Origin of the sequence: Paraburkholderia aromaticivorans (genome assembly GCF_002278075.1) — a bacterium.
GTDB classification, from domain to species: Bacteria; Pseudomonadota; Gammaproteobacteria; order Burkholderiales; family Burkholderiaceae; genus Paraburkholderia; species Paraburkholderia aromaticivorans.
In genome coordinates, this window is the sequence record NZ_CP022991.1 from 57,672 (window position 1) to 115,342 (window position 57,671).

The following is a 57,671-nucleotide window of genomic DNA, read 5'->3' on the forward strand; positions in this document are numbered from 1 at the left end:
ATAGTCGTCGGCGCCAGCGTTTAATCCGGCGATGCGGTTGGCGACCTGGTCGAGCGCCGTCAGGATCACCACGGGTACCGACGAGCCGGATACACGCAATTCACGCAGAAAATCGATTCCCTTGCCGTCCGGCAGCAGCAGGTCCAGCAGGATGAGATCGTAGTTCGCGGCTTGCACGTAGCGCCGGGCGTCGCCCAGGGTCGTGACGTAGTCGGTGGAATGTCCGTCCCGCGTGATCTGGTCCCGGACGGCTTGGCCGAGCAGCGGATCGTCCTCGACAAGCAGTACTCTCATGCGATAGTCCCGGCGGTTGTTATCGCAAACTGTGCTACGCCAAGCTTACGCCAGGCTGAAGAAAAATCTTTTCGTTCGCAAGGCTGGCTTCAGGTATGGGTCGCATTGTAGAGCCTGTCAGGACAAAACCACACGCCCCGTCATGAAACGACCGCCGCTCGGAAGAATTATTGCCATCGCGTCCTTTGTAGCGCTATGCGCCGGCGTTGTTCAGCTGGCGCAGGCAGACGAGGACTGCACCGCACCGCTCACGAACTGGAAACCGGTCAGCGAGATCGATGCGCTAGCCAGAAAACAAGGCTGGAACGTGAGTCGGGTCAGGACGGATGACGGTTGCTACGAGATCCGTGGACTCGACGCGCAGGGGCGGCACTTCAAAGCCAAAGTCGATCCGGCCACGCTCGCGATCATCCGGCTGAAGACCGATGGCGACGCCCGGGACGAGCGCCACGGTGAAGACGGCGGTGAGCGCGAGGAGCAGAGCGGCCCGCGACCGGGTGCGGCAGGACCGCGCACGCCCAACGACAAACCGGGTAACGCGGCAAGCGGCGCGCAGCCATCCAATGGGCTATTGACCCCGGGGAGCCGGCCGCAGGTTCAGATCCGCTGACCTGCGAGAACCGTCGTCGCAACACGCTTTCGTCATACGCAAATCAACGCTGACGCAGGGTAAGTGTGCTGTCTCGCCCGGCGTAGCCACTATTGAAGAGGACAGGTCATGAAATACACATTCCCTATTGCAGCGCTTGCCGGTGCACTCGCGATTCCCTCGCTGGCGTTCGCTCGCCCCGTCACGATTGAAGCGCAATTGACCAATTACGGCGGTGACGGTGCGTACGTGGTGATGTACGTCACCGACCGGGCTGGCCGCTATCAGGGCACGCTGTGGATGGCAGGCGAGAAGGCGAAGTATTACAGGCACCTGAGCGCCTGGTACCGGATGACGGGAAATGGCGCGGCAAGGATCGACGGCATTACGGGTGCGAGCGTTGGTGCCGGCAGGACGCTGAAGGCGACGCTCGATCTTGCCGATACGCTAATCGACGCCGGCTATGAAATTCACGTGGATACCGCAGTGGAGAACATGAACGAGAACCCGTCCGAGGTGGTCGTTCCATTGACGACATCGGGAACCGGAAAGTCTGTCAAAGGGCGCGGCTATGTGAAAGCGTTTCGCTATACGTTGTGAGGAACACCATGCTTCGCAAGCTTCATTCGCTGCCCGGACTGATCGCCGCCATCATCCTGATGGTCGCGGCGATCTCCGGTGCGATGCTATCTCTGAACCCGGCGATCGAACGCGCAGGTGTAGTTCAGGTTAGCCAGCATTCGCTCGACGCCGCGACGCTCACCGAACGTGTGAAGGCCCGTTACCCCGGGCTCGAGAAGATCGTGCGAAAGCCCTCGGGCGCCGTCATTGCCTATTATTCGTCAGGCGGCGAATCTGGCGCCGCTCGCATCGATCCCGTGACGGGCGACGGTATCGAACCTTATGCACTGTCGACCACCACGCGCTGGCTGACCAATCTCCATCGCAAGCTGCTCATCGGCGATGCCGGGCGCGTCGCAACCGGCGTCGGGGCGGGTTTGATGCTGCTGCTGGCCGCATCCGGCCTTGCGCTACTCGAACGCCGTATGGGCGGCTGGGCGAAGCTGTTCGGCCGCATTCGAGGTAGCGGTCTGCAGCGAATCCACAATGAGGTTGCCCGCGTCGCCATTCTCGGGCTGACGCTCTCGGCTGCAACAGGGCTCGTCCTGTCGTTGACGACCTTCGAGTTGATCCCCGAACGAGCCACGGCGCAACTTCCGTTTCCGGCCTCCGTGAGCACCGGCGCCCCGCTTGCAGTGAATCGCGTTGCTGCGCTCAGGAACGTCGATATAACCGACCTGCGTGAACTGATGTTGCCCTCCCCCCAGAACTCGGGCGACGTCTACGCGTTGCGGACATCGAGCGGCACCGGCTACATCGACCCGTCGTCAGGGAAATGGCTCGCGTGGCAGGCCAATGACGCGTGGCAGCGTTTTCACGAGGTCGTATTCATGCTTCATACGGGCGAGGGGCTGTGGTGGCTCGCGCTGATCCTCGGGCTCGCGAGCGCGTCGGTGCCGGTTTTGGCGATTACTGGAGCATGGCTATGGGTGCGGCGTCGCCGCGCGACGGTAAAAGTTCAAGACAACGTGAGCGCGGGTCAGGCCGATACGGTCATTCTCGTGGGAAGTGAAGGAAACAGCACCTGGGCGTTTGCTGCCGCAATTCATCAGGCGCTGACGCGCGCGAATTTTCGCGTGCATATAGCGCCGATGAACGATCTTTCCTCACGCCACTGCAAGGCGCAACGCCTGATCGTGCTGACTTCGACGTATGGCGATGGCGATGCACCGTCCAACGCCACGCAGTATTTGAGCAAGCTCGCGAGCATGAACGACTATGTTCCACCCGCGTTTGCCGTCCTCGGTTTTGGGGATCGCCAGTTCCCGCATTTCTGTGGTTATGCGCAAACCGTGCACGATGCGTTGATCGCCAAAGGCGGCCAGGCGCTCATCGAGTGCAGCAGCGTTGACCGGCAGTCGGAGAGCACGTTCAGGAAGTGGACCGAGCAACTGGGTATCGCACTCGACGTGCGACTCGACGTGCGACTCGACGTGCGCTACCAGCCGTCGCTACCGCGCACCGTCTCCCTGACGCTTGTGGAGCGCAAGGACTATGGACTCGACTCTGGGCGTGTCACGTCGGTGTTGCGCTTTGTCCGCAGCACACAGCGCAATCGGCGGTGGCACACCCCGCTGCAAAGGGCTCTGCCGTCATTCGACGCGGGCGACCTGCTAGGAGTGATCCCGCCCGGCGACACCGTGCCGAGGTTCTACTCGCTCGCGAGCGCTTCGCGAGATGGTTTTATCGAAATCTGCGTGCGCAGGCATGCGCATGGGGCCTGCTCTGGCTATCTGACAGCTTTGCAGCCCGGCAACGCGATTCAGGCGTTCATTCGCCGGAACCCTGCGTTCAGACCCCCGGCGGGAAAGGCGCCAATCATTCTTATCGGCGCCGGGACGGGCATCAGCCCATTCGTCGGCTTCATCCGGCAAAACTCGGCGGGGCGGCCCATGCATCTGTATTTTGGTGCCAGACGCTCAGGCGAGTCGTTCCTGTACGACGAAGAATTGCAGAACCTGGTCGGCAACCGCCGGCTGACGGCTTTCAAGACCGCCTTCTCGTGCCCCGCACGGAAGACCTACGTGCAGGAGCGACTCATGGCCGACGCGCCAACGCTTCGTGAACTCGCAGCCTGCGGAGCGCAGATCATGGTGTGCGGAGGCAGAGACATGGCCAACGGCGTGGCCCGAGCGTGGGAACACATTCTGGATGGCTCCGGTCTTTCCGTGAACGAGATGAGATTGAAGGGAAGATATGTCGAAGATGTCTATTGAAGGACCGATGGCCGGTTGTCCCGAGCGCTATACGTTCAACGGACCGACGATGGGCACCCGATACAGCGTGCAATGCTACGCGCCGGCGGGGTTGGACCGCGCCCTGATCGCTTCTGAACTGGATGCGGCGGTACGAGCGGTAGACGAGGAAATGTCGAACTGGAAGAACAGTTCCGATTTGACACGCTTGAACAGAGCCGAACCCGACGTCTGGGTGCCGATATCCCGCAATCTTGCGACGGTGCTGGTGCGTGCGACGGAGATGGGGCGCGAGACAGACAATGCGTTCAACGCAGGTGTCGGCGATGTGGTGGATCAGTGGGGCTTCGGCCCATCCAACGCGCCGCGGCCAACCATGCGGGAAGCCTCGCGCGAACGACCCCGACGCCCGCTGGTCGAACTGCTCGACGTCGACGTGGAGCAGTGTCGCGCTCGCAAGCAGGCGCACGTGACCCTCGACTTGTGCGGTATCGCCAAAGGCTTCGGCGTAGACGAATTGGCGCGTGTGCTGGACAGTCATGACGTTCGGTCGTGGCTTGTCGGAATCGACGGTGAGATGCGTGCGCGAGGCACAAAGCCTGGCCAGGCACTGTGGGCAATCGCGATCGAGCGTCCCGACTATGAACGCCGGGAGGCGCTCGGCGTGATCGAACTAACGGATATCGCGGTCGCGACTTCGGGGGACTATCGTCACTGGAGCGAATGCGAGGGCAAGCGCATCTCGCATGTCGTGGATCCGCGCACAGGTGAGCCCTTATGCAACGGGGTCGCGTCGGTCACAGTGCTGGCGAGGTCCTGCATGGACGCGGATGCTTATGCAACCGCTCTCATGGTGTTGGGGCCTCAGAAAGGCCTGGATTTCGCACGCCGCAAGCAGCTGGACGCACTTTTTCTGCTGCGCGATGGCGCACAAATGCTGGCGATCGGCACGGGTTTGTTTGATGCGGGTTTCAACGGTATAGAAGTCCCCGGCGGATAAGGTGTTTCTCGAGCTCGACCAGAACGAACACCACACTGGAGAGCAGAACACACATTGCCAGCTCAGTCATATTAAGCGCGGTCGTCCGGAAAACGGTGTTCAACATGGGTACATAGATCGTCGCCAGTTGAAGCGCAAAGGTGAGCAGCACCGCGCCCACAAGCGGCATGTTTGAACGCGCTCCCCGCGCGAAAAACGACGCTTGCTCCGATCGGATGGCAAGTACGTGTCCCATCTGGGAGAGTGTGAGCACCGTAAAGGTCATTGTCTGCCAATGTGCCGACGCGACGTGGATGGCGTATGCCTGCGTTAGCAGCGTGACACCGGCCATTGCGAGCCCAACCCAGACGATGTGCTGCCACATGCCGCGGGCAAAGATGCTTTCCCCGGGGGGCCGTGGTGGACGTAGCATGACGCCCGTCTCCGCCGGTTCGGCCGCCAGCGCCAGCCCCGGCAGTCCATCGGTGACCAGGTTAATCCACAGGATGTGTATGGGAAGCAAGGGAATCGGCAGACCGAGGAATGGCGCGAGAAAAATAGTCCATATCTCGGCCGAATTGCACGTTAAGGCGTAGCGAATGAACTTGCGTACGTTATCGAAGATTCGCCGCCCCTCTTCGACGGCACCGACGATGGTGGCGAAATTGTCGTCCAGCAGCACGATACTGGCCGCATCCCGCGCGACGTCGGTGCCCTTTTTGCCCATCGCAATGCCGATATCCGCGCCTGCGAGCGCCGGTGCATCGTTCACGCCGTCGCCGGTCATCGCGACGAACTGGCCGTGCGCCCGAGCCGCCTCGACGATCCTGATCTTTTGCGCCGGGTCCACCCGGGCAAACACGCGGGTATGCACAACCTGCGCGACTAGAGCTTCATTCGTGAGTCGACTGAGTTCCTGGCCGGTCAACACGGTGTCCCCGGGGGCAAGGATGCCGAGTTCGCGAGCGATAGCGCACGCGGTTACGGGATGATCCCCCGTAACCATTACGGGAGTGATTCCTGCCGATCTGCAGGCCGCAACCGCCTGCCGGACGTCGGGCCTCGGGGGATCACGCATGCCAGCCAGGCCAAGCAAAGTGAGGCCGCATTCGATTTCTTCGATATTGCAACCGGCAGGCAGACTGTCCCACTTCCGGCTCGCAACGGCGAGTACACGAAGACCACTTTCCGCCATCGCCTCAGCCGCCGCCAGCACGCGTTCGTGGTCCACAGCGACCATACCGTGATCTGGGAGGGATGCGTTGCAACGTTCAATGACCGTCTCAGGTGCGCCCTTCGTGTAAGCAATAAATCCGGTTTCGCTGCGGTGAATCGTCGTCATCCGCTTGCGATCAGAGTCAAACGGGAACTCCAGGAAGCGCGGGCTCGTGACTTCGAGCGCGCTCTTGTCGAAGCCAGCGTCAGCGGCCACTCTCCACAACGCAACCTCGGTCGGATCGCCAGCGACCTCCCCGCCCGCAGCACGGCTAACGTTGTTGCATAACGCCAATGCCTCCAGCAAGCATCTCGCAGCAGGCCTTTTTGTATCGAACGATGCGATTGGTAACCGCACGCCATCAGCGTACAGCTCAGTTGTGCACATCTCGTTCAGGGTCAATGTGCCAGTCTTGTCGGTACAGATCCAGCTCACGGACCCCAAGGTTTCGACCGCAGGCAAACGTCGCACCAGGGCATTGTGTCGTGCCATATTGCGCGCACCAAGGGCAAGCATCACGGTCACCACTGCGGGTAAAGCTTCAGGGATAGCGGCGACGGCAAGACTCAGGCTCGTGAGAAGCATGAGCAGCACTGGCTCGCCCCGCAGCACACCCGTCGCAAAGATGATCGCGCAGATCACAAGAATCATCATGGCCAGCCGGCGGCCAAACGCTGCAAGGCGCTTTTGCAGCGGCGTCTGGACTACGGGTGCCGCTTCGATCATCCCGGCGATCTTGCCGAGTTCGGTGGCCATGCCGGTAGCAACGGCAATGCCTCGTGCTCGACCGTAGGTGACAACAGTGCCCTTGAAAGCCACATTTGTCCGGTCGGCGAGTTGTAGCGAAGCGTCGTCAAGCGACGCGGTGCCCTTCTCTACCGGCAGCGACTCCCCGGTGAGAACCGCTTCGGCGATCTTCAGCCCGGACGCCTCGGCAAGGCGAAGATCGACGGGAACGGTAGAACCGGTATCCAGCAAAACGACGTCGCCCTGCACAATGCCCGATGCCGGGACCGTTTGACATTCGCCTTCGCGAATGACTGTCGCCTGCAGCCTGGCGAGTTGTGCGAGCGACGCCATCACACGCTCGGCGCGATAGTCCTGGATGAAGCCGACTGTGGCGTTAAGCAATACGATCGAGACGATCACGAGCGCGTCCGCGGCCTCGCCGATCAGGCCCGACACGAGAGCCGCCGCCAACAGAGCGACGATCATGAAGTCCTTGAACTGACAGGTCAGCATGTCAAGGACGCTCCGGCGCCGCTGCTCACGAATCTCGTTCGGCCCGTCTTTGGCGAGGCGCCGATGCGCCTCTGCCAGTGTCAGACCATAATCGCAATCGGTGCCCAGTTGCATGGCGATGGTCGCGACCTGCATTGCGTGCCATTTGTCGGAACCTTCTGCCTCAGGGCTAATCGTGCGCGTCGGAGTCAACATGGACCGATCCTTCTGTACGAGAGTCGACGAACGTCGCATTGAAGAGGTACGCGGCAAGTGCCAGTATCGGTGCGGGTCAGACTCGCTGATTGACCTTTATCAACCAGTACCGTGCAGGTAGGGGCAGATCATATGGTCTCCGGTGTCGTATCTGGAGCATTGTTTCGGCCTGCGATGACTGCCCAGATACAGAAATGCCGAATCCACGAACGGGAGCGCTCTATGCCATCGGGAAAGCATGTCGTGCTAATTCTGCTTCTGGCTGGTCTGGTAGCTTTGGGGTTCGTGGTTCTGCGCCCTTTTCTAGTCCCGGTCGCGTGGGCGCTGATTATTTCGTATGTCACCTGGCCCGCTTACAGCCGTTTGAGACGCCTGCTCGGCGAAAGCGCGGGTACTAGCGCGCTGCTGATGACCCTTCTCCTGACCTGCGCGTGCACAATGCCAGTCATCTGGCTGATGAAGCCTTTGACAGAAGATCTAAGGGACGCCAGCCGGGCTATCGTCGCCTACTTCTCCGATCGTCCTCGCGACTTACCCGATTCTCTGGCGCGCATCCCCTGGATCGGGTCCTCGTTGCAGGCGTTTCTCGATCATGTGGAGATTGATCCCCCCGCCATCCGCTCCCAGCTCTCAGGATGGGCGAATCGCTGGACAAGCGAAATCGGTGACATCCTCGGAAGTGCGGCCCGAAACGCCACCAAGCTGGGGTTTGCTCTCGTGACGCTGTTTTTCACGTACCGCGATGGAGAAAGTCTACTGAATCAGATACGGCAGGCTTTGCGGCCCTTCCTCGGCGAGCGCCTTGACGACTATCTCACCGCGATCGGCAGCATGACCCGATCCGTCGTCTACGGCATTGTGCTGACAGCGATCGCGCAGGCAGCGTTGGCCGGGCTGGGTTACTGGGTCGCAGGCGTAACTGCGCCCGTCACTCTGGCAGGGATCACTGCTCTCGTAGCACTGATTCCTTTTGGCACGCCATTGGTATGGGTGCCGGTGGCGGTCGGTCTTCTATTTGCAGGCCGCACGGTGGCCGGAGTCGGATTATTGCTCTGGGGAATGCTGGTCATTAGCTGGGTAGACAATCTGATAAGGCCCTTTGTGATTAGCAGCAGCGCACGCATTCCATTTCTGCTCGTCATGTTTGGTGTGCTTGGTGGACTCGCCGCATTCGGTCTGATCGGATTGTTCCTTGGACCCGCCATACTGGCTGTTCTGATGGCGCTGTGGCGCGAATGGCAGACAGAGGCGACACGGCAACAGGTGCGGCAACCGGTTCAGCGGAATGACACACCTAAGTAGTGGATCGCCAGCGGTGCTGGCACGAGCTTAGGAATACAAGTAAATCACTTCGCCCAAGCTTTCAACGACCGGAGCCTGTTTCACGCTGCGATCGGGCGGACGAGCAACACCGGCACGTGGGTGATACGCAGTACGCGACTCGCCACGCTACCCAGCAGCCAGCGCGAGATACCACGCCGGCCGTGTGTGCCCATGACGACCAGATCGGCGTTCCAATGATCTGCCTCCCTCACGATGGCGTGGGGCACATCGTCGCCAGTCCTTTCCGTGCTGATCATCGCGGATTCCGCCGCGATTCGTAATCCGGCAAGCAACTCCGCTGCCGCCGCAAGTGCTGCGTTGCCCTCTTTGACAAGTGCATCTTCAAACAGAGGAAGCGGCACAAAATCGCTCATCCTCACCGCCTGATCAAGAATATGTACGAGACGCAAGGACGTCTGCTTCGTGGCGAATTTTAATCCGTATCGAAGCGCATGCCGCGATGGTGAGCTACCGTCGACGGCGAAGAGCATTCGCTTCGGACCGCCACAGATATCTCTTTCATAAGAAACTGGAACAACTAGAATCGAGCACGGGCAGATTCGCGCCAGAGGTTCAGAGACTGTTCCTTCCAGCCAGCGTAGTAGCCGACGGTTCTGTCGGGTGCCAACCACGAGGAGATCGGCTCGCCACGTCCGCGCTGCTTCAAGCAGTGCGTGGGCTAGATCCCGACCCTGCATGGAAAGATCGATCACCTCAGTGTCGACGACCGTCTCGCCGCTCGAAAATATGCTCTGCGCCTGAGTTACCGCATCTTCAGCACCGCGCAGCAACTCGTCGCGCACCGAGCTGAGATCCACTCCGACAAGTGGATCCAACGGGATCAGCCTGCGTGGATCTTCAGCCACACTTACGATTCGCACGTGTGCCCCTGGCGCCGCAATGCCCTGAACATAGGCCGCAGCGCGCAAAGAGGCGGGCGAAGCGTCTACAGCGATGAGAATGCGACCGACTTCGTCGTGATCAAGGAGGGTTGAACTGGCAGGGTTCATGACGAAGTCTCCAAGGTGTCCGCATGGTGGGTCCGATATGTTTCCTCAGACGGTTTGTCGAGCCTTCGCGCGCGACGACACTCTCATGCGCCCTGCCCACGGGCTGTCCGGATAACAACGCCCCAGTACACTCTATTCGCCGGCTCATCCCCCAGATTGACCTGAATCAACCCATCCGCCCACGGGCTATCACTGTTGTTCGCAGCCGTCTGAACGGGACACTTCATGCCTCGCATTGCGGTTCGAACTCCAATAGCGAATGATTGCGCGCCCCGACGGACCATTCATTACGACCAATGCATTGCTCTGGCTGCGAACAGACATGATGAGCCTCCTGGAGTAGCCCCTTGATTCTCAGGACACGAGGCACCCCTTAAAATAAGAGGGAATCTTGTGACTAGTTTCAAGCCTAGGCAAATCGTGGAAAGCATTGAAGTTCTGACCGAGCCGGAGCGCCGTCGTCGACGTTCGGTCCAGGAGAAAGTGGCCATCGTGCAGGAAACCCTGGAGCCGGGAGCAACGGTTTCAGCGGTTGCCCGGCGACACGGGGTCAACCCAAACCAGGTGTTTGCGTGGCGCAAGCAATACGAGGAAGGCAGCCTGGCTGCGGTGAAGGCTGGAGAAGCCGTGGTGCCGGCCTCGCAGTTAGCCGCAGCGATGAAGGAAATCAGGGAGCTGCAGCGTCTGCTTGGCAAGAAGACGCAGGAGGCAGAAATCCTGAAGGAAGCAGTCGAGTATGGCCGCTCAAAAAACTGGATTGCGCGCTCGCCCTTACTGCCCGGGGACGACCAATGAAAACGGTCTGCGATGTTCTCGGCGTAGCGCGCTCTGCTTTGGCAGTCAGAAAAGCCCGCTCCCCGGACTGGCTGGACGGCCGCCGCGCCCGACAGACCGACGACACGGAGCTGGTCGCTGCAATCCAGGAGCACGTGGCGGGCTTGCCGACTTATGGATACCGGCGAGTCTGGGCACTGCTGCGACGTAGTCACGAAATGACTGGTGCGCCGTGCGTGAACGCCAAGCGGGTCTATCGCGTCATGCGCGACCATCAACTGCTGCTTCGGCGCCTTGGCCAACGTCGCGATACCCGCCGGCATGACGGACGCATCGCCGTTGACCAGAGTAATGTCCGTTGGTGCTCGGACGGCTTCGAGTTCCGTTGTGACGACGGCTCGCCGTTGCGCGTGACGTTTGCGCTGGACTGCCATGACCGGGAGGCTATTAGCTGGGCAGCGACTACCGGCGGCCATAGCGGCGACGTCGTGCGTGATGTGATGCTCGCAGCGGTCGAGCAACGCTTCGGCACGACGCAGGCAGGCGCACCCATCGAATGGCTGTCGGACAACGGCTCTGCCTACATCGACCATCGCACGCGCAGTTTCGCTCGAAAACTGGGCCTGGAGCCGTTGACTACGCCCGTTCGTTCGCCGCAAAGTAACGGCATGGCCGAGTCGTTCGTGAAGACAATCAAGCACGATTACATTGCCTTTATGCACAAGCCCGATGTGCCAACCGCGCTCTCACATCTGGCCGGCGCATTTGAGCACTACAACGAACGCCACCCGCATAAGGCACTGAAGTACCGTTCTCCCCGGGAGTTCCGGCGAACCGCTGCCTCATCAACTTAACGGTGTCCGAGTGTCCTGAGTTACAGGGGCAACTCCACCTCCATCGCATTCGATCCGTTGGGCACACCGGTCGTCTTGACACACGTCAATCTCTCATGGCGAACGAGTCCTATGCTCGATCCATAGCGACACAAATCAGGCGCGGAAGTGAATATGTCGCGGAATACCGTACTCGTTGATCTTTTAACGCCTGCCAAACCGGCTACGCACACGTAGTCGTTAGGTGCGCAGACCTGACTGTCATCGCGTCTGCCCTATACGACAAAGGCCCGATCGACCATGAAGTGCCCGAAAGCGATCGACGTTCCCTCCTCCGAGCCGCCCGTCGCAGCTATCGATGCCAGAAGCGTTAGAACATTGCCTGAAATGTTCGACGCTGCCTGTACGCGTTACGCACGACGCCCCGCGTTCAGTTCGTTCAATCACACGCTCGAATATCGGGACGTTGCGCTATATGCGCACCGCTTTTCCGCGTTTCTTGTCAACGAATTCAAACTTGCGCCATTCGAGCGCGTCGCACTCATCTTGCCGAATGGCTTACCCTATGTCGTCGCCTTCTATGGCGTCCTCGACGCCGGGCTTGTCGTCGTTAATATCAATCCGCTGGCTACGCCTCGTGAGATTCAGATCCAGCTCGCCACGGCAGCTGTTTCAGCGATCATCGTACTGGAAAACTTTGCCTGCAAACTGGACGAAATCCTGGATGAGAATCAGGCGAAGGCTGTTATATCCGTCGCGGTGGGCGATCTGCTTCCGCTGCCCAGGCGCGCCGCAATGGATTTCGTACAGCACGTTGTGCGTGACTCGATTCCGCCTGCAAAGAGGGAATACTGGACATTTAGTGCGGCCTTGTCGTGTCGGCATTCGATCGAGCGAGATCACATCCGCCCCAGTCTCGACGATGTCGCGCTGCTGCAATACACGGGAGGAACCACAGGCACTCCCAAGTGCGCGATGCTCACGCATCGCAACCTTAGCTCGAACGTCGCACAGATTCGAGCATGGCTGGGTTCGGCGTTCTGTTCTACGCCTCAGACCATTCTCACACCGCTGCCACTCTTTCATATATTCGCGCTGACCGCCAGTCTGCTGACGTTTGTTGAAATCGGCGGGCACAATGTGCTGGTGACCGACCCCCACGACCTTGCCGCGCTCGTCAGAACGATGCGCCGCGCACGGCCCACCGCGCTGCTAGGTGTGAATACACTGTTCAATGCCCTTCTCGCCACACCGCATTTCGACGCTGTGGACTGGTCACGCCTGCGTCTCGTGATCGGCGGCGGCGCAGCGATTCAGGCTTCCGTTGCCGCGCGGTGGCAGTCAGCAACGGGAGTGCCGATTATCGAAGGGTACGGGCTGACCGAAGCGTCGCCAGTCGTCTGCGTGAATCCGACGGATGCAAAGCAATTTTCCGGATCAGTCGGTTATCCGTTGCCTTCAACCGAGGTCAGCATCCGTGACGACGACAACGCAGCTGTCGCCGCGGGTGTCATCGGAGAAGTCTGGGTGCGGGGCCCGCAGGTCATGCGCGGCTACTGGATGAACCCCGTCGAGACCGCGGAAGTGATCTCGCCCGAGGGCTGGCTTCGCACGGGGGACGTTGGTTATCTCACGCCCGCGCAGATGCTCGTCCTGGTGGACCGCAAGAAAGACGTGATCGTCGTGTCCGGTTTCAAGGTTTACCCCTCGGACGTCGAGGCCGTGGTCTCCGCGCTTGCGGGCGTAAGCGCCGCAGCGGTAGTCGGCGTGCCGGATGAACGGACCGGACACGCCGTCAAACTATTCGTCGTCCGGTCCTCGGCGGATCTTACAGCCGCCGCCGTGCTGGAGCACTGCCGCGCTAATCTAAGCGCCTACAAGGTTCCCCGGTCAATTGAATTCCGTGACACCTTGCCTCTGAACCAGCTCGGCAAGGTACTCCGCCGAACGTTAACCTGACCGAGCCAGGGATGCGATTGCATGGGTAAAGGCGCGTGATTGCGCGCGAGGCGCAATTCAGCAATTGACGACGATCAAGCGCCCTCCTCCTGGTCGCGCCTATGCTGAAATCCCGACACGGAAGCGGTCGTGCGATATGAACGAAGACGTCACCCGCCGCCGATCGAGCGACGCCCAACGGTTGCTCGATATAGCCGAGGCTTTCGCCGCTGAAGTCGGCCCACGGGGATACGGGCCACATGGCGTTACGCTGAACAGCGAATTCGAACGTGACCTTGGCCTGGACAGTCTCGCGCGCACCGAACTGCTGGCCCGCATCGAGAAAACGCTCGGCGTGCATTTTCCGGTTGCGTTGTTCGAGCAGGCGAAGACGCCCGGCGATCTACTGCGCGCACTTGAACGAGAGACATCGAGGCAACCCGGGTGCGCATTCGGCGCCGCCGAGCTTCGAGCGCCGGCCGGCGCCCTGGATCCACCGATCGAAGCACAAACGCTGGTCGAGGCATTGCAGTGGCACGTATCCCGGCAACCTGATCACACACACATCGTATTTCTCGACGCGGACGCATCTTCGCATACGATGACCTACTCGGCGCTGTACGAGGCCGCCCTACGGGTATCGAGCGGGTTACGCAGGTTCCGCGTGAACCCCGGCGACACCGTCGCATTGATGTTGCCAACCGGTAACGACTATTTCGCGTGCTTTGCGGGCATCCTCCTCGCTGGCGCGATAGTCGTGCCGGTGTATCCGCCTGTGCAATCGGCACGGATCGACGATCACCTGAAACGCCACGCGGCCATTCTGTCGGATGCGCGCTCACGCGTCATGATCGTGCCGTCTCGTGCACTCGGAGCAAGCCTACTGGCAAAGGCGCGAATACCGACGCTAGGTGAGATCGTTACGGCGCATCAGCTCATGGGCGAAACGGACATTGAGCGGTACGTCCCGCGCGCGGAAGATGTTGCGTTGCTTCAGTACACTTCCGGTAGCACAGGAGCACCAAAAGGCGTGGTGCTCACACACGCCAATCTGCTCGCCAATATCCGGGCGATGGGAGAGACTGCCCGGATCGAGGAACACGACATCTTCGCAAGCTGGCTCCCTCTGTACCACGACATGGGCCTGATTGGAGCCTGGTTTGGGCCGCTCTACTTTGGTATCCCGTTGATTCTGATGTCTCCGCTGACGTTCCTCGCACGCCCAGCGCACTGGTTGCGGGCGATCGGCCACTACCATGCCACCATGACGGCGGCGCCCAACTTTGCCTACGAGCGATGCACGCGCCAGATCGACGACGCCGATCTCGAAGGCGTCGATCTGTCTTCATTGCGCCTCGCTTTCTGCGGCGCAGAACCCGTCAGCGCGCCGACCATGCGGGCATTCGCCTCACGCTTTGCCGGTCACGGGTTCAGGGAGACCGCCCTGAACCCCGTCTACGGTCTGGCGGAAAACACGCTCGGATTGGCGTTTTCGGATCCGGGCCGAGGGGTGCGAACAGACTGCATCAGTCGCACCCGACTGGCTGACTCGCAGCGTGCGGCAAAAGCTGAGTCGCCAGATGACGTACTCGAACTGGTTTCGTGCGGACGCGCATTGCCCCGCAACCAGATTCGCATCGTCGACGTCGACGGCAATGACGTATCCGAAAGAACGGTCGGGAGAATTGAATTCCGAAGCCCGTCCGCGACGCGTGGGTATTTTCAGAATCCGGAGATGACCGCGCGGCTGATTCATGATGGCTGGCTCGATACCGGCGATCTGGGATATATGGCCAATGAAGAGTTGTTCATCACAGGCCGCGTAAAGGATCTGGTGATCCGGGCCGGGCGTCACTTCTTCCCCTATGAACTGGAGGCGGCGGTCGGGCATCTGCCTGGCGTGCGCAACGGTTGTGTCGCAGTGTGTGGAACGCCCGACATTGAGACCGGTACCGATCGCCTGATCGTCATTGCGGAGACTCGCGAAACGGCACCTGAGGTACTCGCGGCGATGCGCACTGGCATTAACGAAGCCTCCGTGGCTCTGCTGGGCGCTCCACCAGAGGAAGTCGCTCTGGTCCCGCCGCATGGCATTCTGAAGACATCGAGCGGCAAAATCCGGCATGCGGCTACGATGGAGATGTACCTGCGTAGTCGCGGGAATCTCCTGCCGCGCCCTGCGTGGCTTCAGTGGCTCGGCATCGGAGCGAACACCGTACGGCCGATCGGCCGGCGGGTTCGCGCCGCCGCCAGGCAGACTGCCTACGGCGCATGGTGCTGGCTGGTCGTAACCCTGATCGCCATTCCGACATGGCTATTGACCGTACCGCATCCGAACGTCCGGCGAAACTGGGCGATTGGATCGCGCGCGGCACGGCTAGCCTTGAAGCTTGCGGGCATTCACGTAACGGTACGCGGTGCCGATCTCATCGATATGGCGCGGCCAGCCATCTTCGTTGCGAATCACGCAAGCTATCTTGACGGCCTTGTGTTGCTGGCGGCCATTCCCATGCCGCTTGGCATCGTTGCCAAGCGTGAGTTGGCCGGCGGATTGCTGATGGGTGCCTTCCTTCGGGCAATCGGCACCCGCTTTGTCGAGCGCGTCGACTATCCCCGCATGGCCGAAGACGAACGCGAGCTGGTGAAGCAGGCGACGGCTGGAACCTCACTGCTCTTCTTTCCTGAAGGAACATTCGTCCGATCCGCGGGACTGCGGCAGTTTCGTCTCGGCGCCTTTGTAGCCGCCTGCGCATCGCGCCGGCCTGTCGTACCGATCGCAATCGCGGGCGCACGCGTTGTGCTTCCGGATGGACAGTGGTTGCCAACACGAGCCGACATTACGGTGACCGTGCTCCCCGCTCTGGAACCGATCGGAGACGACATGAAGGCTGCTGCGGCCCTGCGTGATACCGCACGCGATGCAATAGCAGGCTATTGCGGCGAACGGATTCTGAGTGAGATCTCTCCGTTGGAAACACCCACTCGTCACGACAAGATCTAGGCCGGCGCCGTTCGAGGACAGTTGATCCCCATCAAAGGGTAACAATGCATTCGGTGCCTAATGGTTCTTTCTGACTTATGAATCGTATCGGGATCGACAAGCTAGCATGGTGAATCAAGCTGCCGACACTCGATGAACGAGCATGTCCCGCTGCCGCATTTTGAGTCTCCTCAGGGACCCCGAAAAAGAGGCATTCAAGAAGAATACAGACCGCGCTCCGGGACTTTGTTGCGCCTGCATTGAAGGAGATTGTGATGGAATTTCATTTGTGCGGGGGCCAGTTCAAGCTTCGAACTCCAGATTGGCGGGCAGCAATAATTTCGGGCATGATCTCGGCAACTGTTCTGACATGTTCCGTCGTGAGTGTGATCGTCGCAAAAGGTGGGAGCTTGTGGGGAGCGATCCGCATGGTCGCTGCCATTGCTATTGGGGACGGTGTTTTCGTAGAGCCGGCTTCACGCGATATCGCCGTGCTGATCGTGGCGCTCAGCGTTCATCTGGCGCTGGCAATCGGATTTGCACTCGTTCTTGCAACGCTCATTGAAGTGTGTGACGTTGGCTCCAACTCGTTAATGACGTTGCTCGTTGGGACAATGTTCGGTGCGTTTCTCTATTTCGTGAATTTCTACGTGATGACAGCGGCATTTGCGTGGTTCATCGACGCCCGAACGTGGATCAATTTTAGTCTGCACATTCTCTACGGTCTTGTGACCGGGCTCTCTTACATGCAGCTCGCAAGGTTTCGAAAGACGCGATACGTGTGACTGGTGGTCTAGTGCTTCATCGACACGGTGTGCGGCGTCGTAAAAGTGCGACGAACGGGACGTATCCGGGATAGGGGAACGCCGGAAGTGCTCCAGCCACGCATGCGTGCGCGCGACGACCCGGCGCACTTTCCCACGACAGGTGCCGTGGGGCTTTCCGCGTCGGGCAATGCTGGCGGAGATGCTGCGCTAGTGGAAAATCTGCCGGCATCGGTTGTGATCGCAACCACCAATCGCGTAGACGACGAGGGATGGGTCAGTGGCTGACCGCGACTGCTCAGCCGCGTCTTGATGCGCGCCGGATCAAGCGCTTGAGGAGCCCGCTTGCATGTCTGGCTCCCCTCATTACTGGAGTAAAAAACCATGAGCAGCGTGTCGTACGGATTTGGTAAAACGGTCACATGTTCCTTCGATGAAGCAATCGAGCGGGTCAAGCACGCACTCGCCGAACAAGGATTCGGCATCCTGAGTGACATTGACGTCGCAGAGACGCTCAAGAGGAAGCTTGGCGAAAGCATGCCCCCCTATCGCATATTTGGCGCCTGCAACCCATCGCTAGCCCACCGCGCCCTACGAGCGGAGCCTGAAATCGGCCTCTTGCTGCCCTGCAATGTCGTCACCAGGGAAGACGCGGCAGGCGTGGTTCACGTCGATGTCATCGAGCCGACCGTGATGTTCGAACTGGTCGAGAAGCCGGATCTGACCACGCTCGCGACAGAGGTCAGCGAACGCCTTAAGCGTGCGTTGAACGCAGTCTGATTGCAACTCAATCGCATGGCGTTATTGACATGACGCATCAAGCGCCCCTCTTGTCGACACCGTCTCGAAGCGCCTTGCCCTCAAGATCGGCGCTCCCGCTTTCGTGAACTCGGGAGCGACACGCACGTCATAGAACCGAAATGCCGCGACCGGGAAGATTTGGCCCGCGTCAACGGCTCGCGCCGCGATGAGCCGACGGGCGCGCGAGAAAAAAGCATGCTGCTACCATCATGAAGCGACAGGCAGTGATTCACTCGTCGAGTCGGAAAGCCAGCGGTCATGTTCGTCGAAGAATGCGTCTCGCGATGAGTGACTACATGGCATGCAGGCTCACTGGCCAATTACCGTGCTACGGCGTAGCAGCATGCCGCTGATCAAACGGATTCAATCACTTTACAATTTGGGAGTTTTTACCTTCTCGGCCTCAATTCTGGCGCCGCACGGCTGCACTGCCGACCGTGGTTGGTGTTCTCGTCGAAGTGTCAGTCACGGCCGTCGTCGTGAAAGTATTGAACGCGGCACGGCGTTGGTACGGACCGTGAACGTGGCAACTCAACCGCTCTATGAGGGTGGCCGTTTTCGGAATCCATGCAGCATTTTGAACAGGTTCGCCCTCGTTCGAGCGCGAGCCCGCGGACCTTCCCCAATGACCGAGGGGCGCCCTCCTCGCTACTACCTTGAGTTTATTGGCCGATGTCCGCGCGCCAACTCTTCCAGCCCGTGTAGACCCACGGGCGGAGTCGCCTGCCACGGCAATAGCACAGCCCGCTTCGCATCCTGCTTCATCACGCGCTCGATGAATGGCACCTCGTAGCGCCCTCGTTCGGCGAGTGCCGGGTCGTGGGTACCGCTTGCGAGCAGACTTTGGTCAATCACCCAGGCGTACGGTTCAATCCGGGCCCGGCGGAGGTCGGCTTGCAGTCGCTCAGCCTCATGAACAGGTGTCGCCTCGGCGAGCGTCACGATAAGTACGCGGGTGAAATCGGGGTCGCGCAGTCTTGGCAAAAGCTGGCGAACCGCGTCTGGCATATCCCCCTGGGTGCGCATGACTTCGCGATGGTAGGCCTCCGCCGAGTCCATCAGCAGAATGGTGTGTCCGGTCGGGGCCGTGTCGAGTATCACGAACGAGTCCCGGGCCTCATCCACTGTTCGCGCGAACGCACGAAAAACCGCTATCTCCTCAGTGCATGGCGACCGCAGGTCCTCCTCCAGCATCGCCCTCCCCTGGGCATCGAGATGAGCCCCGGCCTTGGCAAGAACCTCCTCGCGATAGCGGTTGACTTCCAGTTCCGCGTCGATGCGACTCACGGTTAGACCCGGCAGCGATTCCTGGAGAGTCCACGCCACATGCGCGGCCGGGTCAGTGGTCGAAAGCAGGACTGCGTGCCCGCGCTGCGCCAGTTCAAGCGCTATCGCCGCAGCCACCGTCGTCTTGCCGACGCCACCCTTGCCCATCGTCATGACAAGGCCGTGCCCTGCCTTCTCAAGGTCGTCAATGAGTGGCAAAAGGCCGCCAGGCAACCTCATGCTCAACGGTGCATCTGTCCTGGGCGCGGTAATCTGCTCCGGGTGCAAATACGCCTTTAACGCGGTCAGCCCAACCAATCCCCTGGGAATGAAGCCCGTTTCGCTTCGCGCAAGTGCTGCGAGCCCCGGCGGCATTGCCCTTATGGCTGCCGCCTGCTGTCCTTCCATCGCGCAGGCAATGTCATCGTCAGAAGAAACAGCCTTGAAAACGCCATTGACGGCGAGCACAAGGTTTCGGACCCCGAGGTCGACCAGTTCGACACGGGTTCGCTCCGCCTCACGGAATGCAGATGCCTCCGGTCGGGTCACCAGAACCATGGTAGTGCGGTCGTGGTTGGTCAGTTCGGCAACGGCCGCTGCGTACAGTTGCCTGTTCTGCTCGAGGCCTGCCAGAGGCCCCAGGCACGAATTGCCGGTTGTGTTTGTCGACAGAAAGTTGCTCCAGGCAGACGGCAGTGTCAGCAAACGCAACGTGTGCCCCGTGGGGGCGGTGTCAAAAATGATGTGGTCATACGCATTCGCGGTGGCACTCCCGCCCAACAGGTCGGCAAAGGCGTCGAACGCCGCTATCTCGACGGTGCAGCCACCGGAAAACTGCTCCTCCATGCTGCGAATTGCCGCATCGGGCAACACGCCTCGATAAGGGCTGACCATACGCTCGCGGTAGGCGGCCGCTGCGAGTTCCGGGTCGATGTTCAGCGCGTGGAGGTTTGGAACCTTGGCGATTGGTGTCGGCCGCCCGGAAAGTTGAGTCTCAAGCACCTCATCGAGATTGGATGCCGGGTCGGTGCTGACGAGCAACACAGTCTTTCCCTTTTCAGCCAACTGCAGCGCCGTTGCGCAGGCGAGCGACGTCTTACCGACGCCGCCCTTGCCGGTAAAAAAGAGGTGGCGAGTTGTAACGGCAGGAAGTGTCATATCGGTGCGCCGGTTAACATTCGCCGGGCTTGCAACTGCAGGCCCCCGCTTTGATGTGCGGCTTGTCGGCGGCGGAAATCTTGAGCCCAAGTTTCTGAATCAGTTGGGCACGTGACGGATACACCCCGACGGAGATAATCCGGCCATCCACCGTTGCGATGGGCAGACGGTCCATACCCGCATGCAGCTCGCGGACCACTTCCGGATTGGCCGCAAAGGCTGCTGCATCGTGTCCCAAGCCGTGCCGAACGACTTCGACACCATGTTCAGCAAGCCACCGAACATCAGCGCTGAACTGAACAAGCGTCGGGTCCACATCGACGCCGCAGACACCGGTCGCGCAGCACATGGCCGGTTCAAACACTTCAAGTTTGCTCATCGTCGCTCCTACGAAATCTGCCGACCCGGCTGCAGCCGTGTTCACTCCGTCATGCTCGTCCCTCTCAAGGACAAGTCATTGACCTCGGTCAAGTCACAGACGATGGAACGGCATTTCCCCGCATGGAGAATCAAATCACTTGCCCATCGACCGCAGCCGCGTCGTTGACAAGCGTCAAGGGAACGCCGGTGCTGACATGTAGGCGAATCTCCCGGGACAGGACGATCAGCCATCTGATCATGACTTGAGGCGCTGTCTTCGTGACGGTTTAACTCTGCGTTGTCAGCGGGCGCGAGGACCGGCGGTTGCTCGCGCAACGGCGGGTTCCGCGCGATCCATCCGGGATCGGGTCCAGATGGTCGAGCACGCATACACGCCGCTTCCGAATTGCCCAGGAAGCTGAGCGCTCTGTGCGGGTAGCTATTCGACAGCCGCGAATATCACCCTGGATTCACTTCTTCTTGAGCTTGCCGCGCATTACCGAGACCTCGCGCGTCGCAACCGGCGCTGCTTCGTTACCCCAGGTCGTGCGCACGAAGCTCAACACCCTGGCGATTTCGGTGTCGGTGAACTGATTCTCGAACGCCGGCATCTTTCGATGCGTCGGTCCATCCTCCGTCTGCGGACTACTGCCGCCCTCCAGCACAAGTCGGATCAGCGACGACGGGTCGGGCGCGAGGACGACGGGATTGCCCGCCAAGGCCGGGAATTTGTGTGCTTCACCGCGCCCCTCGGCCTGATGACACTTCGCGCAGAACGACGTGTAAAGCCCCGCGCCGGGACGTTCGACCTCACCGGTCTTCAACGAGGCAGCCGTCTCCTGTGCTCTCTGGGAGTTCGGGCTGAAAGCGCCCGACGCCTCGCGCGCAGGCAGGCTCTTCAGATAATGCGCGATCGCCGCCAGATCATCGTCGTTGAAATATTGCGCGCTATCTTCGACTACCTCCACCATGCTGCCAAAAGTCACCACATGCACATCGACGCCGTGGCCCGACTTGAGGAAAGATGCGATATCGCGCGGCGACAGGCGCCCCAGTCCGGAACCGGGGTCACCAGTGAGGTTCGGTGCGAACCAGTGATCGTTGGTGCCGCCGGTCAGGTACAGCCTCGACGACTCGTCGTAGCCGCGCTCCTCAAAGGCGGGACCCCTTGGCGTATGGCACGCTCCACAGTGCCCGAGCGACTGCACGATATAAGCGCCCCGGTTCCACTGCACGTCGTGCCTGTCGTTTGGCGTGAAGCGCCCGTGCCGCACGAATGCCAGATCCCAGAAAAACAGGCCCCAGCGCTGGCTGAACGGGAACGGCAGTTTCGTTTCGGGCGGGCGATGGTTGACCGGCTGTACGCCATGCATGAAGTACGCGTACAGCGCACGCATATCTGCGTCGCTGATCTTCGTGAACGACGCATACGGCATGGCCGGGTAGAGTCGCTTGCCGTCGGGTGTCACGCCGTCCCGCAGCGCATGCTCGAAATCCGCAAAGCTGTAGCGGCCTATCCCGGTTTGCGGGTCCGGCGTGATGTTGGTCGAATAGATTGTGCCGAAGGGCGAGCCCATCGCGAGGCCACCGGCAAATGGCGCGCCCTGCTTCGGCTCGGTATGGCAGCCGGCGCAGTCACCGAGCTTCGCCAGATATTCGCCGCGTGAAATCAGCGCCGGGTCCGCCGACGCAGCCGCGTTCCCGGCATCAGTCGCACGCGTCTGCGCGGAGGTGTGTGCGGATAGGCCCAGCACGGTCGCTGCGATCAATGCGGCGAAGATGGCCCAAACGGCGCGCGGCGAGATCAGGTCCATGTCTGTCACCGCCACGCGCTGCACGGTGAGACGAGAAGCACCGCCAAACCGGTCGCGACCAGCCCGACAACAAAGAGCAGGCTGAGAATAATCCCGGCCAGCGCGAGAAAACGTGTTCGTCCAACGGACGCGTCGGATGCAGGCGAAGCAGGATCCGGACGTGCGGCGCTTCGCCAGCCTCGCCACGCCGCCCAAACCCCCGCGACGCCGATCAGCAGCGCGACGACACTTATAGCGTCCAGCGCCGGCATCAGCCACGACCACTGAGGCGCCGCAAGCGCACTTCGATGCGGGAAACATGCCTGGGCAGCCAGCGTCTCACCGATTTCCGTCTGCAACACCCACGCTGCCGCCGCCCCCATCAGGCCGAACAGCATCATCAGCGCGCCGCCGCGCCGTCGCCGCGGGCCTTCGCGTGCGGGATTGTCACCCGAAACTGGACGCGCTGACGCCCGGGCTGTCCCCTCAGGCGCTTTCTGATAGCTGACTGCGGCGAACATCGTCGCTCTCCTAGAAAAGTAACGGCGTGACGTATAGGGTCATGAAGATAAAGAGCCAGACGACATCGACAAAATGCCAGTACAGGCCGCCGATCCTCAGCGCGGCGCAGCGCTTTTCGTCGAAGTAGCCCAAGGCCGTCCAGGTCAGCAAAGCCGATAACACGACGAGTCCGACAAGCACGTGAACCACGTGAAAACCGGTGATCGTGAAGTAGAGCGACCCGTACTGATGCGTCGCGATGTCGTAGGGATGGTCGTGCCACTCTTTCATCTGGATGCCGACGAACACGATCCCCAGCGCGATCGCAAACGCCATCGACGCAACCGCCCAGCGGATCCTGCGCCGGCGCACCAGGCGCTCGCATAGCCACACGAACACGCTGCTCGAGAGCAGAACACAAGTATTGAGTGCGCCAATACCGATCTTCGGAAGTCCTTCGGGTGGCCAGTGCAGCTCGGTCTGCGAGCCAAGGTACAGATACGAGAAAATCAGATAGCCGAATAGCGACGCCTCCGTCGCGACCGTGGCCATCATGCCCCACCAGCCGCTTGACAACTTGCCCGCGCTACCGACCGGCAGGATCAGATCGCTATGGAGCCGATCACTCATGGCCAGTTCCCACGTCCTGCACACGCTGCGGTTCCCGTTGAATCAGCAGGCGTTCGGGCCATAGCCAGAGCAGGATCGCCGCACCGCATGCCGCCGCCGTGAATCCCGCGAATATCCACGCATGCAGCAACATCGCGACGAACAGCAGCGCACTGAACAAACCGAGCAGGAACGGGGCATAGGAGTCTGACGGTATCTTGAGAATGATGTCGGGTCTCGCATCGAGCGAAGTCGTGCCTAGCGCCTCACGTCCATGGTCAAGCACGAACCCTTCCTCGAGCTGTGAGCGAGCGCCCTCCCCGATCCGGTCTTCCCACAACGGATTACGGCTCGCCACCACCGGCACGACGGCGAAATTGTAGGGCGGCGGCGGCGAAGGCACCGACCATTCGAGCGATGCGCCATCCCATGGATTGTCGCCCGCTGGTTTGCCGCGCCGCAGGCTCACTGCCACATCGATCAGGAAGATCAGAATGCCGACGGCAAACACGAACGAGCCGATCGTCGTGATCATGTTGGTCGTGTCCCATCCCATGTCGGCCGGGTACGTATAAATCCGGCGCGGCATGCCCAGCAGACCCGAAATGTGCATCGGGAAAAAGCCCACGTTAAAGCCGATCAAAGTGACCCAGAACGAGAGCTTGCCCAGCCTCTCACTGGTCATCCGGCCGGTGAACTTGGGAAACCAGTAGTAGATGCCGCCCAGCACGGGAAATACGTTGATGCCGAGCAGCACGTAGTGCAGGTGCGCAACCACGAAATAGGTGTCCGTGAGTTGCCAGTCGAACGGCACGGCAGCCGTCATGACACCCGAAACGCCGCCAATCACGAACATCAGCACAAAGCCCGCAAAAAACAGGAACGGCACGCGGTAGACCGGGCGGCCGAGCCAGATGGTTGCAATCCACGCGAAGGTGGCCACCGCGCTCGGGATCGAGATGAGCGTACTGGCAGCGCCAAAGAACGCCAGCGCAAGCGGCGCAATCCCTGTCGCGAACATGTGATGAATCCAGACCACGAAGCCGATCATCATCGTTGCGACAGTGGAGATCGCGACGGGTGTATAGCCCACGAGCGGCCGGCGGCAGAAGGTTGGCAGCGCATCGGACACGATGCCCATGGCCGGCAGCACGACGACATAAACCCAGGGATGAGCGAAAATCCAGAACATGTGCTGCCACAACATCGGGCGGCCGCCATTGGCGACATCGAAGAAGTGCGTGCCGACCTGCCGGTCGAGCCACAACATCAGGAACGCAAGACTGACCGATGGAATTGCCACCAGATTGGCGGCAGACGCAGTCAGCGTACCCCACACCAGAATCGGCAACCGGTCGATCGACATGCCTGGCGCGCGCATGCGCAACAGCGTGACGACAAAATTGACGGACCCAACTGTCGTCGAGACACCGAGCAGCACCATGCCGAGCGCGTACACGTCAACGTTCGGCCCGGTGTTGTATTCGAGACTCGAAAGCGGCACATAGTTGAACCAGCCGGCATCAGGTGCCTGACCGAGTGGAAAACTCGCGTAGAGAAAGAGGCCAGCAAAAAGAAAAACCCAGAAAGAAAGCGCGTTAAGTCGTGGAAATGCCATGTCGCGCGCACCAAGCACGAGGGGCCACAGATAGTTCGAGAATCCCGACAGGACCGGCAACGCGTACAGGAAAATCATCGTTATGCCATGCATCGTGAAGAGCTGGTTGTACTGCTCTGGCGACAACAGATGTGAGTTCGGCCGCGCAAGCTGGACGCGCATCACCAGCGCCTCGATGCCTCCAGCGATCAGAAAGATGAACGCGGTCACGATGTAGCGAATGCCAATCCGCTTATGGTCCACGGTCGAGAGCCACCCGCGCCACCCGGGTTCACTTTCCCATAGTTCACGCAGACGCTGCTCGCGCGCCGACCCTTGCGGAAGACGGCCGATTTCCGGCCGGCGGGCGAGCCGAAGGTCGGGTTGATTGGGTGCGAGGTCGGCCATGTTCGTCCCTTTCTGGTGGCGTTGCGCTAGCGGAGCGTTGCGAGATAGGCCGACAGCGCAGTGGCATCCTGCGCGCTCAGTGCAATGCTGGGCATCAGTGAATCCGGTTTGATCTGCTGTGCGTGCTGGACCCAGTCGAGCAGATGTTCAGGCGTATTCGGCAACGTGCCCGCCGCAAGCTGCTTGCGTGAGCCAACATGCGTGAGATCAGGCGCCTGCACGCCGGCAGCGTCGCTGCCTCGTATCGCATGGCAGCCGGCACAGCGATCCATGAAGATCTTCTGGCCGGTTCGCAGTTGGCCGTCGACTGGGGCCTTTGCCTGACGGACCTGCGCGTCGCGCCAGGCATCGAAATCCGCCTGCGGCTGCGCAACGACGTCAAACGCCATGTGCGCATGCTGTGCACCGCAAAACTGAGTGCACTGACCACGGTAGACGCCCGGCGCGTCCGCCTGAATCCATTGCGTGTTGATCTGGCCGGGGATCGCCTGGGTCTTACCGGCTAGGCGCGGCACCCAGAACGCGTGAATCACGTCTGCGCTCCTGAGTCCGATCTTGACCGGCACACCCACCGGGATGTGAATCTCGTTGGCTGTTACGAAACGATGTGACGGGTCGGCAGCGTCGCCGTAATCGATCTTCCACCACCAGTCGTACGCGGTGACTGTGATAGTCATGCCCGCGGGCGCCGAAGGCTGCGCAACGGCCTGCAGGGTGACGAGCGTGTAGAAGAGCGAAGCGAGCAATGCCAACGTCGATACGCCGACGCCAACATAGATCCATCCCAATCCGCCCTCCTCCTTGCCCAATGCACGCGGTGCGGCGGCGGGACGCCGGCGCAACAGCGCGCCCGCCAGCAGGACCGCAATGATGACGACAACCGCGACGCACATCGCGGTAAGACCCCAGCCTAGATGCATCGTCGGCGTTGCTGCGGGGCCATTGGAATGCAGAAAATATTCAAGCGGCGCATCGGCGTGTGCCGGCAGCGACACGAAAGGCACTGTCAGGAATGCGAGTTTGCTTCTTCCCGCGGTTAGCGCGAGGCGCACGACAGCTCCCCACGCGCGACGAGCGCTTCAATGCGATCCGCGGTCCGGCAAGCGATCGCCTGAATCGTCAGAGACGGATTGACGCCACCCAGGGTTGGAAACGCCGACCCATCGCAAATCCACAGATGGGGTATGTCCCAACCGCGGCAGTCGCCATTGACTTCACTCGTGCACGGATCGTCGCCCATGCGCGCGGTGCCGTTCGAATGGCAGGTATCGTTCTCCTGATTCCAGATTTCGCGGGCGCCAGCGGCCCGCAGATGCCGCGCCATGAAGTCGAGGGCGCGTCGCACGAGGCGCGTGTCGTTGTCGCATAGCGAATAGGTGACGCGGGCGATCGGCAGGCCATACTGGTCATTCTCGTCGGCAAGGGTGACGCGGCTTCGCTCCTGCGGCAGGGTCTCGCCTACAATCTTGAGCTCCGCCAGATGGTTGTATTTCTCCATCTCATGAAGCAGCGCATCGCCCCATAAACCGCGACCGTTCTGCGTCGACGCCCGCGCAGCCGGAAGCGCCCCCCGGCTCATGTAACAATATCCGCCGAAGAAATCTTTACCCGTGTCGGTGTAGTTCCAGTGCTCAGTCATGGCGAGCGAGGGCGGCCCCTTGTACCAGCGGATGTCTTCGTCCATCGCGCCCCATGCCGCCTGGTTGATCTGCACCATCAGGTTCGTGCCCACCGGTCGCGAGCTGTTCGTAAGCCCGTCTGGAAACGCGGCGCTAGCGGGCATCAGAAGCAGGCACGGCGTCTCGATCGCATAGCCCGCGACTGCGACGTTACGCGCCTGCTGAAACTGCCCCACCACAGCGCGCACGTAGTGCACACCGGTCGCGTGCCCAGCGTCGTCCGTTTCGATTCGCCCGACCATGGCCAGATCGCGGATCTCAGCGCCTGCCTGCACCGCCCAGCCGTAGATATGGCGGACGCCCCATTGGCGCAGTCGTTCGACAAGACAATCGCTGACCGTCTGACCCATCTTTGTTCTCCTGCGCGGCCCAGGGCCGACTGGCAAGCGCTTGTCCGGTTGTCTGCTCACATCCGGTTGTCTGCTCACATCTGCGTCGCGGGTTTCGATCTGAGCCCTCAGCACGACGCTAATGTCACAACGTGATGTATCGCAAAAACCTTGCCCGTGTGTCACCTTTTGCCCGGCGAAACCCGCAGCCCAATAGCACGGACTGCGCAAGCGGATTCCAATGGAAGTGAAAAGCCGGTGGAATTTGCAATTGCCGTGTAAAACCGTCGCACAATGTAACGGTCCCGGCACGGCCCCTGAGCAAGCCAGCAGTTCTTTTCCGCCACCCGGCGTTCGGTCCGTCTATGGGCGGCCGGGATCCTTCGGAGACGCTCACGCGCGATGGGTATGCCGCCTCGCGCCGGGCCGTGCGTGAGATGAAGACCGATGCTCTTGTTAGGTGCAAACGGACCCGATAACGGCGAACATCAATTTATCGGACAACGAAACCACGCCCGGTTGCGGCGTTCTCAGGCGCAGTGGCCACGTCGGGCTTCTGCTGGCCTTCCCGCCCCCTGAATCCGGACAGCCAGGGCCTCCTCCGCCCGGCTTTGTTATCCGCATGCAGATCCAGCCGTCACCGCGTGGCGGGAATATCGGTGCAGTAGGCGGGGAAGACGCGACGGCGAACCGGTAACCGTGACGATTGATAAAAGCGGATCAAATCTCGCGGCGCTACAGGCGCGCAACGCTGGACGTGGGGCGCCGATCAAGATCCGCCAGAAGAAGTACCTGAACAACGGCGTAGAGCAGGACCACCGTGCCATCAAGCGTCGCACCCGACCAATGCTGGGTTTCGAGAATTTTCGTTGTGCACGCATCATTCCTGGCGGCATCGAGTTCAGGCACATGATCCGACCAGAATCACCGATCGTGCTTCCATGTGGCAACACGACCGGAGCCAGAGCAACAACGTCCATGGGAACCCTCGTCAGATTCGTCTGCGACGTCTAATTAACGGTGTCGGCGATTTTCAAATTTACCGGAATCGATCGAACGAGAACCGGCGTCATTGTTGACGACGCGATTTGCGACCGTCTGGCGGGCCCCGTCACCTGCCAAACGGTTTTGACTTCCAAGGCTGAAATTTTTGGCACCGACGGTTAGTTGCGTTAGTGGAATCGTTTAATCCTGCCTGCGCGCGTAGCACTGACCAGCTCGCCCATGCACAACCACGCATTCGTGCTCAGGTCGGCAAACGCCACGGCCACTTCTGTGGACCGCCTGATTGCCGAGCGCGCACCCCAGCTCCACACCCGACGAGATCCGCGTCCGTGGGCTGGCCCTTCTACCCATCCTGCGGGAGGGTTGACCGATGACTGCGAGCCGCACAGGCACGCCCCAGAGTTTCAACAACCGTCCGGCGGCGACACAGGAGACGCGGTTTTTGCGCCACCTGACGACATTGAAGCACGACACACTTGCGCAGTTCGATGTCCCTCCACATCGCCAAAAACTTTCTTCCCAAATATTGATCTTTGGCATGTCTCGATATTAAGATGGGCACCTTGGCGCGCGACATGCATCCCCCCGCTCAATTGGGTACCGCGCCGCCATCCTCGAATGATCCCGCTCGAAAAGCGAGGACGGCGAATCAGGTTGCCAGCGAAACGCAGGTGTAGCCAGGAGACGGAGATGCTCAGTCCACATGAATTTGCCACTCTTATGCTGCTTAGGGACGCGCCAGACCCACTGAGCCTGGATCGTGCGGATCTGGAAGTGCTCCTTGAACGTCAGCTGGTCACACTGGAGCAACTCGCCTCCGGTCAACAACGCCCTCTCGTTACCGACCACGGCCAGCTTTTTCTCAAAGCTGCTGCTCGCATGCTTAATGACAAATGACACTGATCGGGTGATCCAGTTCTTCAGTCAAGGAGTCTTCCGTGAGTGACTCGTGGGCGGGAATTGCCGTGGGATTTTTCGGGCTGGGTGTCGCCGCGCTGCTAGTGGCTGGTCATTACCGTCGCGAATTGATGCGTCGGAGGATGCTCAGGCAGATGGACCCTCGCCAATGTTGGGACGTGATGCGTCACCGTCGATGAAAGGCATGTTTTCAAAGGTGAAGATAATTGAGGCATAGGGTGCTCAGGTAGCTCGCGCGGGAACTCCGTTTCAGAGGGAGATGACCGCATGCACAACCTGAATTTTGCCGAAAGAATCCTCGAGCGCGCCTGTCAGCTCTGGCAACACGGCGGCAGCCTCGAAGGATGTTGTTTGATCGCTGATTTCATCGGGGTCATCCAACGGAAGCTCGCCCCATCTTCGCTCCTCGTCGCCGGGTCCGTGCCGTCATCGCCATCGTCGGTCTCTGCGGAATGGTTCTTTACGAGAGCCGGCAGGACGCACTGAACCATATGCGCGAAGCCTTGCGCGACATTGCGCCTATCGCCGCGCGCGACATTGACGCAATTTCGAACTTTATGACCTGTCGTTGCAGGCTGTGGTGGACGGACTCAAGGATCCCGCGGTCATGGCCCTGTCGCCCCCGACTGCGCCGAGAGGAGCTGTTCGATCGCGCGGCCAGCGCAAAATATCTCGGGGCAATGCTCGTTCTCGATGCAAGAGGCGATATCGTTCTTGGCTCTGGTAGCGATGTGGCACGCCAGGGTAATTTCGCGGACGCGAGTATTTCACGGTCCAACGCGACAACCCGGCAGCAGGCGCATCGGAGATCGCAGAAAAGATTCGCCGCGCCATATGCCATCGCGGCATCGAACACGCCGGCAGCGAGCACGGATGCTTGACGGCAAATATCGGCGCAGTAAGCTGCACGCCACAGAGCGACGACGACGTGACCGCGACCATCATGGAAGCCGACAAATCACTGCACCTGGTAGTCGCCTCGGGCGCCAGACGGTGCGAAGCGGCCTACCTTAGCCTGCGCTCGAGCAAATGATGGTAGGCGCGGTGTAGGGCGACGGATAGGCGGACTCGGGGCCGCCAAGGACGCGCAGGCGCTGGGTCGCGAGGACGTCGGCTTGCGTTTGCTCGCGGCGGGTGAGAGCAGCGGGCGCGTCGCCGTTCGGCAGAGCTTCGTTGACGCCGCATGTCAGCGTCTTGCCGTCGGCGAGTTGTACCGTCGTTTGATAGGCGTAATCGGGTTGCGCAGCCATGCCGTCGGCCGACCAGAAAGTGACGACGCCGAGCAGTGCGCAGGCGAAGTGTCGAATCATCATGATGTGCTCCTTGTCACTCGTCCTCGTCATTTGACAACGGCCGACGCCTTTGAAATACGGCATATCCCGCAACTCTCTCTTTCAGGATATGCGCTTTGTCGTAGGGCAACGCTGACCAGGATTCGTCCCTTTCCTGATGCGGCACGTGTCGCCGTCAGCCCCGCGCCAGACGGCACGCAGTAGACGGTAACCGCTCGTTTCTGTTTCCCCGCGACTGCTGTACGGCGAGCCATTGGAAGTTGGTCTGGAACGCGATGCGTTCGATCGCGCCAATGATGTCGACGATCCGGTTTGAACTCGACGACCTGTCAGCGATCACTTCGACAACCTGACCGACGACGTCGCCGTCGCGCGCCGCGCTCTCCGACATGTTTTCTGCGAGCGCGCTGGCCTGCAGCGCGTTGTCGGCGTCGCCCAACCTCCTCTGTGGCTCATTCGAGGGCGCCGCGCAGTAAAGGCACCCAGTGCGCGACCGGCGCGGAGTAACGCGTGCGGCTTGCGCCAGGCACGAACGATCGATTACCCCCTGAGGCGTTTTCAAGACTCTACGCCTTGCATCGCTACCACGGAGCAAAGGCATGACCAGCCCGTCCTTGTGTCGATCGCACACACCACGTTGTCGGCGCATCCGGGTAACACAGCGTCTCGCCGTCAAGCACCGACGCTGCATCGGCCATGTGGTCTGACCGAAACCCGGATGTTATTGGCCGGGCCAAGCCGGGAACATGCGTTTGCGAGTAGCCCGCGACGCCGTCCAGGTGTCCGCTCGCGTGCAAGTGACGGCGGTGCGCGTCGCTTTCATATCGAATTGCTTTGCGCACGGGAGTACAGCAGCAGAATCCTCCGGAACACCGGGAGACGGAACGATTGCAAAAAGAATGAGTGTGAGTATCGAACAGCTACGGCCGCTGCAAGCAACGGTTGGATTGCTCGAGGTCGATGCGAAACGAAAGTGCCTTGTAGCGACGGGTGCAACGGCGCTGAAGGAATTCCTGAAGAGCGCACCTATTCCCACGGTGATTGGCAAACATGACAGGCACTACGTCATCGACCATCATCATCTCGCGCGCGCCCTCTGGGACGGCGGCATCACAAAGGCATTCGCCACAGTTGTGGAGGACCTGTCGCGACTCCCCGAGGGAAAGTTCTGGGACGCGGTTATCGAGCGACGGTGGGTACACCCCTACGACGAGCGAGGCATCCTCCGGGCAATGTCCGCAATTCCCGACGAAGTCTATGGCCTCCCCGACGACCCCTACCGTAGTCTGGCAGCCTTTGTGCGCGATGCGGGCGGCTACCTGAAAACGCCTGAACCCTTTGCCGATTTTCAGTGGGCTGCGTTCTATCGAACGCGTATCCCGATGTGGGCGAATGAATTCCAGTTCGATGCGGCTGTCGATCAGGGCGTCCACCTCGCATGGAGCCTCGACGCGCGGATGCTTCCGGGCTTCAAGACTCGCCGGGAAGTCCGGTGAACGCCTCGCGGTGAGCCGCATCGAGCTGATCTCCTCAAAACACCGTCACACGGCCACCAGAACTTCTGAACGTGACAAAAGGCACGTAGGCGCCGCCGTCGCTGTACGCAACATCGCGCCGCTTGCTTGCCGCAGGGTTATTTAGGGGTGCCGTGTCTCGCGAAGTCGCATGTCAATCACGCACCGCTAGTCCCTCTGATCCGCATGAGCACTTACATCCTACCAGGCAGTGGTTTCGGCGTCGCTTTGGTTATTGCAATCTATCTCCTGGCAGACGCACGCCCTTCGATCCTCACTTCCGGAAAGCAAGCCGCGTCCAGGTGACTCCCATGTTCCTGTTTGCTTGCTGGGCTGAGTCGCTGCAATCATTGAGCAGAACTTGCAGATGGTGGGCTTCGGCAAGCCTGATCGTGTCCGCGGCGGAGACGTCGAACATGCGCCGCCCGGTCGGGGTCGGCCCGTGGCGCAACGACATGATGACGAGGCCGCCTTCGTCTAACAGATCAGAGAGGGTGCCCATCGCTCGGCGACGCTGGGCTTCGTCGAGGTGCATCCATACTGCGGTAACCATGACAACGTCGAACGTGTTCGCCCTCTCCCGGACGAGGCGAAGTTCTGGAAGGCTGTCGTCGAGCCAGACGACGCTGCAAGCCGGATAGAAGCTGATCGCGGCAGCCCGCAGTTCGTCGACGGGCTCAACCGCTACCACCGAGTGCCCCATCGCTGCCAATGCGGCAGCATCGCGGCCCATGCCGGCCCCCACGTCGAGGATGCGCGAAGGTGCCGTGGGTATCAGATGCAGAACTGGTTGGTGGAGGTCCCGGAACGAGATCTTGCGCCAATCGTTAGCCAAGGCCGCGGCATACTCGGCATAACCTTCGGTTCCCGGAACGTCGATCGACATTGATGAATATTGAGTTGTCAGATCGGCCGAATGTCGACGATCCAGGCGAGGTGTCGAATGACTCTTCCTGGCTGAACTCGGTCCGAGACATACCTTGAACGTTGAAAAGGAGAGCCGTGGAGCGGTCTGCAGCCCGCCGTTGCTGCGCGCTAAGTCACAAGAAGTTCGTAGTGGCTCCGGGGGCTTCTCACTCGGGTTGCAACTGCTTGCAGTCCGTTTCGAACCAATGGTCGACCAGGCGCTGCGCCGCATGTAGATTCGCTGGGTAGTGTGGGTCGTCGTGCCATGGTGACGGGTTGTAGCCCGCTTTCCTCAGGGCCGAAAGCTCGCTTTGGTGCTGCGACTTCGTCCGAGGCGCGTTGCTTTTAATCTCGGCCAGGTCACGGCACTCCGTTGGGCTCAGATGCGGCCCGCTATGTGGCTCGCCGGCGGCGGCATATCCAGTCAGCAGGAGCGCCAACGCAGCAAGCGTCGAGCAGTTTCTCGTGAGGTTTTCCATAGCGCATCTCCACGCGTCCGATTGGTGCGACGCGAACGGTGCGATCCCGCGGATCGCGCGTGACTTCCGCGTTCATTTTGCCTCAGTCCACTCGTCGGAAGAAGGCGCACTGCACAAAGAGAACGATCGCCGACCGGGAGCATTGCGCGAAAGGCATCGACCGACTCAAGGCCGTCAGTCAACAATGACATTGGGCGATGGCTGCTTTCGAGATCCATCTGCCGCAGCCACCCGGACGAAAGTTGCGCCTCGTGGAGACGACGTTGGTTCTGTTGGGTAGCAAGGCGTCAAACCGCCGTCCCTCTGGCAATTTCGCTTGCGCCGGTGGTCACAGGTGTTTGTGCGAGGCTCGCTATGCTCGCGTCGTACCTCAATCCTTTGCCGCCGAGTGCAACGGTCGCGCGTCGCGCGCTATCAAGCAGACTCGCTAATGCGGCGTTGATGACGGCCGGGACATCGAAGCGGCCTTTGGGTCCCGATAGTGTCAGCGCGCCCTGCAACTCGCCGAACGAATCGAAGACGGGCACTGACGCCGATGCCGTTTCGGGGTCCCGCTCGCCGAACGAGAGAGCCCAGAGCCGGTCTCGAATCTCCTGCCAGCGCGGATCCTGCGTCTCGGTGAAAGCCATCAATACTTTGCCGGAAGCGCCCTTATCGATTGCGAACTCTTCCCCGACGCGAATCGATACCCGGACGCTGCGGCTTGGTTCGACACGATAAAGCACGAGGCGATGATCGCCCTGACGCACGTAGAAGCTCGCCGTTTCGCCAAGCTCCGCGCTTAACTGTTGAAGCAAGGGCTCGACGGCAGGCCCCACCTGGAAGGATCGCTGATAGAGCGTCGCAAGCCGTAACGGCTGATGACCGATTGCATATTGCCCGTCGCTCAGTTTCCGAATGAATCCGCCGTGTTCCAACGCGCCGAGCAGCCGCAAAACCGTACTTTTATAGAGGTCGGTCCGGCGCGATAGCTCGGTCAGCGTAAGCCGGTCGTCGGTTGGTCCGAACGCATTGAGTATGGCGAACGCCCGGTCAAGGACGGCAACGCCACTGGACGCCGCGTTAATGTCAGCGGACAGATCTTTTTGCGACGCGTCTTTGGCCATTGGAACCTCTTGGATATCGGTTGCCCTCACTATACCGTTCTATCCAACAGAACTCCAGTTCTAAAATCCTGGGTTAACCCCTCTTATACGGGATTCAAGACGCGTCTATAGTTCTTTCTAACGAAACCCGGGTCTATCTGACAGAACATAGGAACGATATGAGTACTTCACGTCCTCAAATTTTGATCAGCGAAGTCGGGCCGCGCGACGGCCTGCAAAGCATCAAGAGCGTCATGCCAACGGCTGCCAAACTTCGATGGATTTCAGCGCTGGCAGCAGCCGGGCTCAGAGAAATCGAGGTGGGTTCATTCGTTCCTCCCAAGCTTTTGCCGCAGATGGCCGACATTCGGGAAGTCGTCGCGCATGCGTTGACCATTCCGGGCCTGCATGTCGCTGTTCTGGCTCCTAACCTGCGCGGTTCCCAGGGCGCTTTTGAAGCAGGCGTACATAAGGTCACGTTGCCGGTTTCGGTAACTAATGAGCACGCATTGGCCAATATTCGTAAAACCACCGCGCAGCTGATTGACGAGGTACGCGACATCGTCGCTTTGCGCGACGAGCGGTTCCCTGACATCGAGATCGAAGCGGGCGTTTCGGTTGCCTTCGGCTGCACTATCGCGGGCACGGTGACCGATGACCAAACGATTCGCATGTGCCTCGCAATGGCCGAGTGCGGCGTCGACGAAATCGGCCTTTCTGATACGAGCGGCTATGCCAACCCCGTTCAGGTTCGTCGCCTGTTCCGCCGGCTGCGATCCGAAGTCGGAGAGAAGGCAGGCGGTGCCCATTTTCATAACACTCGCGGGCAGGGCCTCGCAAATGTCGTCGCGGCGCTCGACGTCGGCGTGAGGACGATCGATTCAAGTCAAGCGGGCCTCGGAGGGTGTCCTTACGCGCCCGGTGCAACAGGAAATATCGTCACTGAAGACCTGGCATTCCTGCTGGAAGCGATGGGCTACGACACGGGGGTCGATATCGACAAGCTCATCGCGGCGCGCGCGATCCTCGCGGAGGCGCTTCCTGGCGAAGCTCTCTACGGACATGTGCAAGACGCGGGTTTGCCGAAAGGCTTCTCGTATGCAGACGGGCGCGCACCGAGTGCGCCTCAACCGGAAGGCTGTTTGCTGGGAGCGGCGCAATGAGCGAAGAGCAATCGAACCAATCTTTGCCCTATGACGGCGTTCGTGTCGTGGAAATGACGCACATGGTGATGGGGCCGACGTGCGGCATGGTCCTGGCCGACCTCGGCGCGGAAGTAATTAAAGTTGAGCCGATCACCGGCGACAGTACCCGCAATCTTCGAGGTTCGGGCGCCGGTTTCTTCAGCACTTTCAACCGCAACAAAAAAAGCATCGCCGTTGATCTCAAAGACTCACGCGGTTTGGAAATCTTCCACAGGCTTCTTGCCGGCGCGGACGTTTTCAGCGAGAACTTCAAGAGCGGAACGATGGACAAGCTCGGCCTTGGCTATGCCGCGTTGTCCAAACTCAATTCCCGTCTGGTCTACGTCTCGCATAAAGGCTTCCTACCTGGCCCCTATGACCATCGCACCGCGCTCGATGAAGTTGTGCAGATGATGGGGGGTCTCGCCTATATGACCGGCCCTGAAGGAAGGCCGCTGCGTGCGGGCACGAGCGTCAACGACATTATGGGCGGCATGTTCGGCGCGATCGGCGCAATGGCGGCGCTTGCGCAGCGCGAGCGCACCGGGCGCGGACAGGAAGTGCAAAGCGCGTTGTTTGAGAACAACGTGTTCCTCGTCGCACAGCACATGATGCAGTACGCGGTCACCGGCAAGGCCGCGGCGCCGATGCCAAGCCGCATCTCAGCGTGGGCTGTATACGATGTTTTCTCGGTCAAAGACGACGAACAGATTTTCCTGGCCGTCGTCTCGGATACGCAATGGGCGCTTTTCTGCGACGCGTTCGGCCTGGAAGCGTTTAAATCCGACGAGCGTATCGCCAGCAACAATCAGCGCGTGCAAGCTCGTGAATGGCTGATGCCACAACTTCGCGAGCATATGAAGGCGTTCTCCGCAGCAGAGATCAGTGCGATCTTCGAGCGCTATGGACTGCCCTATGCGCCGATTACGAAACCGCAGGACCTGTTTGACGATCCCCATCTTCTTGCAACAGGCGGCCTCGCCGACGTCACGCTGCCGCCTGACGCGAGCGGTGCAGGCCGGCCAGTGTCAACGAAGACGGCATTGCTGCCCTTGACGCTTGGTGGTGAACGGCTGCAATTGCGCGCGGCTCCACCCTCGCTCGGTCAAGACACGCGCGCTCTGCTTCAACAGTTGGGTTACTCCCCGGAAGATCTCAGGCAATTGGCAGACGCCGGCGTCGTCAAGTGCCAGGCAAGCCAATCCGGCGATGCCTCCACCCCCTCTGCCAACGAACTGGCGAGCGCCTGAATCGGAAAGGCACATATCAAGAAGCACGGCGTCGCACGTCGGGATGACGGCGTGCGGTCCAGTGTTTCATCCGGAGACGAAGCATGACATCCATATCATCGAATATTGCGGCTGAAAGCGCCTGCAACACCACGCTCGAACAGCAGGCCGTTGGAAAGGCAGCCTGGCGTTTCATCCCTCTTCTTGCTCTCGCTTACTTCTTCAATTATCTCGATCGCACCAGCGTCGGCTTCGCGGCGCTGACGATGAACCGCGACCTCGGCCTGACAGCCACGCAGTTCGGCTGGGGTGCGGGCATCATGTTCGCGGGCTATTGTGTGTGCGAAGTGCCGAGCAATCTCGCGTTGTATCGGTTCGGCGCCAGGCGGTGGCTCGCGCGCATCATGATCACGTGGGGCTTCTTCGCCGCCGCGACGGCGCTCGCGGTCGGACCGACCAGCTTTTACGCGATTCGCCTTCTGCTGGGTATCGGCGAGGCAGGCTTCTTCCCGGGTGTGATCTTCTTTCTCGCGGTCTGGTTTCCGGCCAACTATCGCACCCGAGTACTCGCATGGTTCACGGTCTCGACACCGCTTTCGTCATTGGTTGGCGGGCCTTTGTCCACTTGGCTTCTGAAGATGGACGGCTTCCTCGGTCTTGCCGGATGGAAGTGGATGTTTATTTTCGAAGGCCTGCCGGCGTGCATGTTGGGCTTCTTCGTTTTGAAGATGCTCGCGGACAAGCCCGCAGAAGCGAAGTGGCTGTCGCCGGAAGAGCGTCAGGCACTGCAAAGCGCGTTTGACCGTGAGGGCACTGCAAATTCGAAGAAAAAGGATTTTCGCGCAGCTTTGAAGGATGTACGGATGTACATCCTCGCGATGATCTCCTTCGGCTTCACGATGGGCTCTTATGGCATCGGCATCTGGTTGCCGCAGATGCTCAAAGCTCATGGCATGAGCGTAACGCAGACGGGCTGGGTGTCGGCGATACCTTACTTCTTCGCGACCATCGCGCTTTTGTGGTGGGCCAAGCGCGTTGATCGTCGCGGTGGCCACATCGCCAATCTTGCCGCGGGTCTTTTTATCGGCGCAATCGCGCTCGGCGTTTCAACCTGCTTCCAGCAACTTGTCCCCGCATTGACGGGCATTACGTTGGCATTAGTCGGCACTATTGCCGGCCGGACAATCTTCTACACGCTGCCGGCTCGGTTTCTGTCCGGTCAGGCCGCCGCCGGCGGACTCGCACTGATCAACTCTATCGGTGCACTGGGTGGTTTCGCCGGCCCATACCTCGTCGGCTACCTGAAGGACAGTTACGGCACCTTCACCGCAGGCATGCTTGGCTTGGCTGTCGTACTCGCTGTGACGACCCTGTTGACCCTTTCCCTGTTTGCCTTCGATAAGAGGAAGTAAGGATGCGATCTCGCCATTCGATCCGCCGACGCCGCTTGCTAAGCGCTGCCGCCGCATCCATCGTGATGCCTTCGCTGAGCGTGCGCCATGTGTTTGCCAAAGAGGAATCGCGCAGTATGAGTACAACCAGCAATTACCTCCCTGTCCGTGCGGAGTGGCTTGCATCCGGAACGGAAGCGGCGCTCGAACCGGATATGCCCATTGTCGACGCGCATCACCACTTGTACGAGCGTCCGGGTTGGATCTATCTGCTCAATGAGTATCTGGAGGATGCCCGGTCGGGGCACAACATCACCGCATCAGTCTTCATGCAGGGATTGACTCGCTACCGCACCACGGGTGCGGAACAGCTTCGTCCAGTCGGTGAGGTCGAGTACGTTGCTCAAGTCACCGCGCCCATGCAAAAGGAGGAGCCGCAGGTTGCAAAAGGAATCGTCGGATACGCGGATCTCAGGCGCGGCGCCGCTGTACGAGAGGTGCTTGAGGCAGAACTGGAGGCAGGTGACGGGCGCTTACGAGGTGTACGTCACCTCGTAACGTGGGATGCTGATGCAACGCTTGCAAATCCGCTGTCGGCCGTACCTCGCGGGTTATTGCTCGACCCCAACTATCGTGCGGGCGTCGCCCAACTGAAGTCGTTGGGACTCTCTTATGACGCGTGGCTGTTTTTTCCTCAGCTTCCCGAGTTGTTCGATCTCGCCAAAGCAAATCCGGATACGCCCTTCATCATTAACCACTGCGGCGGCGTGGTGCAAATCGGCAGCTACACGGATCACCGGAAGGAAGTTTTTGATTCGTGGTCGCGCTCAATGTGCGAACTAGCGCAATTGCCGAACGTTTACGTGAAGTTGGGTGGGCTTGGCATGCGAATCAACGGTTTCGACTTCGAAAAGGGTGAGAAGCCGCCGTCTTCCATCGAGCTAGCTGAAACCTGGAAGCCCTGGATGCATACGTGCATCGAGGCGTTCGGTGCGAATCGCTGTATGTTCGAAAGCAATTTTCCGGTCGACAAAGGTTCCTACCCGTTCAGCAACGGCTGGAATGCGTTCAAGCGCCTGACTGCCGGTGCGAGCACGCAAGATCGGCAGGCGCTCTTCCGGGGCACAGTAACAAACGTATATCGCCTCGCTTGAGGCGTAGTCCAACCTCACTTTTCCTCGGGGCCGGTTCATTCAAGTGACGGCCTTTCTTCTGCCGGCGGCGAGGGACGCATTAACTCTGTGATGTCAGCCCTGTTATGTCCGGAAGCGACTCGCCGCCGACCGGAGGGTCTGTGCCTGATCCGCAAGCGACAGTGCCGCCGCGGTAGTCTCTTCCACCAGCGCCGCATTCTGCTGTGTCGTTTCATCCAGTTGAGAAACGGCGCGATTGACCTGTTCGATGCCGTCTCGTTGCTCTGTGGACGCCGCCGCTACTTCCTGCATGACATCGCTCACTTTTTCGATCGACTTGACGATCTCCATCATTGTCCGGCCGGCCTGGTCGATCAGCCCCGATCCCTCGGTTACGCCAGTCACGGCTTCGTCGATAAGCGCCTTGATTTCCTTTGCTGCGCTGGCCGAGCGCTGTGCGAGCGTGCGCACTTCGGCGGCGACGACAGCAAATCCACGACCCTGCTCGCCCGCACGGGCGGCCTCCACGGCGGCATTCAGAGCCAGTATGTTGGTCTGAAAAGCGATCCCTTCGATCGTGCCGATAATGGACGCGATCTTTGTCGACTGATCCGAGATGCCGGCCATGGTTTGCACTGCGCGGTCCATCACGGCGCCGCCGGTCTTCGCAATGTTCGACGCGTTGCTGGCATATTCGGTAGCGAATCCGACACGCTCGTTGTTTTGGGCGACGGTCGCTGTGAGTTCTTCCATGCTTGCCGCCGTTTGTTCCAGCGCTGCGGCCTGCGCCTCTGTGCGCCGCGACAGATCCGAGTTCCCCGACGCGATTTCGCTGGTTGCACTTGCCATCGACTCGCTGCTAGAGAGCACCGTGGTAACCGTCGATTTCAGCCCCTCCTGAGTCGCCAGCAGACCGTGCATCAGCGCACTCATCTCATCGCGGCCTTCGACCTGCACCTCGTTTGAGAGGTCCCCGTTGGACATCGCAGAACAGACCTCCAGCGCTCTCGTCAACGGACGGCCTATCGCGCGATGCAGCCCGATCGCACATACCAGCGACAGAAGAATAGCGGTGCACAGCGCCGCGATCGACGCGCCGCTAACCGTGCTGAGCGTCGACTGAAAATCCTCGTAGCTCGATGCGCCGCTCGTCATCAGGTAGTCGTTGAGCGCGTCGGTGCTTTTGGTAAACGCGAGTGCCAGCGGCGGCGTAACGTCCATGGTGATCCGATTTGCCGCCACTGCATCGCCCGTTTCGAGCGACTGCAGCGTGGGTTCGATTGCCCCTTTGATCAGCCGGTCCAAAGTCAGCGAGACGGCGTCCGCCAGTCTTTGCTGTTCAGCCGATTGGGGAAGGGCAAGATAGCGGCCGTAGGCCTTTTTCGATGTTGCGAGGTAGGCGCGCGCCTTTTGCAGAAGCACCTGGACATCCGGCGATTCGGGATGCAAAAGCGCCCGGTCCATCGAGACGCGCGCGATTGCCAGGTTGTACTTGGTATCGCCAAGCGCTACCGCTGACGACAGCTGCACGGCATAGACTTCGCGGAGTGCCGACTTCCCCGCTTGCGTTCCCCACTGACCGAACGCGGCAACGATCGACACCAGAGCGACGAGCAAGCCGAAGGCGAGCGAGATCCGCGCCCTGATTGAGACTCTCGAAAACATTTGCAGATCCGCTGAATGAGGTGAGGCCCTGTCGGGCATTAACTGCACGGATATGTCCGTACATATTAATATCGGCCTTACCAACGGGATTCTGATAGGGATAAACCCTTATCCGTCCAGGCAGACCTGCAATCACACCCCTGAGCGTTTCAGCCTCATCGACACAGCAAACCGGTCGGCGGGATGCACACTTACCGACACTTCAAAGGCCACGCCCGTCGAATCGATATAACGCCGCACGATCTCGAGCGCTGCCGAACCGACAGGTATGTGAAGGCGGCCCGCCATCTCTTTCGTGACATTCAAGGCCTGGACATTTTGCTGAATCTCAACGACACAGCGGCCGTATCGCGCCTCGATTAACGAACTGATCAGCGTGTCGGGGGCTCTTCCCGCTTCCTCGGCGATTTCCCGATACGAGGCATCGATGTAGACATCCGTCCAGCCAACGGGCGGACGCGAGCTGTCGCGTTCGATTCGCAGGCTCGACACGCGCAGCCAATGCGTACCTTCCTCGCATTGGAGAACTTTGGCGAGCTTGCCAGCCGCGATAACCTCTTCCACCGACTGAATGACCCGCAGATGTTCCGAACCGAACTGCACCAGATCCTCGACTGAACCCAGCGAAGGACGGAAGTCGTTTTTCGGCTGGGCCGACTCGACGCGCGTTCCCGCGTTCTTGCGCCGCGACACGAATCCGAGTTGCTGAAGCTCGTTCAACGCCGCGCGGATCGTATGCCGGCTCGTGTTGTACTGGTCGCGCAACTGCAGTTCGGTCGGCAGATAGGAGCCAACCGGAAAGCGACCGCTCGCGATGCCCTCGGTCAGATCGCGAGCGATGTCGGCGTAATGAGGTCTGTTCATGCTTTATGAAGCCTGGCAATAGCGGGGGTGGTGATACTCCAGGGTAAATCATAGCTTGAACGATATGTTCGAACATATTATATTGAATATGTCCGGACATATTGTGCTTCCATCCCGTCCGTCCGATAACCGCGCAACCCTGCTTCCTTTCACTCAGACCTCGTCATGACTACTCGCACGGCCCCACTTTCCAGCACCGTCTTCGATTCGATCCTGTTTCGCGACGCCTTCGGCACCGCAAAGATGCGCGCCCTCTTTTCCGATTACGCGCTGGTGCAGCGCTATATCGATGTGGAAGTAGCGCTCGCGAAGGCGCAAGCTCGCGTCGGCGTGATTCCAGCCGATGCCGCCGCGGTGATCGCGAGCGAGTCGCTGATCGAGCGGATCGACTTCGACCACATGCGTGAGGAGACGGACATCGTCGGCTACCCGATCCTTCCGCTCGTGCACCAGTTGGTGGGCATGTGCGGCGAGGCAGGCCGCTATGTGCATTGGGGCGCCACGACGCAGGACATCATGGATACGGCCGTCGCGCTTCAGGTCCGCGACGCACTCGACTCGATCGATGCCGATATCCGCGAACTGCGCAGCATTCTGGTGGATCTGTCGAAGAAGTATCGCGACACGCCGATGGCGGGCCGCACGCATCTGCAGCAGGCGTTACCCATCACATTCGGCTACAAGGCGGCGATCTGGCTCGCAATGTTCGACCGCCATCAGCAGCGCCTCGCGCAACTGCGCCCGCGCGTGGCCGTGGTCGAATTCGCTGGCGCGGCCGGCACACTGGCATCGCTGGGCGACAAGGGTTTCGAGGTGCAGGAGGCGCTTGCCGCCGAACTGCACCTCGGTGTCCCCGCGACCACCTGGCACGTGGCGCGCGACGGATTCGCCGAGGCCGTCAACCTGCTCGCGCTCGTCACCGGTTCGCTCGGCAAGATTGCGACCGACATCATGATCATGGCGTCCAACGAATTCGGCGAAGTGTACGAGCCGTTCGTCAAGGGACGTGGCGCGAGCAGCACGATGCCGCAAAAGCGCAATCCCATTTCGAGCGAGCTCATGCTGGCGGCCGCCAAAGCGGTCCGACAGCAGGCCGGCCTGATGGTGGACGCGATGATCCAGGACTTCGAGCGCGCAACCGGACCGTGGCACGCGGAATGGATTGCCATTCCCGAAAGCTTCATCCTCGCCTCGGGTGCGCTCCATCAGGCCAAGTTCGCGCTGGGCGGACTGATCGTCGACACTGATCGGATGAAGCACAACCTCGGCATCAGCAGGGGGCTGATCGTCGCCGAAGCCGTGATGATGCAGATGGCGCCCTACACCGGACGCCAGCAGGCGCACGACATCGTCTACGACGCATGCCGCGCAGTAAACGAAAGCGGCGGCACACTGGCCGAAGCGCTGGCGGCACTGCCCGAGGTCACGCGGCATTTCGATCGTAGCGCGATTGACGCGATGACCGATCCTGCCAACTATCTGGGCCTCGCGCCTCAAATGGTAGATCGCGCCGTCGCGCTGTCGACCGGGATCTGATGAACGCTGCGGAGGAGCCACACCATGACGAACGACAACACATCACATAGCAAGTCCGTCGCGCCGCCAGCCAAGCGGGCGTGGTATCGCCGGCTGGGCATGCAGGTTCTGATCTCGCTTGCGCTCGGCATTGCCGTCGGGCTGATCTTTCCGAAGTTCGGCGCGCAGCTGAAAATCCTCGGCGATATCTTTCTCGCGCTGATCAAGGCAGGCGTTGCGCCGCTGGTGTTTCTCACCATCGTGCATGGCATCGCTTCCGCCGGCGATGTGAAGAGCGCGGGACGCGTCGGCTGGCGCTCGCTCGTCTACTTCGAGGTGGTGTCGACGATCGCACTGGCCTTTGGCTTGCTGGCGGGCAATTTGTTGCAGACAGGCAAAGGCATGACGGCTGTCACCCCCGGCGCGGCGCCCGTCATCGCGACAAAAGCGGCTCCGCAAGGCTTCACCGAGTTCGTCATGCATCTGGTGCCGGACAACTTCATTGGCGCGTTCGTGAAGGGTGAACTGCTTCAGGTCGTGGTACTGGCCGTCATGGTCGGGATCGGCATTCTCGCGATCCCGGAAAGCCGCCGCATGCGCATCAACGAAGGGCTCGATCTCGTTTCGCAGGTGCTGTTCTCGTTCATCAACCTGGTGATGAAGCTCGCGCCGCTCGGCACCTTCGGCGCGGTGGCGTTCGCGGTCGGCAGCAACGGCACCGCTGTGCTCGTCGCCCTCGCGCAACTCGTGCTGAGCTTTTATGCCGTCATTGCTCTGTTCATCGTCGTCGTGATGGGCATCGCGGCGAAGCTCGCGGGCTTCAGCATGTGGCGCTTCATACGCTACATCAAGGACGAAATCCTGATCGTGCTCGGCACCGCGTCGTCGGAAAGCGCGTTGCCGCGGCTGCTCATCAAGCTCGAACGCCTCGGCTGCGCAAAACAGACAGTGGGCCTCGTTCTGCCCACGGGTTATGCATTCAATCTGGACGGCACCTCGATCTTCATGTCCATGGGCGTCATGTTCATCGCTCACGCGTACAACGTTCCCATTACGATCGAACATCAGATCGGTATTCTGCTGCTCATGCTGCTGACTTCGAAAGGTGCGGCGACGGTTTCCGGCGGATCGTTTGTCGTGTTCGCAGCGACGGTCACGTCAACCGGGATTCTTCCCGTCGAAGGACTGGCCGTTATTTTCGGGGTGTACCGGTTCATGTCGATGGCGATCGCCGCGTGCAACACGATCGGCAACAGCGTCGCTACCGTGGTGGTCGCGCGTTGGTCGGGCACGTTCGACGCGGAAGTCGCCAAGCGTCATTTCTATCCCGAGCTTTATCCGGATGTCGCTGAAGACGATGAGCGCGCTACGGACAGCAATCTGTCGCCTGAAAACTTCAACCGGGGAAATCCTCATCCGGCGACGCCTCGGTAACTCGAGTTGATCGAACACGTGGCACGGACTCGTGACAGAAGAGGCTAGCTGGCGCGCGAAAACGCATCACTTCAACGTGGTGCCAAGCGCAGCCAGCCAAAGCAACTTTACATTCGACATATGGCTGCTTCAGGCGCCGTCCGAGCGCCGGATCATACGCCGTCCATTCTCCTTTGACGCAACGGCACCTGCGCCCCATCTGGCGAAATGAACGGCCGTTCAATGCCGACTTCGCCCGTGCAAAATATAGGGAGAGGAACGCGTGCTGAAGGCAAGAGCCAACCCGCAGAATAGCGGCTCAAGCATTGGGTTCGATGGGAGCCAGCAGATGACCTACTTGGCAACCTGCCGGCCATTGGGGCCCGTCGCCGGAAAGGCCGTTGATGGCTGGGCGCGCCCGTCACGGCGGGCGCCACCCGAATAATGCGAGCCGCTGGTACGTGCAGTCACCCGACCTTCGACGGGAATACCGATGTTGCCTGCAGCGCACATAGTAAGAAGCGTGGTAAGAAACGCTGCGCGAAACGCGTACGCGGGCATTCCCTGGACCGTCCTGCACTAGAATTGATTTGTACCACGCTGCGGGCGTCGGTGGCAGTGTCTGGCCAGCACGACGTGCGGGATTCTCGTTGGAGGAATGTCATGCCGACTTACCAGTACAGGTGCGAGAAGTGCGGTGAAATGTTCGAACATGCCGAGCATCTCGCTGAACATGAAACCGCTCATCCGGCTTGTCCGAAATGCGGAAGCGAAAAAGTTCAGCACATACCCACGCCATTTGTCGCGAAAACGTCCAGAAAGAGCTGAATCGGTCTGACCGAGCGGCGGCAAATTCCGGACAGACAAACGGCGAGCGTCAGGATATCGATCGGTTCCTGGACGACACCCCTATGGGACGCCTGGCACGCGAAGACTATTCGATAGAGTTGCGGCGCGGGCGGCTAGTGCCTGTCTCGCGAAACGCCGCGCAGATTTTCCCGAACGCGTTTAGCGACCAGTACCGTCAAGTAGTCCAGCACTCGCGCCCCGTCACTATATTGAGCCCACGTCTCCGCATACATCTTCGACACCGTCTCGGTCGGGGTATTGGTGTCAGAGGCGATTGCCTGAACGATATCGTCAAAGTTGAGGTCGGCCATTAGATGCTCCTGACGTTCGAAGGGAGGGATGCGAGCCAGCGGGATGTCGATTAAACGACGATGCCAGCCTGCGTGCAAATTGAATCGGCCTATGGTTGACGCATGTCAGTTGTCGTCATCTTGTCTGAACATAATCAGCGGTCTCCCACCATCCGGCGCCTTGCTTCGTCGTAGCCATCTCATCCTGCGCTGCTCAACGCCTGTGTAAAGCGCGCCCCGCACCAACGCAGACATATCAATGACTTGTCGAACTTGCCCGAGTGTTGTCCACAGCCTTGCGAACAAAAACTGTGGATAAAATTTTCCCGCAACGCAATACACCTACAAACATCTGTTCTGTTTAATTTCAACAGGTCAGATGTTTACGTGTTGGACTCGGCGCTGGCTGGAATCCGACCGTGACATCTGTTTTGTGGGGAATATTGTGGGGGAAAATCGTTCGCAAACAATTCGCGAAGGGATGCTCCTGAAGCTCACCGTAGGCGATCATGGCCGCATCCTGAATGACGGCACAGGTCTGTCCGGCAACGTCTACGCTGAGGCGAAAGGTGTCAGTATCCATTTCCGCTGAAATCGCGGTGTCGGTGCAGGCTGTTGAACAGGCGCTTGTGCTGGATGGCAGTGGATTGGCGTCGTGGTCGAACTGCTGGATGAGGACGGCAATGTGGTCTCAAGGGCGTGCTCTGCGTGTCGCACGTGATGGAAGGCCAGGACACGACGCGCTGGAAATACTTCTTCGATACGCTGCGCATCGCGCAAACGCCTGCGACGCTCACGCTTGAGGCGGTGCGGACAGGTATCGGGTGGGAACGGAAGGAAAAATCATAGGGTGTGATTTTCCTGACGTCGCGCAGTGAAACGTTTTGCGCATACCCTTATCGTCGCAGCAAGTGACTTGACGATGCGAGGTGCATCAGTTTTAAGAATATAAATCCGTACTACTATCTGGATACCTACCTCCCGGGGTGACCTTCATGGCACTCCTCCTTTTCTCTTGCGTTCTATCGATCAGCATTGTCGTACCCGCATCTCCCGGTACGCTATTTCTTCTGGTCTGTTCCGCTAATTCTGACAGTTCCTGTTGTGCATTCCCACATCGTGCAGCCGTAAATCCGGATCACATTTTGAGTGTGCGTAAGTAAGTCGCAAATATAGGAATTGTCGGATTTTTCGTTTTTGGTGGTCCCTATACGGTGTGTGTGCATCAAACGTTTCAAACAATAAGCCAATAGGGATAAGAATGAAAAAATCCAGACTCCACGGTGGGACAGCCGGATTCGCGGGCCGCCTGCTGGCTGCCTTCTCGTTGCTAATATTCGCGTTCAGCGCTAACGCAGTCGACTGTTTTTCGCTGTATGCCCAGTCCGGCGCCACGCCGGGCTCCAGGACCTGCAAGCTCGACGTTACGAGCAACACGCCGGGCGGAATGGGCAACTACGCGTGTATCAATGACCTCGCCCTGATCGATCAGTGGTGCAATTCAACGGAAACCCCGCCAGACGATACCTGCCCCGTGGCAGACCCGGTGTTTCCCGCGAATGGGATTGTGACTTTCTCTGAAACTGACTTTGCAAGCGGTGACGCGTCGCCGCTTGTGTTTAGTCGTACCTACCTTTCGAAGCCGTTCGACAAAGCGCAGGTAGCGATGGGCGGGTACTGGGCAAGTAACTGGCAACGACGGCTTGATCTGACCTCGGTCAATGCAAGCACGCCGAAAATCACCGCGTATCGGAGTAACGGCCAGCCTCTGATCTTCAAGTGGGTTAACGGCGGGTGGGCGGTGCCGGGTACGTCGGGTCTTTCTCTCTTGAAAGCTGGCGACGGATACTACTACCTGAAGGACGAACGGCTTGGCACGACCGAAACATACTCCGTCAGCACAGGTCTGTTTCACTCCGAGACAACACGCACGGGTATGTATCGTGAAGTTGAATACGTTGGACAACAGATAGATTCAATCGCGCAGTGGCCCGTTGATCGGATCGGACAGGCGGCATCGCGGCTGACACTTAGTCTGACCTATGACAGTAATGGTCGGATTCTGAGTGTAGTGCCGCCTTCGGGCAACGCGACACATTATGCGTACGATGCGAAAGGCAATCTTGTTTCAGTAACCGCGCCGATTGGATACGTTCGTCAGTACCTTTATGAGGATGCCCGCTTCCCCAATGCGATGACCGGGATAAAGGACGAATCCGGTTCACGGATTGCAACATGGACCTACGATTCCAGCGGACGCACAATCTCGGTCACCCATCCGGACACGACGCGTAACGTTTCTTTCAGTTATGGCGCGAACACGACCACTGTTAGCAATATGTCCGGCAACAGCACGTACTCCTTTAATGTTGGAGACACGTCGCGTCCTGGCTCAATTGTTACGCCTGGCGGCGCGGTCTCACGTACATGGGATATATCAGGGAACCTGAAGCAGACAATTACACCGGATGGGAATACACAGTACACGTGGGACGGCGCCAACCGGCCGACGAAAGCAGTTGCGACAGTCGCTGGCAACAGGACGGTAACGACGATCGAGTATAGCGACAGTACCTCGTTGCGTCCGCATCTGGTCGCCACGCCGGGTAAAATCCGCGCGTTTGTCTATGACCAGGCCGGCAACGTTACTGGCTACGCCGAGACGGAGACAAGCGATCTGACGGGCGACCAGGGGATGCAAGCCACTGGGACCGGTAACCAGTGGACAGTCGGTGCACGCTACGATTCGGCGAGTCGCCTTCTGTCGGCTGCGATTACCCGTAATGGCTCGAAGCGTGAAGACTGGACCTACACATACGACGTACGGGGCAATGTCGAGTCAGTGCAGGATGCCGTATCTGGCTGGTCGATGCGAACGCTCGCCCGCAATTCCGAGAATCGTGCAACGCAGATAGCTGGAAACAGCGGTCAGGCGAGCATCGGATACGATGAGCGCGGTCGCGTAAAGTCCTTTCAGTATAGCGAACCGGCAAGTTCGTCAAATGGTGGACTTGCCCGTGTACTGGCAGTCGATTACCGGTACGGTCCAGATGGTTCGGTGTCCTCGCGCACGGCTCAGGTTTCAACGAATGGAGCCTGGTGGAAGCCGATTAGTGATGCTGAACTGGGTGTCTGGCTGACGAACTGGGAACTCGGGAACGACCCGGTTGCGCCACCCGCGAACCTGACAGGACTCCAGTCGGATGCTCCAGCATTCGTTCCTGATATGTGTGTCGAATGCTACATGGCCTGGAAGGCGTTGCCGACAGGTAAGCTATTCGGGCATGAGCTGGGTGAAACGCTACCGGCTTGGCGCGAGGCAACCGAGTTGATGGTCAGCGATCAGGCGCAGGTTCCTCACCCGGTGCTTGTGCCGGATCTGACCAGTTCTGCGAAGCGGTCAACGCTTTACAGCAGCCTGTTCAAGGGGGGCAGCGGTGACGGCGGAATGGTTAAATGTGGTAGCAGTGGGAATAACGAATGGCGTGAAACATACTGCCATGCCAGATACGAGGTGGATATGAAGCGGTGCGATAACTTCGCCTACGTTATGGGCGGCGAAAGAGGGAAAGCGCTTTGCAAGCAGAATGCGTGGAACGATTATCAAGAGTGCCGGGGGCATTAAATGTCTAAGTTTCTGCCGTGTTCAATAGTGGTGACGTACGACGAGAATCGGCAACAGTTGATCTTGCAGTGCGTCATGCCTGAAAGGCTGTCTTCAGCTTTGAAGGGGGCAAGTGAAATACCTGTTTTGCTGGACGAGTTCAACTTCAAGATTGATGACGAATTCGTGCGCAGGTTCGGCGGCGGGATCGTCAAACTTTTGTCAATGGGCCAACCTGATCTCAAACAGTACATGACGTTCACGGAAAGCCCGTTAGACAAGCTTTCAGAAGGTTGATAGCGCTTTGAAGGGACGTCGGTGGCGTCACCTTGGCGTCACCGGCTGGTGTGTGACGTAATAGCGAGGTGGTCGAGCTGACCTGTGCTGGGGATGCAGCTCGACTACGATCGCTGGCAGGCACGCAGGCATGCGTCGAAGGCCGTCAGGCGCGCCCCGCAGAAGCGGCAGCGTGAACAGGCAGAAAATCATGGGGGTGTGATTTATGACGTTGAGTTTCCGGCCAGACACGAGAGCCTGCGCCTTCATCACGGACGGGCTTTACCGGTATCTGAAAGAGCATCGGGGCGAGCAACCTGTGGAGCTGGTTCTTCATCCCGAGCACAAGCGCATGTTATGCGATGGTCTGCGTATGCGACGTACTGACGTCACATACGACGGGTGCTGGTTTAAAACATTCCGGCACTTGAAGACCCGTGCTGCCGTGCGCCCTGGCTAGTTACGGAAGACGGGCAGCGCCGGGAGCTGTAGCCCTATCATCGCGCGGCGTGGGAAATGTTCCTGACGTTCCCCATCGTAGGTGCACCGCAGCGTGCACAACCAACCGGTCAGCATTCAGCTTCAACAAGTGACTTGTGGAACGGCACCCGAATCGCCGTTAGCTTGAACGCTTTACGAAACACATGGGTAATATGTCGGCTCTTTTCCCCTGAGGGGAAAGGCAGTTTTCCCGCGCCGCAGCGTATGGGGAAACGTGGGAGAACGATGTTTGGCGGCCTGTGGGGAATGCTCGATTTCCCATCACGTGGCGCGCAAAGCTTTATGGCGCAGGTTCAGCGCTGTGGGGAGAAACTTATCCACAGGCTTGCGAACAGATTCTGTGGACAGTTTTCGGGTCGTTCGCCCTGGCAATCCGCGCCACCAGGACAAGATCCAGAAACGATATATACTGTTTATATCGTTTAACACTCTGGAGTTGGTCATGGTTGAGCCCCGCATCAAGAAGGCGACGAAGAAAGCATTCCACTTTCCGAAGAATGCCGATGGGCACGCAGTAACCGAGGATAAGCAAGTGGAGGCGGGGGACCCCGTGGCCACCGACGTGCAAGCCACCACGACAAAGGCGAAGAGACAAAAGCGGGCGGCACCGGTGGAAGCCACGCCAACCGACGCAGCCACAGAGGAAAAAGCGAAGCGTTTGAAGAAGGAGAAGGTCATACGCGACAGCTTCACCATGCCGAAGTCCGACTACGAGAAAATTGCCGCACTGAAACAGAAGTGCCTGGACGCGGGCGTGTCGGTGAAGAAGAGTGAGCTTTTGCGAGCGGGGTTGGTCGTGCTCGAGGCGGCATCGACGAAACGCCTGCTGGCGGCAATTTCGGCTGTCGAAACGGTCAAGACCGGTCGGCCCGCAAAGTCATAGCGCGGCGCTCACTGTGCCGCAATCGACCAGCGCCCGCATGTTATAGGCATTCCTGGTCAAGGACAGAACATGCCAGACAAGCACCTTTCACGCAGGTTTGATACTGAACTCGCTCAGGTCTCGACGAAGCTGCTCGAAATGGGTGGTCTGGCCGAGTCACAGATTGTGTGCGTGCTGGAAGCGCTGAAGTCATTCGATCTGTCACTTCTTGAGCATGTCGGCGACGCCGAACGCCGGCTCAATCTGATGGAAATTGCAATCGACGACGAAGTGGTCAACGTCATTGCCCGCTGGCAGCCGGCCGCCTCCGACCTGCGCCTTCTGATGACGGCGTCGAAGTGTGCGGCCAACCTTGAGCGTGTCGGCGACGAGGCCCGGAAAATAGCGAAGCGCACTCGTCGCGTTGCGATGGACGCAGGCGCGTGGAACCTCAACATTACCGAAATCAAGACTTCTGGCGACATGGCGTCACACATGCTTCGCGGAGCACTGAATGCATTCGCGCGCATGGATGCAACTGCCGCCGCGCAGATCGTCCGTGACGACGAAGTCATCGACACCGAATTTCGGGCATTCGTCGTCAAGCTTGTCCAGTCCATGAAGGAAGACCCTCGCACAGTTCAGCTCGGGCTCGACTACCTGTTCATCGCGAAATCCATCGAACGTATCGGTGACCATGCCACCAACATTGCGGAATCCGTCGTCTATGCCGTTCGCGGCACCGATATCCGCCACGAGCATAGAAAGCAGCGCAGGCACGAAAACTCTGGCAACTGAGGTGAAATGGTTATGGCCACGCTGGATTCAACCATCGATCGTCTGGAGTGGTACTACTCTGCTCATCCAGCGGTCCAGCCTACCCTCGTCGAATTGCGCAATGGTAGCGAGGCCACTGCGGAGAAGGCTAAATCGATTTGCTGATCGTGGAAGTACAGTACCTCTGCCCCCTTGGCTGCTGCGCTGGCGCGCCCAGCCAGATGCGACCGTCCAGCTTGCGAACGGGGCGATCGACGACACACCGAGGCACGATGTCTGTACCTCAAAACTTCCGTGAATAGGCGCGCGACCCGGACGCGGTCAAGTTCGAGGCCGTTGCGCTGCGTCGGCGCGGCTAGAAGGAATAGATCGCCCGCACCCGCGCATCGCCATCTCGGGCCGACGACACGGCGTCTTTCAGAACGCTTACCTCGCACGGTCTGCCTTGCGACGCCCCGTCGCAGATATTCTCGCTTTGAAATCTTTGTTTTCTAGCAGCATCGACATGGCCGCATGTCGCTCAAAGTTGCCGAGAGCGACCAGATAGACCTCTGGATTCAACCCCTCACAGGATTCGCTGACCTTTGCGGGAAAGCGGCCGTCAAGCCCTCGCCCCATGAGCCCGCGCTTAAGGGCGCGGGCGCAGTCGAAGGCGAGCGGCGCGAAAAGCATTACACATAACTTCGGCGCCATCGGTAGTTTCGCGAGGCCCAACAGACCTACCCGCCGGCCGCTTTGTCGAAGTCCGGACTAGCCCTGAGTCCGGCCAGCAGCCCAGCCAGCTGCTCCATGACGATCGGCTTGACCAGGTGATGATCGAAACCAGCCCGTACGCTGCGCTGGCGATCCCGTTCCTGCCCATAGCCGGTCACCGCAATCAGTGTGACCCCAGCGGTTTCGGGATGACTTCTCAGCTGCCTCGCCAGTTCGTTGCCGTCCATGTCGGGCAGGCCGATATCAAGCAGGCAGGCATCGGGGCGCTCCCGTAGCGCGCGTTCGAGCGCGCGCCGCGAATCGTGCTCGACCATCACCTCGTGTCCACAGCACTCAAGGAGCATACCGAGCGCTTCGGCAGCATCAACATTGTCGTCCACGATCAGCAGCTTGAGCCGGTCGCCCACCGGTGATTGCGCTTCCGGTTGTCGCTCGAGCGCCACCGGCTGGGCGTGCATCACTGGCAGTCGGACCATGAAGGTACTGCCTTTGCCGGGCCCGGGGCTGGAGCAGCGGGCTGCGCCGCCATGCAACTCGACCAGATGCTTGACCAGCGCCAGCCCCAGCCCCAGGCCGCCGAGCGAGCGATCGGAAGAACGCTGCGCCTGTGCAAACAGGTCGAACGCATGCGGGCTGAACTCGGATTCCATACCAATGCCCTCGTCGCGCACGGCCATTACCAGCTCTCCGTCGTCCACCTCGGCGCGGATCTCGATGTGGCGCTCATCAGGAGTGAACTTGGCTGCGTTATTTAGCAGATTGGCTACCACTTGCACCAGCCGCGCCTTGTCGCCGATGACGGTTACCTCCTCCAGCGGCAGGTGTACCGCGAGATGCTGTCGGCGTAGTTGCATCAACGGCCGGACCTGCTCGATTGCGTCCGCGACAATAGTCTGCACCGTGACCGGTGCCCTGGCCAGCGCCACAAGCCCGCGTGTGACGCGAGAAACATCCAGCAGGTCGTCCACCAGCCCAGTTATGTGCGCGACCTGTCGCCCAATAATGGCGCTGCTATGGCGCACCTGCTCCTCGTCAAGCCTGCCGATCCTGAGCAACTCCGCGGCGGCCGAAATCGGCGCCAGCGGATTGCGCAATTCGTGCGCCAGCATGGCCAGAAACTCGTCCTTGCGCTGGTCGGCCATCCTGAGCTTCTCATCGGCCACCTTGCGCTCGGTGATATCGCGGAAAAACGAGGCAATCCCGCCCTCGCCCGCCGGGTAGGCGCGCACTTCGACCCAGATGTCATCGCCGACCGGATAACTCTGGCAGTATTCGGACATACCAGCCTCGCCGCTTTCCATCACCCGGTGGTACATACGCGCGCAATCAGTGTCAATCGCTTCTGGCCAGATTTCCCAGTGGCTGCGTCCGATGATCTGCGCGCTCTCCAGATGGGCGATTCGCAGCCCTTCCGCGTTCATGTACGTGACGTTCCAGTTGCGGTCCATCAGCATGAAGCCTTCCCCGATGGTGTCAAAAATGTAACGGCTACGGTCACGCTCGGCACGCAGTTCGGCCTGGGCTCGCGCGGCTTCGACCGCGGACCACGTGCGCTCGGCCATGTCGCGCGCCAGGCGGACATCGGCACCGGTCCAGTTGTAGGGGGCGGCACGGTGCAACCCGAGGAAGGCTACCAGCCGGCCAGCCTTGACCAGCGGCACCGCCAGGAACGAGCGTATCCCGGTCATTCCGTACAGGTTGATAAAGCGCGCGGTGCGGGGATCAGTGCTGCTGTCGTTGGACAGGACGACCTTGCCGGCACGCATCGGAGTCGTGATGTCGAGGCCAAAGTCATCCAGGACAAACTCCATGCCTGCCAGACTAGGAAATGACGGGGAGGTCCAGTCGCGCGGCACGAGGAATGTACCCCGGATCGCGTCGCATTCGCCGAAGACTACTCGGGCCAGATTCAGCTGCTCGCCGAGAAGCGCGCTCGCGCGGGTGACGACGTCTTCAGGCGAGGTAAGCGGGCGCAATGCGTCTGACACCTTCAACTCAAACGCCGCACGCCGCTCTGCCATTACCCGGCCGGTCGTTTCTATCACGGTGCAGTACATGCCACCCACCTGGCCGTCGCTGTTATGCAGCGGCGAATAGGAGAACGTGAAGAAACATTGTTCAGGATAGCCGCGCCGCACTACGGTGAGCGGCAGGTCCTCGAAATACGCCGACCTGTTCGACAGGGCGCGGTCGATGATGGGAGCAATGTCCGGCCAGATCTCGGTCCATATCTGCTGAAACCGCCCCCCCAGCGCGTCCGGGTGCTTCGCAGCCATAATGACTGCGTAGGCGTCGTTGTAAAGAAAGCCGAGGTCGGGTCCCCACGCGACGAACATCGGGAACGCTGAACTGAGCACCATGCTGACTGCCGTGGTCAGCGGCACCGGCCAGGCTGAAGGATGGCCCAGCGGCGACGCGCTCCAGTCAAGTCGCCTCAGCAGTGCGCGAACTTCACCGTCACCTTCGAACATCGTCTGCCAGAGATCGGTCATAAACTAAAAGTTTGCACAATTCAGTTGAAATTCGGCATTTGGCAGGCGATGCCGGGGACTGCGGCTGCGCTTCGCCCGGCGGGACGTGTGAGCAGCGCACTCGGTACTGCCTGCCTCGGCTATGAATTAAACACGACAACCTGAACCCTTCCCGCAAAGGTCATTCCTGGCGACCGAGGAGTGTCGTAAGTTCTCTGCAAAATAAGGCGACCTCTGCCGGGATCAGTTTTAATCTGAGCCCACTGCTTGTGGACGCCTGATAAACCGTCGATCGAGTATGTCACCGGCTCTCGACCCGAATGCGGGTCGCGCCATGCGATTCGCAGAGTCGCGCGATTCGGACGCGTAGATCTTCCGCATAAGGCGCGGTGACGACTTTCGATCACGGGCAACCCTTTGCGAGCGTCCGCAGCGCGTGCTTACAAAGCCGATTTTTGCGCTCTCGGTCGGCAAGGTCGCGCAAGCCACATGGACCCGTCAATCCAAGGTGCCAAGCTATACGCTCGGCGCCGCTGAATAAACGAAACGGCAGCTTTTCGACGCTCTAATTGAATTATTTGCAGACCGAGAGCTCCGCAATACTCAGGACTGGATATGCAGAAAAAGCTGAAGCTGGATACGGATTTCTGAGCGTGGAGTTGCAGTCGTCACGAAGCCATTCGACTTGACGCACCGGTCATCAAAGTCAGAGCGACGATAGACGACATCCATCGTAGGTCTTGGTGCCGCGTCGGGCGAAAATGAAGCTGCAACTCCGCGATGCGCCTTGTTTTTCTCGAATCGGACACCGCAGACGGTAGCCGGTTGACTGCCTTGATGAAACTAGCGACCCCGCTGTCGATCGGTCCTGCCGGTCGCCGCATCCAATGAGGAGGCGCGGAGCACATTTGTCGAGCGGCGCCGGATTTCTCAGTTCGATGTGGGCCGTACTGGATTCGAACCAGTGACCAACGGATTAAAAGTCCGCTGCTCTACCAGCTGAGCTAACGGCCCGGTCCGTCCGACTCGGTACGCAAGTTGCACTTTTTGCGTGCCTGTCCTACCCGATGTCGATCGTGCGACTCGCGGACCGCGCGGGCTCCAGTTTCGGTACGGTCAACGTGAGCACGCCGTTGTCAAACTTTGCCAGGGCGTGATTGGGATCGGCGTCTTCGGGCATCGGGATCGTGCGGACAAAGCTTCCATGCGCGCGTTCCAGCCGGTAGCAGCCATTTTCCTCGCTGCGCACATCCTGCTTTTTCTCGCCGCGCAGCACGATCGCCCCGTCCTCGACGCTCACGTTCAGGTCTTCGCGCTCCATTCCGGGCAATTCGGCCGTCACGCGCAGCACCCGCCCTTCGTCGACCACGTCGATGCGCGGCTGGAAGCGCGATGAACTGAAGTCGCCAAACCATCGTTCGAGCGCGCCACGGCCTGCAAACGGATCCAGAAAGAATTCCTCCACTGCGCGCCACGGTTCGCGTGAGAACAGTCGCGGAATGTCGGGCCAGGCGGCACGCCATTGCTCACTCGTTGGCGGGCTTTCCGCACCGTCTGAATCAGACTTGCGAGTTGCCCCGCGAAGGAACTTGAAGGGGTTCCACTTTTTGAGGTCGGTGTTCATCGTATCCTCCTCTACGGTCTGGCGGAAGAACCGGATCCAGTCATGCGACGAAGCCGCGGGATTTTCGGCCAGCGAACCGGGAACAACGCCATGGCGACCTCGCGATCCGCAGCAGCGGTCAGGCGGTCAGGCGGTCAGGAAACGACCGTTGCGTTCGGTCCTGACCGTGTATCCGCGCGAGCATTCCTGTACGACGTTCTGCATGCGGGCCTCCGCGGGTGGAAGGTGGCGGCTGAACGGCCGCCACCTATGTTCTCCTGTCGTTGCTGTCCGCCTGCATGCTTCAGGTCGTGCGCACCTCGATCCGACGCGGTCGCGCCTCGTCGCGCCGCGGTATCGACAGCTTCAGCACGCCGTCCTTGAGGTTTGCATCGATTTTCGACGTGTCGAAGTCGGCCCCGAGAGCGAACGCCCGCGCGAAGTGAGGCTGGCGGATCTCCGCATGCTGCAACCGCAGCCCCGCCGGTGTGGGAACCACCGCCTCGGCCTCGATGTACAGGTTGCCATCGTGTACGTTCACCTCGAGGCGGTCCCTTGTAACGCCGGGCAGGTCCGCCCACAGGGTAATGCCCTGGCTGTCCTCGAAGATGTCCACGGGCGGCGTTATGGTGACCCGGCGTTGCGACGGGTCGTCCTGGCGGCGGCCCACCGCCGTT

The 57,671-nt window shown here is 60.1% G+C and carries 46 protein-coding genes, 1 tRNA gene and 3 pseudogenes (2 of these 50 cut by a window edge); 26 read left to right on the forward strand and 24 right to left on the reverse strand.

Going from position 1 to position 57,671, the window contains the following annotated elements; genetic code table 11:
- A protein-coding gene (locus tag CJU94_RS33320; RefSeq protein ID WP_095422949.1) for a response regulator transcription factor crosses the window boundary here: on the reverse strand, positions 1–294 show its 5' portion. The gene continues 366 nt to the left of window position 1, outside the view; 294 of the gene's 660 nt are visible here — the first part of the coding sequence; its start codon is at positions 292–294; the stop codon falls past the left edge of the window.
- A 142-nt stretch (positions 295–436) separates the two neighbouring features.
- On the opposite strand from CJU94_RS33320, the gene CJU94_RS33325 reads away from it, so the two are divergent.
- The 4 genes from CJU94_RS33325 to CJU94_RS33340 all read left to right on the forward strand — a co-directional run bounded on the left by CJU94_RS33325 (position 437) and on the right by CJU94_RS33340 (position 4,699).
- Positions 437–904, forward strand: coding sequence for a PepSY domain-containing protein (locus CJU94_RS33325; protein WP_095422950.1), 468 nt, complete (start codon positions 437–439; stop codon positions 902–904).
- Between the two features lie 108 nt (positions 905–1,012).
- Entirely contained in the window at positions 1,013–1,483 is a 471-nt protein-coding gene (locus CJU94_RS33330) for a DUF2271 domain-containing protein (RefSeq protein WP_095422951.1), read from the forward strand.
- A gap of 8 nt (positions 1,484–1,491) precedes the next feature.
- Positions 1,492–3,720, forward strand: a complete 2,229-nt coding sequence (locus CJU94_RS33335) for a PepSY domain-containing protein (protein WP_095422952.1) — start codon at positions 1,492–1,494, stop codon at positions 3,718–3,720.
- Entirely contained in the window at positions 3,701–4,699 is a 999-nt protein-coding gene (locus CJU94_RS33340) for an FAD:protein FMN transferase (RefSeq protein ID WP_425272241.1), read from the forward strand. The genes CJU94_RS33335 and CJU94_RS33340 overlap by 20 nt, the downstream gene beginning before the upstream one ends.
- Here the strand turns inward: CJU94_RS33340 and CJU94_RS33345 are convergent.
- A complete protein-coding gene (locus CJU94_RS33345) occupies positions 4,671–7,331 on the reverse strand; it encodes a cation-translocating P-type ATPase (RefSeq protein ID WP_095422953.1) in 2,661 nt (886 codons plus the stop codon). The two genes, CJU94_RS33340 and CJU94_RS33345, sit on opposite strands and share 29 nt — an antisense overlap.
- 243 nt (positions 7,332–7,574) lie before the next feature.
- Here CJU94_RS33345 and CJU94_RS33350 point away from each other — a divergent pair, with 243 nt between their 5' ends.
- Complete coding sequence (locus tag CJU94_RS33350) at positions 7,575–8,633, forward strand: AI-2E family transporter (RefSeq protein ID WP_244221130.1); 1,059 nt, start codon at positions 7,575–7,577, stop codon at positions 8,631–8,633.
- An 80-nt stretch (positions 8,634–8,713) separates the two neighbouring features.
- Here the strand turns inward: CJU94_RS33350 and CJU94_RS33355 are convergent, their stop codons facing one another.
- Positions 8,714–9,664 carry a universal stress protein gene (locus CJU94_RS33355; RefSeq protein ID WP_095422954.1) on the reverse strand — a complete coding sequence of 317 codons (951 nt, stop codon included), beginning with the start codon at positions 9,662–9,664 and terminating at the stop codon, positions 8,714–8,716.
- A 429-nt stretch (positions 9,665–10,093) separates the two neighbouring features.
- Here CJU94_RS33355 and CJU94_RS33360 point away from each other — a divergent pair.
- From CJU94_RS33360 to CJU94_RS33380, 5 genes are all read left to right on the forward strand, one after another.
- A protein-coding gene (locus CJU94_RS33360) for an IS3 family transposase (RefSeq protein ID WP_095420176.1) occupies positions 10,094–11,292 on the forward strand; the annotation gives its coding sequence in 2 pieces (ribosomal slippage) (positions 10,094–10,409 and positions 10,409–11,292; 1,200 coding nt in all).
- A 279-nt stretch (positions 11,293–11,571) separates the two neighbouring features.
- The gene (locus CJU94_RS33365; protein WP_244221131.1) at positions 11,572–13,230 is read left to right on the forward strand and encodes an AMP-binding protein; all 1,659 of its coding nucleotides are present in this window, start codon (positions 11,572–11,574) and stop codon (positions 13,228–13,230) included.
- A 136-nt stretch (positions 13,231–13,366) separates the two neighbouring features.
- Positions 13,367–16,210 carry an AMP-binding protein gene (locus CJU94_RS33370; RefSeq protein WP_095422956.1) on the forward strand — a complete coding sequence of 948 codons (2,844 nt, stop codon included), beginning with the start codon at positions 13,367–13,369 and terminating at the stop codon, positions 16,208–16,210.
- Positions 16,211–16,464: 254 nt separating this feature from the next.
- Positions 16,465–16,974, forward strand: coding sequence for a hypothetical protein (locus CJU94_RS33375; RefSeq protein ID WP_095422957.1), 510 nt, complete (start codon positions 16,465–16,467; stop codon positions 16,972–16,974).
- A gap of 363 nt (positions 16,975–17,337) precedes the next feature.
- Positions 17,338–17,733: a DUF302 domain-containing protein gene (locus CJU94_RS33380; protein WP_095422958.1), complete on the forward strand. Its 396-nt coding sequence runs from the start codon at positions 17,338–17,340 to the stop codon at positions 17,731–17,733.
- Between the two features lie 672 nt (positions 17,734–18,405).
- Here the strand turns inward: CJU94_RS33380 and arsA are convergent.
- From arsA to CJU94_RS33420, 8 genes and pseudogenes are all read right to left on the reverse strand, one after another.
- Positions 18,406–20,178, reverse strand: a complete 1,773-nt coding sequence (gene arsA, locus CJU94_RS33385; RefSeq protein WP_095422959.1) for an arsenical pump-driving ATPase — start codon at positions 20,176–20,178, stop codon at positions 18,406–18,408.
- 13 nt (positions 20,179–20,191) lie between these two features.
- On the reverse strand, positions 20,192–20,557 hold the full coding sequence (arsD, locus tag CJU94_RS33390) for an arsenite efflux transporter metallochaperone ArsD (RefSeq protein WP_095422960.1): 366 nt from the start codon (positions 20,555–20,557) through the stop codon (positions 20,192–20,194).
- A 451-nt stretch (positions 20,558–21,008) separates the two neighbouring features.
- Positions 21,009–22,352: a c-type cytochrome gene (locus CJU94_RS33395; protein WP_095423391.1), complete on the reverse strand. Its 1,344-nt coding sequence runs from the start codon at positions 22,350–22,352 to the stop codon at positions 21,009–21,011.
- Positions 22,353–22,357: 5 nt separating this feature from the next.
- A complete protein-coding gene (locus CJU94_RS33400; protein WP_095422961.1) occupies positions 22,358–22,852 on the reverse strand; it encodes a hypothetical protein in 495 nt (164 codons plus the stop codon).
- 10 nt (positions 22,853–22,862) lie between these two features.
- Positions 22,863–23,462 carry a cytochrome c oxidase subunit 3 gene (locus CJU94_RS33405; RefSeq protein WP_095422962.1) on the reverse strand — a complete coding sequence of 200 codons (600 nt, stop codon included), beginning with the start codon at positions 23,460–23,462 and terminating at the stop codon, positions 22,863–22,865.
- Entirely contained in the window at positions 23,455–25,446 is a 1,992-nt protein-coding gene (gene ctaD / locus CJU94_RS33410) for a cytochrome c oxidase subunit I (RefSeq protein ID WP_095422963.1), read from the reverse strand. Before ctaD ends, CJU94_RS33405 begins: the two co-directional genes overlap by 8 nt.
- Before the next feature lie 26 nt (positions 25,447–25,472).
- The gene (gene coxB / locus CJU94_RS33415; RefSeq protein WP_244221132.1) at positions 25,473–26,366 is read right to left on the reverse strand and encodes a cytochrome c oxidase subunit II; all 894 of its coding nucleotides are present in this window, start codon (positions 26,364–26,366) and stop codon (positions 25,473–25,475) included.
- A 116-nt stretch (positions 26,367–26,482) separates the two neighbouring features.
- Positions 26,483–27,403, reverse strand: a pseudogene (locus CJU94_RS33420) (GMC oxidoreductase); the annotation flags it as partial.
- A gap of 422 nt (positions 27,404–27,825) precedes the next feature.
- Here CJU94_RS33420 and CJU94_RS42620 point away from each other — a divergent pair.
- From CJU94_RS42620 to CJU94_RS33430, 3 genes and pseudogenes are all read left to right on the forward strand, one after another.
- Positions 27,826–27,903: pseudogene (locus tag CJU94_RS42620) on the forward strand (IS6 family transposase); the annotation flags it as partial.
- A 229-nt stretch (positions 27,904–28,132) separates the two neighbouring features.
- A pseudogene (locus CJU94_RS33425) lies at positions 28,133–28,468 on the forward strand (DDE-type integrase/transposase/recombinase); the annotation flags it as partial.
- 681 nt (positions 28,469–29,149) lie between these two features.
- Positions 29,150–29,356 (forward strand): hypothetical protein, encoded by a 207-nt coding sequence (locus CJU94_RS33430; RefSeq protein WP_095422965.1) that lies wholly within the window; start codon positions 29,150–29,152, stop codon positions 29,354–29,356.
- 270 nt (positions 29,357–29,626) lie between these two features.
- On the opposite strand, the gene CJU94_RS42325 is transcribed toward CJU94_RS33430, so the two are convergent.
- The 3 genes from CJU94_RS42325 to CJU94_RS42625 form a co-directional block, all read right to left on the reverse strand.
- Entirely contained in the window at positions 29,627–29,758 is a 132-nt protein-coding gene (locus CJU94_RS42325; RefSeq protein ID WP_279636661.1) for a hypothetical protein, read from the reverse strand.
- 629 nt (positions 29,759–30,387) lie between these two features.
- Positions 30,388–30,690, reverse strand: a complete 303-nt coding sequence (locus CJU94_RS33435; protein ID WP_095422966.1) for a hypothetical protein — start codon at positions 30,688–30,690, stop codon at positions 30,388–30,390.
- Positions 30,691–30,844: 154 nt separating this feature from the next.
- Positions 30,845–31,108: a hypothetical protein gene (locus CJU94_RS42625; protein ID WP_208645437.1), complete on the reverse strand. Its 264-nt coding sequence runs from the start codon at positions 31,106–31,108 to the stop codon at positions 30,845–30,847.
- A gap of 466 nt (positions 31,109–31,574) precedes the next feature.
- On the opposite strand from CJU94_RS42625, the gene CJU94_RS33445 reads away from it, so the two are divergent.
- Entirely contained in the window at positions 31,575–32,165 is a 591-nt protein-coding gene (locus CJU94_RS33445) for a ParB-like protein (protein ID WP_157763840.1), read from the forward strand.
- Between the two features lie 292 nt (positions 32,166–32,457).
- Here CJU94_RS33445 and CJU94_RS33450 read toward each other — a convergent pair whose 3' ends face one another.
- The 3 genes from CJU94_RS33450 to CJU94_RS33460 all read right to left on the reverse strand — a co-directional run bounded on the left by CJU94_RS33450 (position 32,458) and on the right by CJU94_RS33460 (position 34,674).
- Positions 32,458–33,069 carry a class I SAM-dependent methyltransferase gene (locus tag CJU94_RS33450; protein ID WP_095422968.1) on the reverse strand — a complete coding sequence of 204 codons (612 nt, stop codon included), beginning with the start codon at positions 33,067–33,069 and terminating at the stop codon, positions 32,458–32,460.
- Between the two features lie 187 nt (positions 33,070–33,256).
- Positions 33,257–33,568, reverse strand: a complete 312-nt coding sequence (locus CJU94_RS33455) for a DUF4148 domain-containing protein (protein ID WP_095422969.1) — start codon at positions 33,566–33,568, stop codon at positions 33,257–33,259.
- Positions 33,569–33,855: 287 nt separating this feature from the next.
- A complete protein-coding gene (locus tag CJU94_RS33460) occupies positions 33,856–34,674 on the reverse strand; it encodes an IclR family transcriptional regulator (RefSeq protein ID WP_095422970.1) in 819 nt (272 codons plus the stop codon).
- Positions 34,675–34,832: 158 nt separating this feature from the next.
- On the opposite strand from CJU94_RS33460, the gene CJU94_RS33465 reads away from it, so the two are divergent.
- From CJU94_RS33465 to CJU94_RS33480, 4 genes are all read left to right on the forward strand, one after another.
- The gene (locus CJU94_RS33465; RefSeq protein ID WP_095422971.1) at positions 34,833–35,816 is read left to right on the forward strand and encodes a hydroxymethylglutaryl-CoA lyase; all 984 of its coding nucleotides are present in this window, start codon (positions 34,833–34,835) and stop codon (positions 35,814–35,816) included.
- On the forward strand, positions 35,813–37,087 hold the full coding sequence (locus CJU94_RS33470; protein WP_095422972.1) for a CaiB/BaiF CoA transferase family protein: 1,275 nt from the start codon (positions 35,813–35,815) through the stop codon (positions 37,085–37,087). Before CJU94_RS33465 ends, CJU94_RS33470 begins: the two co-directional genes overlap by 4 nt.
- 83 nt (positions 37,088–37,170) lie before the next feature.
- A complete protein-coding gene (locus CJU94_RS33475) occupies positions 37,171–38,478 on the forward strand; it encodes an MFS transporter (protein WP_095422973.1) in 1,308 nt (435 codons plus the stop codon).
- A 2-nt stretch (positions 38,479–38,480) separates the two neighbouring features.
- The gene (locus CJU94_RS33480) at positions 38,481–39,611 is read left to right on the forward strand and encodes an amidohydrolase family protein (RefSeq protein WP_095422974.1); all 1,131 of its coding nucleotides are present in this window, start codon (positions 38,481–38,483) and stop codon (positions 39,609–39,611) included.
- A 102-nt stretch (positions 39,612–39,713) separates the two neighbouring features.
- Here CJU94_RS33480 and CJU94_RS42330 read toward each other — a convergent pair whose 3' ends face one another.
- Positions 39,714–41,255: a methyl-accepting chemotaxis protein gene (locus tag CJU94_RS42330; protein WP_095422975.1), complete on the reverse strand. Its 1,542-nt coding sequence runs from the start codon at positions 41,253–41,255 to the stop codon at positions 39,714–39,716.
- Positions 41,256–41,387: 132 nt separating this feature from the next.
- The gene (locus CJU94_RS33490; RefSeq protein WP_095422976.1) at positions 41,388–42,119 is read right to left on the reverse strand and encodes a GntR family transcriptional regulator; all 732 of its coding nucleotides are present in this window, start codon (positions 42,117–42,119) and stop codon (positions 41,388–41,390) included.
- Between the two features lie 165 nt (positions 42,120–42,284).
- On the opposite strand from CJU94_RS33490, the gene CJU94_RS33495 reads away from it, so the two are divergent.
- From CJU94_RS33495 to CJU94_RS33505, 3 genes are all read left to right on the forward strand, one after another.
- A complete protein-coding gene (locus CJU94_RS33495) occupies positions 42,285–43,655 on the forward strand; it encodes a class-II fumarase/aspartase family protein (protein WP_095422977.1) in 1,371 nt (456 codons plus the stop codon).
- Between the two features lie 24 nt (positions 43,656–43,679).
- Positions 43,680–45,068 (forward strand): cation:dicarboxylate symporter family transporter, encoded by a 1,389-nt coding sequence (locus CJU94_RS33500; protein ID WP_095422978.1) that lies wholly within the window; start codon positions 43,680–43,682, stop codon positions 45,066–45,068.
- A 642-nt stretch (positions 45,069–45,710) separates the two neighbouring features.
- Positions 45,711–45,875, forward strand: coding sequence for an FmdB family zinc ribbon protein (locus CJU94_RS33505; RefSeq protein ID WP_095422979.1), 165 nt, complete (start codon positions 45,711–45,713; stop codon positions 45,873–45,875).
- A 134-nt stretch (positions 45,876–46,009) separates the two neighbouring features.
- Here CJU94_RS33505 and CJU94_RS33510 read toward each other — a convergent pair whose 3' ends face one another.
- Positions 46,010–46,207 carry a DUF3562 domain-containing protein gene (locus CJU94_RS33510; RefSeq protein WP_095422980.1) on the reverse strand — a complete coding sequence of 66 codons (198 nt, stop codon included), beginning with the start codon at positions 46,205–46,207 and terminating at the stop codon, positions 46,010–46,012.
- Positions 46,208–46,894: 687 nt separating this feature from the next.
- Between CJU94_RS33510 and CJU94_RS41065 the strand changes: the two genes are divergently transcribed.
- The 5 genes from CJU94_RS41065 to phoU all read left to right on the forward strand — a co-directional run bounded on the left by CJU94_RS41065 (position 46,895) and on the right by phoU (position 52,227).
- Entirely contained in the window at positions 46,895–47,035 is a 141-nt protein-coding gene (locus CJU94_RS41065) for a hypothetical protein (protein WP_157763820.1), read from the forward strand.
- 412 nt (positions 47,036–47,447) lie between these two features.
- Positions 47,448–49,811 carry a DUF6531 domain-containing protein gene (locus tag CJU94_RS33515; protein ID WP_095422981.1) on the forward strand — a complete coding sequence of 788 codons (2,364 nt, stop codon included), beginning with the start codon at positions 47,448–47,450 and terminating at the stop codon, positions 49,809–49,811.
- Positions 49,812–50,087, forward strand: a complete 276-nt coding sequence (locus tag CJU94_RS33520; RefSeq protein WP_095422982.1) for a hypothetical protein — start codon at positions 49,812–49,814, stop codon at positions 50,085–50,087.
- Between the two features lie 922 nt (positions 50,088–51,009).
- A complete protein-coding gene (locus CJU94_RS33525; RefSeq protein ID WP_095422983.1) occupies positions 51,010–51,450 on the forward strand; it encodes a hypothetical protein in 441 nt (146 codons plus the stop codon).
- A 69-nt stretch (positions 51,451–51,519) separates the two neighbouring features.
- Positions 51,520–52,227, forward strand: a complete 708-nt coding sequence (phoU, locus tag CJU94_RS33530; RefSeq protein ID WP_095422984.1) for a phosphate signaling complex protein PhoU — start codon at positions 51,520–51,522, stop codon at positions 52,225–52,227.
- A gap of 698 nt (positions 52,228–52,925) precedes the next feature.
- On the opposite strand, the gene CJU94_RS33540 is transcribed toward phoU, so the two are convergent.
- The 4 genes from CJU94_RS33540 to CJU94_RS33555 all read right to left on the reverse strand — a co-directional run.
- Positions 52,926–55,412 (reverse strand): ATP-binding protein, encoded by a 2,487-nt coding sequence (locus tag CJU94_RS33540; RefSeq protein ID WP_244221133.1) that lies wholly within the window; start codon positions 55,410–55,412, stop codon positions 52,926–52,928.
- Positions 55,413–56,332: 920 nt separating this feature from the next.
- Positions 56,333–56,405: transfer RNA gene (locus tag CJU94_RS33545), tRNA-Lys, on the reverse strand.
- A gap of 46 nt (positions 56,406–56,451) precedes the next feature.
- Complete coding sequence (locus CJU94_RS33550) at positions 56,452–57,015, reverse strand: Hsp20/alpha crystallin family protein (RefSeq protein WP_095422986.1); 564 nt, start codon at positions 57,013–57,015, stop codon at positions 56,452–56,454.
- A gap of 283 nt (positions 57,016–57,298) precedes the next feature.
- Positions 57,299–57,671: the 3' portion of an Hsp20/alpha crystallin family protein gene (locus CJU94_RS33555; protein ID WP_095422987.1), read on the reverse strand. It continues 35 nt past the right edge of the window; 373 of the gene's 408 nt are visible here — the last part of the coding sequence; its start codon lies beyond the right edge, outside the window — the gene reads right to left on this strand; the stop codon is at positions 57,299–57,301.

What these genes read in the sequence shown, in the direction of transcription:
- CJU94_RS33480 (WP_095422974.1), top strand. Translation starts at nt 38,481, where the DNA reads ATGCGATCTCGCCATTCGATCCGCCGACGCCGCTTGCTAAGCGCTGCC.
- CJU94_RS33430 (WP_095422965.1), top strand. Translation starts at nt 29,150, where the DNA reads ATGCTCAGTCCACATGAATTTGCCACTCTTATGCTGCTTAGGGACGCG.
- CJU94_RS33335 (WP_095422952.1), top strand. Translation starts at nt 1,492, where the DNA reads ATGCTTCGCAAGCTTCATTCGCTGCCCGGACTGATCGCCGCCATCATC.
- CJU94_RS33395 (WP_095423391.1), bottom strand. Translation starts at nt 22,352, where the DNA reads ATGGACCTGATCTCGCCGCGCGCCGTTTGGGCCATCTTCGCCGCATTG.
- CJU94_RS33380 (WP_095422958.1), top strand. Translation starts at nt 17,338, where the DNA reads ATGAGCAGCGTGTCGTACGGATTTGGTAAAACGGTCACATGTTCCTTC.
- CJU94_RS33505 (WP_095422979.1), top strand. Translation starts at nt 45,711, where the DNA reads ATGCCGACTTACCAGTACAGGTGCGAGAAGTGCGGTGAAATGTTCGAA.
- CJU94_RS33400 (WP_095422961.1), bottom strand. Translation starts at nt 22,852, where the DNA reads ATGTTCGCCGCAGTCAGCTATCAGAAAGCGCCTGAGGGGACAGCCCGG.
- CJU94_RS33490 (WP_095422976.1), bottom strand. Translation starts at nt 42,119, where the DNA reads ATGAACAGACCTCATTACGCCGACATCGCTCGCGATCTGACCGAGGGC.
- CJU94_RS33340 (WP_425272241.1), top strand. Translation starts at nt 3,701, where the DNA reads ATGTCGAAGATGTCTATTGAAGGACCGATGGCCGGTTGTCCCGAGCGC.
- CJU94_RS33470 (WP_095422972.1), top strand. Translation starts at nt 35,813, where the DNA reads ATGAGCGAAGAGCAATCGAACCAATCTTTGCCCTATGACGGCGTTCGT.
- CJU94_RS33510 (WP_095422980.1), bottom strand. Translation starts at nt 46,207, where the DNA reads ATGGCCGACCTCAACTTTGACGATATCGTTCAGGCAATCGCCTCTGAC.
- CJU94_RS33520 (WP_095422982.1), top strand. Translation starts at nt 49,812, where the DNA reads ATGTCTAAGTTTCTGCCGTGTTCAATAGTGGTGACGTACGACGAGAAT.
- coxB (WP_244221132.1), bottom strand. Translation starts at nt 26,366, where the DNA reads ATGCATCTAGGCTGGGGTCTTACCGCGATGTGCGTCGCGGTTGTCGTC.
- CJU94_RS33355 (WP_095422954.1), bottom strand. Translation starts at nt 9,664, where the DNA reads ATGAACCCTGCCAGTTCAACCCTCCTTGATCACGACGAAGTCGGTCGC.
- CJU94_RS33365 (WP_244221131.1), top strand. Translation starts at nt 11,572, where the DNA reads ATGAAGTGCCCGAAAGCGATCGACGTTCCCTCCTCCGAGCCGCCCGTC.
- CJU94_RS33525 (WP_095422983.1), top strand. Translation starts at nt 51,010, where the DNA reads ATGGTTGAGCCCCGCATCAAGAAGGCGACGAAGAAAGCATTCCACTTT.
- ctaD (WP_095422963.1), bottom strand. Translation starts at nt 25,446, where the DNA reads ATGGCCGACCTCGCACCCAATCAACCCGACCTTCGGCTCGCCCGCCGG.
- CJU94_RS33460 (WP_095422970.1), bottom strand. Translation starts at nt 34,674, where the DNA reads ATGGCCAAAGACGCGTCGCAAAAAGATCTGTCCGCTGACATTAACGCG.
- CJU94_RS33330 (WP_095422951.1), top strand. Translation starts at nt 1,013, where the DNA reads ATGAAATACACATTCCCTATTGCAGCGCTTGCCGGTGCACTCGCGATT.
- CJU94_RS33435 (WP_095422966.1), bottom strand. Translation starts at nt 30,690, where the DNA reads ATGATGATTCGACACTTCGCCTGCGCACTGCTCGGCGTCGTCACTTTC.
- phoU (WP_095422984.1), top strand. Translation starts at nt 51,520, where the DNA reads ATGCCAGACAAGCACCTTTCACGCAGGTTTGATACTGAACTCGCTCAG.
- CJU94_RS33455 (WP_095422969.1), bottom strand. Translation starts at nt 33,568, where the DNA reads ATGGAAAACCTCACGAGAAACTGCTCGACGCTTGCTGCGTTGGCGCTC.
- CJU94_RS33465 (WP_095422971.1), top strand. Translation starts at nt 34,833, where the DNA reads ATGAGTACTTCACGTCCTCAAATTTTGATCAGCGAAGTCGGGCCGCGC.
- CJU94_RS33375 (WP_095422957.1), top strand. Translation starts at nt 16,465, where the DNA reads ATGGAATTTCATTTGTGCGGGGGCCAGTTCAAGCTTCGAACTCCAGAT.
- CJU94_RS33450 (WP_095422968.1), bottom strand. Translation starts at nt 33,069, where the DNA reads ATGTCGATCGACGTTCCGGGAACCGAAGGTTATGCCGAGTATGCCGCG.
- arsA (WP_095422959.1), bottom strand. Translation starts at nt 20,178, where the DNA reads ATGACACTTCCTGCCGTTACAACTCGCCACCTCTTTTTTACCGGCAAG.
- CJU94_RS33475 (WP_095422973.1), top strand. Translation starts at nt 37,171, where the DNA reads ATGACATCCATATCATCGAATATTGCGGCTGAAAGCGCCTGCAACACC.
- CJU94_RS33370 (WP_095422956.1), top strand. Translation starts at nt 13,367, where the DNA reads ATGAACGAAGACGTCACCCGCCGCCGATCGAGCGACGCCCAACGGTTG.
- CJU94_RS42330 (WP_095422975.1), bottom strand. Translation starts at nt 41,255, where the DNA reads ATGTTTTCGAGAGTCTCAATCAGGGCGCGGATCTCGCTCGCCTTCGGC.
- CJU94_RS33540 (WP_244221133.1), bottom strand. Translation starts at nt 55,412, where the DNA reads ATGACCGATCTCTGGCAGACGATGTTCGAAGGTGACGGTGAAGTTCGC.
- CJU94_RS33345 (WP_095422953.1), bottom strand. Translation starts at nt 7,331, where the DNA reads ATGTTGACTCCGACGCGCACGATTAGCCCTGAGGCAGAAGGTTCCGAC.
- CJU94_RS33325 (WP_095422950.1), top strand. Translation starts at nt 437, where the DNA reads ATGAAACGACCGCCGCTCGGAAGAATTATTGCCATCGCGTCCTTTGTA.
- CJU94_RS33550 (WP_095422986.1), bottom strand. Translation starts at nt 57,015, where the DNA reads ATGAACACCGACCTCAAAAAGTGGAACCCCTTCAAGTTCCTTCGCGGG.
- CJU94_RS33495 (WP_095422977.1), top strand. Translation starts at nt 42,285, where the DNA reads ATGACTACTCGCACGGCCCCACTTTCCAGCACCGTCTTCGATTCGATC.
- CJU94_RS33500 (WP_095422978.1), top strand. Translation starts at nt 43,680, where the DNA reads ATGACGAACGACAACACATCACATAGCAAGTCCGTCGCGCCGCCAGCC.
- CJU94_RS33405 (WP_095422962.1), bottom strand. Translation starts at nt 23,462, where the DNA reads ATGAGTGATCGGCTCCATAGCGATCTGATCCTGCCGGTCGGTAGCGCG.
- CJU94_RS33515 (WP_095422981.1), top strand. Translation starts at nt 47,448, where the DNA reads ATGAAAAAATCCAGACTCCACGGTGGGACAGCCGGATTCGCGGGCCGC.
- arsD (WP_095422960.1), bottom strand. Translation starts at nt 20,557, where the DNA reads ATGAGCAAACTTGAAGTGTTTGAACCGGCCATGTGCTGCGCGACCGGT.